At 38.2% G+C, this 57671-nt stretch carries 51 protein-coding genes, 2 pseudogenes and 1 riboswitch (1 of these 54 running past the window's edge); of the genes and pseudogenes, 12 read left to right on the top strand and 41 right to left on the bottom strand.

Annotation, left to right across the window (positions count from 1 at the left end):
• The 8 genes from J7E63_RS13975 to J7E63_RS13940 form a co-directional block, all read right to left on the bottom strand.
• Positions 1 to 1606: the 5' portion of a PucR family transcriptional regulator gene (locus tag J7E63_RS13975; protein WP_215013542.1), read on the bottom strand. Its footprint begins 23 nt before the window's first position; the window shows 1606 of its 1629 coding nt (coding positions 1-1606); it begins with the start codon at positions 1604 to 1606; its stop codon lies beyond the left edge, outside the window.
• A 355-nt stretch (positions 1607 to 1961) separates the two neighbouring features.
• Positions 1962 to 2180 carry a hypothetical protein gene (locus tag J7E63_RS13970; RefSeq protein WP_215013239.1) on the bottom strand — a complete coding sequence of 73 codons (219 nt, stop codon included), beginning with the start codon at positions 2178 to 2180 and terminating at the stop codon, positions 1962 to 1964.
• A 50-nt stretch (positions 2181 to 2230) separates the two neighbouring features.
• Complete coding sequence (locus J7E63_RS13965) at positions 2231 to 3703, bottom strand: NCS1 family transporter (RefSeq protein ID WP_215013237.1); 1473 nt, start codon at positions 3701 to 3703, stop codon at positions 2231 to 2233.
• Positions 3704 to 3857: 154 nt separating this feature from the next.
• Positions 3858 to 5276 (bottom strand): dihydropyrimidinase, encoded by a 1419-nt coding sequence (gene hydA / locus J7E63_RS13960; RefSeq protein WP_215013235.1) that lies wholly within the window; start codon positions 5274 to 5276, stop codon positions 3858 to 3860.
• A 21-nt stretch (positions 5277 to 5297) separates the two neighbouring features.
• Complete coding sequence (preA, locus tag J7E63_RS13955) at positions 5298 to 6584, bottom strand: NAD-dependent dihydropyrimidine dehydrogenase subunit PreA (RefSeq protein WP_215013233.1); 1287 nt, start codon at positions 6582 to 6584, stop codon at positions 5298 to 5300.
• Between the two features lie 32 nt (positions 6585 to 6616).
• Entirely contained in the window at positions 6617 to 7972 is a 1356-nt protein-coding gene (locus J7E63_RS13950; protein ID WP_215013534.1) for an NAD(P)-dependent oxidoreductase, read from the bottom strand.
• Between the two features lie 654 nt (positions 7973 to 8626).
• Entirely contained in the window at positions 8627 to 9433 is an 807-nt protein-coding gene (locus J7E63_RS13945; protein WP_215013231.1) for a uroporphyrinogen-III synthase, read from the bottom strand.
• A gap of 22 nt (positions 9434 to 9455) precedes the next feature.
• A complete protein-coding gene (locus J7E63_RS13940; RefSeq protein ID WP_215013531.1) occupies positions 9456 to 10127 on the bottom strand; it encodes an NAD-dependent epimerase/dehydratase family protein in 672 nt (223 codons plus the stop codon).
• Positions 10128 to 10431: 304 nt separating this feature from the next.
• Here J7E63_RS13940 and J7E63_RS13935 point away from each other — a divergent pair, with 304 nt between their 5' ends.
• On the top strand, positions 10432 to 10731 hold the full coding sequence (locus J7E63_RS13935; RefSeq protein ID WP_215013229.1) for a hypothetical protein: 300 nt from the start codon (positions 10432 to 10434) through the stop codon (positions 10729 to 10731).
• A 118-nt stretch (positions 10732 to 10849) separates the two neighbouring features.
• Here J7E63_RS13935 and J7E63_RS13930 read toward each other — a convergent pair whose 3' ends face one another.
• From J7E63_RS13930 to J7E63_RS13920, 3 genes are all read right to left on the bottom strand, one after another.
• Positions 10850 to 11623, bottom strand: coding sequence for a cobalamin-binding protein (locus tag J7E63_RS13930; protein ID WP_215013227.1), 774 nt, complete (start codon positions 11621 to 11623; stop codon positions 10850 to 10852).
• An 88-nt stretch (positions 11624 to 11711) separates the two neighbouring features.
• A complete protein-coding gene (locus J7E63_RS13925; RefSeq protein ID WP_215013226.1) occupies positions 11712 to 12314 on the bottom strand; it encodes a branched-chain amino acid aminotransferase in 603 nt (200 codons plus the stop codon).
• Between the two features lie 130 nt (positions 12315 to 12444).
• Positions 12445 to 13983 carry a DHA2 family efflux MFS transporter permease subunit gene (locus tag J7E63_RS13920; RefSeq protein WP_215013224.1) on the bottom strand — a complete coding sequence of 513 codons (1539 nt, stop codon included), beginning with the start codon at positions 13981 to 13983 and terminating at the stop codon, positions 12445 to 12447.
• Positions 13984 to 14166: 183 nt separating this feature from the next.
• On the opposite strand from J7E63_RS13920, the gene J7E63_RS13915 reads away from it, so the two are divergent.
• Positions 14167 to 15087 (top strand): TetR/AcrR family transcriptional regulator, encoded by a 921-nt coding sequence (locus J7E63_RS13915; protein WP_215004425.1) that lies wholly within the window; start codon positions 14167 to 14169, stop codon positions 15085 to 15087.
• On the opposite strand, the gene J7E63_RS13910 is transcribed toward J7E63_RS13915, so the two are convergent.
• From J7E63_RS13910 to J7E63_RS13865, 10 genes are all read right to left on the bottom strand, one after another.
• Positions 15029 to 15514, bottom strand: coding sequence for a hypothetical protein (locus tag J7E63_RS13910; protein ID WP_215013217.1), 486 nt, complete (start codon positions 15512 to 15514; stop codon positions 15029 to 15031). The genes J7E63_RS13915 and J7E63_RS13910 overlap by 59 nt on opposite strands.
• Before the next feature lie 140 nt (positions 15515 to 15654).
• Positions 15655 to 16350, bottom strand: a complete 696-nt coding sequence (locus tag J7E63_RS13905; protein ID WP_215013215.1) for an LrgB family protein — start codon at positions 16348 to 16350, stop codon at positions 15655 to 15657.
• Entirely contained in the window at positions 16331 to 16711 is a 381-nt protein-coding gene (locus J7E63_RS13900; RefSeq protein WP_215013213.1) for a CidA/LrgA family protein, read from the bottom strand. Before J7E63_RS13900 ends, J7E63_RS13905 begins: the two co-directional genes overlap by 20 nt.
• Before the next feature lie 247 nt (positions 16712 to 16958).
• The gene (locus tag J7E63_RS13895) at positions 16959 to 17438 is read right to left on the bottom strand and encodes a PaaI family thioesterase (RefSeq protein WP_215013211.1); all 480 of its coding nucleotides are present in this window, start codon (positions 17436 to 17438) and stop codon (positions 16959 to 16961) included.
• Positions 17439 to 17956: 518 nt separating this feature from the next.
• Positions 17957 to 18409: a flavodoxin domain-containing protein gene (locus J7E63_RS13890; protein WP_215013210.1), complete on the bottom strand. Its 453-nt coding sequence runs from the start codon at positions 18407 to 18409 to the stop codon at positions 17957 to 17959.
• Complete coding sequence (locus tag J7E63_RS13885; protein ID WP_215013208.1) at positions 18406 to 19452, bottom strand: ribonucleotide-diphosphate reductase subunit beta; 1047 nt, start codon at positions 19450 to 19452, stop codon at positions 18406 to 18408. The genes J7E63_RS13890 and J7E63_RS13885 overlap by 4 nt, the downstream gene beginning before the upstream one ends.
• A 33-nt stretch (positions 19453 to 19485) precedes the next feature.
• On the bottom strand, positions 19486 to 21762 hold the full coding sequence (locus J7E63_RS13880; protein WP_374193735.1) for a ribonucleoside-diphosphate reductase subunit alpha: 2277 nt from the start codon (positions 21760 to 21762) through the stop codon (positions 19486 to 19488).
• Positions 21763 to 21907: 145 nt separating this feature from the next.
• Positions 21908 to 22109, bottom strand: a riboswitch (cobalamin riboswitch).
• A gap of 148 nt (positions 22110 to 22257) precedes the next feature.
• On the bottom strand, positions 22258 to 24015 hold the full coding sequence (locus J7E63_RS13875) for a bifunctional metallophosphatase/5'-nucleotidase (protein WP_251033532.1): 1758 nt from the start codon (positions 24013 to 24015) through the stop codon (positions 22258 to 22260).
• A 103-nt stretch (positions 24016 to 24118) separates the two neighbouring features.
• Positions 24119 to 25117 (bottom strand): VanW family protein, encoded by a 999-nt coding sequence (locus tag J7E63_RS13870; protein WP_215013206.1) that lies wholly within the window; start codon positions 25115 to 25117, stop codon positions 24119 to 24121.
• Positions 25118 to 25302: 185 nt separating this feature from the next.
• Positions 25303 to 26127 carry a formate/nitrite transporter family protein gene (locus J7E63_RS13865; RefSeq protein ID WP_215013204.1) on the bottom strand — a complete coding sequence of 275 codons (825 nt, stop codon included), beginning with the start codon at positions 26125 to 26127 and terminating at the stop codon, positions 25303 to 25305.
• 368 nt (positions 26128 to 26495) lie between these two features.
• Here J7E63_RS13865 and J7E63_RS13860 point away from each other — a divergent pair, with 368 nt between their 5' ends.
• A complete protein-coding gene (locus J7E63_RS13860; protein WP_215013202.1) occupies positions 26496 to 27047 on the top strand; it encodes a methylated-DNA--[protein]-cysteine S-methyltransferase in 552 nt (183 codons plus the stop codon).
• Positions 27048 to 27079: 32 nt separating this feature from the next.
• Here J7E63_RS13860 and J7E63_RS13855 read toward each other — a convergent pair whose 3' ends face one another.
• Positions 27080 to 29314 (bottom strand): SpoIID/LytB domain-containing protein, encoded by a 2235-nt coding sequence (locus J7E63_RS13855; RefSeq protein WP_215013200.1) that lies wholly within the window; start codon positions 29312 to 29314, stop codon positions 27080 to 27082.
• Positions 29315 to 29680: 366 nt separating this feature from the next.
• Here J7E63_RS13855 and J7E63_RS13850 point away from each other — a divergent pair, with 366 nt between their 5' ends.
• Positions 29681 to 30106, top strand: a complete 426-nt coding sequence (locus J7E63_RS13850) for a hypothetical protein (protein ID WP_215013191.1) — start codon at positions 29681 to 29683, stop codon at positions 30104 to 30106.
• 183 nt (positions 30107 to 30289) lie between these two features.
• On the opposite strand, the gene J7E63_RS13845 is transcribed toward J7E63_RS13850, so the two are convergent.
• The 8 genes from J7E63_RS13845 to dapA all read right to left on the bottom strand — a co-directional run bounded on the left by J7E63_RS13845 (position 30290) and on the right by dapA (position 39929).
• Positions 30290 to 31462, bottom strand: coding sequence for an SAM-dependent methyltransferase (locus J7E63_RS13845; protein ID WP_215013189.1), 1173 nt, complete (start codon positions 31460 to 31462; stop codon positions 30290 to 30292).
• 630 nt (positions 31463 to 32092) lie between these two features.
• Positions 32093 to 33076, bottom strand: coding sequence for a proline dehydrogenase family protein (locus tag J7E63_RS13840; protein WP_215013187.1), 984 nt, complete (start codon positions 33074 to 33076; stop codon positions 32093 to 32095).
• A gap of 111 nt (positions 33077 to 33187) precedes the next feature.
• Entirely contained in the window at positions 33188 to 33874 is a 687-nt protein-coding gene (locus tag J7E63_RS13835) for a FadR/GntR family transcriptional regulator (RefSeq protein WP_215013525.1), read from the bottom strand.
• A 123-nt stretch (positions 33875 to 33997) separates the two neighbouring features.
• Entirely contained in the window at positions 33998 to 35125 is a 1128-nt protein-coding gene (locus tag J7E63_RS13830; RefSeq protein ID WP_215013185.1) for a glycerate kinase, read from the bottom strand.
• A gap of 153 nt (positions 35126 to 35278) precedes the next feature.
• Positions 35279 to 36631, bottom strand: a complete 1353-nt coding sequence (gene gudD, locus J7E63_RS13825) for a glucarate dehydratase (RefSeq protein WP_215013183.1) — start codon at positions 36629 to 36631, stop codon at positions 35279 to 35281.
• Positions 36632 to 36719: 88 nt separating this feature from the next.
• Positions 36720 to 37604, bottom strand: a complete 885-nt coding sequence (gene garR / locus J7E63_RS13820) for a 2-hydroxy-3-oxopropionate reductase (protein WP_215013176.1) — start codon at positions 37602 to 37604, stop codon at positions 36720 to 36722.
• A gap of 77 nt (positions 37605 to 37681) precedes the next feature.
• On the bottom strand, positions 37682 to 39007 hold the full coding sequence (locus J7E63_RS13815) for a gluconate:H+ symporter (protein WP_215013174.1): 1326 nt from the start codon (positions 39005 to 39007) through the stop codon (positions 37682 to 37684).
• A gap of 25 nt (positions 39008 to 39032) precedes the next feature.
• On the bottom strand, positions 39033 to 39929 hold the full coding sequence (dapA, locus tag J7E63_RS13810; RefSeq protein ID WP_215013172.1) for a 4-hydroxy-tetrahydrodipicolinate synthase: 897 nt from the start codon (positions 39927 to 39929) through the stop codon (positions 39033 to 39035).
• Positions 39930 to 40141: 212 nt separating this feature from the next.
• Here dapA and J7E63_RS13805 point away from each other — a divergent pair, with 212 nt between their 5' ends.
• Positions 40142 to 41191: a CdaR family transcriptional regulator gene (locus J7E63_RS13805; protein WP_215013170.1), complete on the top strand. Its 1050-nt coding sequence runs from the start codon at positions 40142 to 40144 to the stop codon at positions 41189 to 41191.
• A 271-nt stretch (positions 41192 to 41462) separates the two neighbouring features.
• The gene (locus J7E63_RS13800) at positions 41463 to 41918 is read left to right on the top strand and encodes a S1 domain-containing RNA-binding protein (protein WP_215013168.1); all 456 of its coding nucleotides are present in this window, start codon (positions 41463 to 41465) and stop codon (positions 41916 to 41918) included.
• A gap of 141 nt (positions 41919 to 42059) precedes the next feature.
• Here the strand turns inward: J7E63_RS13800 and cysI are convergent, their stop codons facing one another.
• The 6 genes and pseudogenes from cysI to J7E63_RS13770 form a co-directional block, all read right to left on the bottom strand.
• The gene (gene cysI / locus J7E63_RS13795; RefSeq protein ID WP_215013166.1) at positions 42060 to 43778 is read right to left on the bottom strand and encodes an assimilatory sulfite reductase (NADPH) hemoprotein subunit; all 1719 of its coding nucleotides are present in this window, start codon (positions 43776 to 43778) and stop codon (positions 42060 to 42062) included.
• Positions 43779 to 43805: 27 nt separating this feature from the next.
• A complete protein-coding gene (locus tag J7E63_RS13790; RefSeq protein ID WP_215013158.1) occupies positions 43806 to 45623 on the bottom strand; it encodes an assimilatory sulfite reductase (NADPH) flavoprotein subunit in 1818 nt (605 codons plus the stop codon).
• A 313-nt stretch (positions 45624 to 45936) separates the two neighbouring features.
• Positions 45937 to 47082, bottom strand: coding sequence for a cell division protein FtsZ (gene ftsZ / locus J7E63_RS13785; protein WP_215013151.1), 1146 nt, complete (start codon positions 47080 to 47082; stop codon positions 45937 to 45939).
• Positions 47083 to 47531: 449 nt separating this feature from the next.
• On the bottom strand, positions 47532 to 48035 hold the full coding sequence (locus J7E63_RS13780; protein ID WP_215013142.1) for a DinB family protein: 504 nt from the start codon (positions 48033 to 48035) through the stop codon (positions 47532 to 47534).
• Between the two features lie 102 nt (positions 48036 to 48137).
• Positions 48138 to 48665 carry a hypoxanthine phosphoribosyltransferase gene (gene hpt / locus J7E63_RS13775; RefSeq protein WP_215013140.1) on the bottom strand — a complete coding sequence of 176 codons (528 nt, stop codon included), beginning with the start codon at positions 48663 to 48665 and terminating at the stop codon, positions 48138 to 48140.
• Between the two features lie 79 nt (positions 48666 to 48744).
• Positions 48745 to 49719, bottom strand: a pseudogene (locus J7E63_RS13770) (iron-containing alcohol dehydrogenase); the annotation flags it as partial.
• 32 nt (positions 49720 to 49751) lie between these two features.
• On the opposite strand from J7E63_RS13770, the gene J7E63_RS13765 reads away from it, so the two are divergent.
• The 6 genes and pseudogenes from J7E63_RS13765 (at position 49752) to J7E63_RS13740 (ending at position 53239) form a co-directional block, all read left to right on the top strand.
• Positions 49752 to 49976 carry a GntR family transcriptional regulator gene (locus J7E63_RS13765; protein WP_215013523.1) on the top strand — a complete coding sequence of 75 codons (225 nt, stop codon included), beginning with the start codon at positions 49752 to 49754 and terminating at the stop codon, positions 49974 to 49976.
• 18 nt (positions 49977 to 49994) lie between these two features.
• Positions 49995 to 50892 (top strand): annotated as a pseudogene (locus J7E63_RS13760) (ABC transporter ATP-binding protein).
• A gap of 168 nt (positions 50893 to 51060) precedes the next feature.
• Positions 51061 to 51459 (top strand): hypothetical protein, encoded by a 399-nt coding sequence (locus J7E63_RS13755; protein WP_215013131.1) that lies wholly within the window; start codon positions 51061 to 51063, stop codon positions 51457 to 51459.
• A gap of 61 nt (positions 51460 to 51520) precedes the next feature.
• Positions 51521 to 51799, top strand: coding sequence for a hypothetical protein (locus tag J7E63_RS13750; RefSeq protein WP_215013129.1), 279 nt, complete (start codon positions 51521 to 51523; stop codon positions 51797 to 51799).
• Between the two features lie 9 nt (positions 51800 to 51808).
• Positions 51809 to 52669, top strand: coding sequence for a DUF6449 domain-containing protein (locus J7E63_RS13745; RefSeq protein WP_215013127.1), 861 nt, complete (start codon positions 51809 to 51811; stop codon positions 52667 to 52669).
• Between the two features lie 60 nt (positions 52670 to 52729).
• Positions 52730 to 53239 (top strand): RNA polymerase sigma factor, encoded by a 510-nt coding sequence (locus tag J7E63_RS13740; protein WP_215013125.1) that lies wholly within the window; start codon positions 52730 to 52732, stop codon positions 53237 to 53239.
• A 298-nt stretch (positions 53240 to 53537) separates the two neighbouring features.
• Here J7E63_RS13740 and J7E63_RS29620 read toward each other — a convergent pair whose 3' ends face one another.
• From J7E63_RS29620 to J7E63_RS13715, 5 genes are all read right to left on the bottom strand, one after another.
• A complete protein-coding gene (locus J7E63_RS29620) occupies positions 53538 to 53963 on the bottom strand; it encodes a hypothetical protein (RefSeq protein WP_251033530.1) in 426 nt (141 codons plus the stop codon).
• A 107-nt stretch (positions 53964 to 54070) separates the two neighbouring features.
• A complete protein-coding gene (locus tag J7E63_RS13730) occupies positions 54071 to 54310 on the bottom strand; it encodes a hypothetical protein (protein ID WP_214719010.1) in 240 nt (79 codons plus the stop codon).
• Positions 54311 to 54573: 263 nt separating this feature from the next.
• Positions 54574 to 55182, bottom strand: a complete 609-nt coding sequence (locus tag J7E63_RS13725) for a hypothetical protein (RefSeq protein ID WP_215013124.1) — start codon at positions 55180 to 55182, stop codon at positions 54574 to 54576.
• A 591-nt stretch (positions 55183 to 55773) separates the two neighbouring features.
• Positions 55774 to 56520 (bottom strand): SDR family oxidoreductase, encoded by a 747-nt coding sequence (locus J7E63_RS13720; RefSeq protein ID WP_215013122.1) that lies wholly within the window; start codon positions 56518 to 56520, stop codon positions 55774 to 55776.
• Positions 56521 to 56538: 18 nt separating this feature from the next.
• The gene (locus tag J7E63_RS13715) at positions 56539 to 57294 is read right to left on the bottom strand and encodes a carboxymuconolactone decarboxylase family protein (RefSeq protein ID WP_215013120.1); all 756 of its coding nucleotides are present in this window, start codon (positions 57292 to 57294) and stop codon (positions 56539 to 56541) included.
• Positions 57295 to 57671: the final 377 nt, after the last annotated feature.

The raw sequence follows: 57671 nt of genomic DNA, 5'->3' as shown, positions 1-57671 counted from the left end.
TATTACTTGTATTTTGTTGGGAAGCTGATAAGTAATCTTGGACAAGAAGCATGAATTCGATAGCTACTCGTTTTTCATGCTCCATAAAGTCTTCTCCCAGAATGTTTTCAAGCTTTTGCAGGCGATGGTACAGTGTTTGCCTGACAATAAAAAGCTTGCTAGCGGCTTCTTGTTTTGATCCATTACATTCTAAATAGACCTTTAATGTCTCTAGCAGCTTGCCATTATATTTTTGATCATATTGAATAACAGGCTGTAAATACTCTGCTGCAATCTCTTTTAGGTTAACGTGTTTACTCATTTGTGAAATAAGACGATATAAATGCAGATCCTCATAAAAATAATAAGTCGCTTTATTGGTCATCTTTTGCTGTATTCGCTGAGTTTCCTTCGCTGTGAGATAACTTCTATGTACTCCATTTAAATTTCCAATAAAATTTCCTACCGCAATCAAGATTTTTGCTGAGCACTGTTTTCTAATAAACTCTGATTCGGTAATGGATTCAATTGCCTTCTTAATCCGTTCCTTTGCATTCTTTTTCGTCCGATTATTTACAAGAATGAATGTAAGCTCATTTCTTTTTTCAACAGGAAACACATTGAAGCCATTCTGTTCAAATACCGAGCGAAATAATAACTTTAAATAGGTAACATCTTGGGTTATTTTTTCTTTTAGAGGAATAAGCTTTGTGATTAAGACCACTGCTTCATTCGTTTTTGTTTTAATCCCGTTCTGGGTAAAATATTCACTAATGCTTTCGAGTGAATGTTCCCCCTCAAGCCAGCCGTAAAGCCACTCAAACTCCTCGACGCGCTTTTTTTCTTCGACATACATTTCCCTTAATAAATGCTGGGCCAGTGCTGTTGCGGTACGATCCAAAATCAATAAATCGTATTCACTGATAGGGATATCCTCTGAATAAATAAATAACTCTGCATATTCTTGACCAAACAAGAATATAGGGGCAGACGCTATATGATCACATGGGTGTATTTCGGTCCCTTCAAGCTGGGTCATTAGTTTTTTTTGTTCTGCTTGACTAATTTCCGGGACAAATTCATAGTCCAGATTCTTTAAGCGGAAAATAATTTGTAAATCCAATGCAGAAAAAATGCATTGAAGAATATCACCATAACTCTCCATCGTTAGAAGTCGTTTATTTAAGCTTTGCGAGTAATGCTCTAAATCTGAAATCTTCTGGTATTGCTGGTTAATAATGATTGAGTGGATGTCTTGAGTAATGTTCACAAACGGAACTTCCTGTGTAAAAATAATAATCGGAAATTGATGTTCATTAGCAATATCTATGACTTCCGCTGGGATGGCTGTTATGTATGTCCCCATTTCAATACATAAACCAGCTGCATTGTTTTCAAGAAATTCCATTACCATCGATACAAATAAATCGGTATTATCTTTCCAGGCAACACCTGTTGCTAGAATAAGTTCATCTCCATTAAGAAGATTTCGAATACTGGTGACCTCGACGATATGAACCCATTTGACGAATCGATGAATACCGTCTTCCCCAGCGATAACCCGTGCATTTTCAAAATGCTTTCGATTTAAAATATCTGCCACCGTTAATTGAAAATGTTCTTTCATCATTTGGCTCTCCTCGCAAAAGTGAAAACAGAATAATAGGTGAAAAAGGATTGGTCCTGCAACCAATCCTTTCACTATATATCTAGAGTATTATCGGGAAGTATACTTTTATTTCACTAAGCATTGACTCAAATTCATTACGATCTAGAAAGTCTTCAGACTGCCAATTTTCCATGATCCAGGCCACTAATTCTTTAGGAGAGTTGAAGTACTCTCCGCTAGAATCAGATTTTCGTATCGTATAACGTCCATTGTCTTCATCTATTGTGACTACACAAGGGTACGCATTGTCCTTTGATCTTAAATAGAATTCCAAACTTCCCACCCCCTAATATTATCTTTTAACACTTAGCACTCACGAACTTGTGTGATTCTGCTTCAATAAAAGACTAGTAAAATATTTTCGTGCATTTGCTGTTCCAATCAAAAGTGTTTCAAATACATTTCCTTTAGGATGTAAAAATTCAACAGTAGCCCCATTAAAATGTTCTTTAACCCTATTAATTCGATAGCCTTTCTGAATAAAGAAATCAATTTTGTCTCTTTCATCTAGAAATTGCTGATAATCTGACATCCAATCTCCCCCTTTTAATTTCATAAACTATTTGTTATATCCTGTTTAGCTTAATATAAATCTACATTATTTGGAATTTCTTCCATCACTGTTTCATATGTGTTTTCTTCAATTACCCAATCCCGGCCAACGGAAATACCTAAATATTTCTCGTCGCTCGGATCCACGATTTCTGCCTGAGGATACTTTTGGAACCACCAGTATTTGGAAAGGACATAATACACCCCAGCACCAATGATAAAACCAACTAAAAACCCATAATTCGGAACAAAGTAAGATGCTACTGCCCCAATAATCCAGGCAATAAATCCAGCTAAATTTACTCCGCTCATATATTTAAATTGGCCATGGTTCTCGTATAATTCTGTTACATTTACACGTCTTTTCCGAAGCAGATAATAATCAGCAAACAATATACCGACTATAGCTGCTAGAATACCTCCGACAAAGAGAAGAACTTGAATAATAACATCAAACAACTGCCATGGCTGAACAATAGTTCCGACAATTCCAGCAGTGATGACCCCTGCCCAAAATGGAAACTTCGGACCGCCCACGTTTGAAAAAATGGTTGCTGCTGGCACAACATTTGCTGCCGTATTGGTCGACCACTGGGCTAGGACAATCATTAACAGTAATATAGCAAGGATAAAGCCGCTTGCTGCCTTTTGGAGTGCGACCACAGGATCAGCGTTTAATACGGCAATATAGGAAACCGCACCAATGACAATCATAAATGTTTGTGTAAGTGGCATTGCGACAAGGTTCCCCATTAAAGAAGCTCTATTTCGCTTAAACCAGTTCTTTTCATTTTTTGGTGCCTTGATGAAGCGTGAAATAGTGGGAATATCTGCACTTAATGTCGCCCAAAAACCCATATTACTAAAAATAACAACTAAAAAGGCTGAAAAAGCAGCGCCGCCGGTTACAGGGGACTCGACCCAACTCCAGACCTCTCTGCCTGCAGCTGTTGCCTGATCTGATAATGACACATACATCCATAGTGAAATGATCAGAATAATTGGTGCGGCTAAATCGGCAAATCGCTCAATCGATTTTATACCAAGTGCAGTATTAATCAGTTGAACCGCCGCAAAGATTAGAAAGCAAACAAACCAATTATCAAAGCCAAATAAAATATTTAAGATACCATTCATCGCCGTCGAGCCAAAGTAAGTATTTACGCCGAACCACATCGATGCCGTTATTCCTCGGGTAATAGAAGGGATATGGGTTCCGATTGTTCCAAACGGTGCTCTCATATAAACAGGGAAGGACAATCCATGTTCAATTCCGATATCTGAAATCAATGAAATGAACAATCCAATCGCAAGACTTCCAATGATCGTTGCCAGAATGACCCATGGTAAAGATAAACTCTTAACCCCTGCTCCACCAATCGCAAAGGTGGCAAGTACGACCACCATTCCCACCCACATAAACGAGTAACCTAATTTGGTGATTGTCCTGTCCTTATGGTGAATCGGTAATAAATCTGGTGATTTTAAGTGGTTTTTTTTCATGTGAACACTCCTTGTTTTCGGTTTGATTTTCTAGAATCCTAGACAAATTCAACAAACGGTCAACAAACAATTAATAAGGCAATTGCTCAGCAAATCTGAGCAATTGCAAATAGGAGTAGTTCGATTAGTGTTTGAGTGAAGCTAAGATAATTAGCTAGATAGATAGTGTTTCACTTTGGTTTAGTAGTGTATTTTTATTATATTTTGCCCTCTTCAAATATTGGCCTGAACCTGGTTTTCCAACAAATTGCTTGTCGCGAACAACAAATTCCCCACGAGACAACACCGAAACAGGCTCGCCGGTTACCTTCATACCTTCAAACGCATTGTAGTCAACAGCCATATGATGTGTTTCGGCCGAAATCACACGTTCGATATTCGGATCAAAGATAACAAGGTCTGCATCTGCACCGATGGTGATTGTCCCTTTTTTCGGGAATAATCCAAAAAGCTTTGCGCTGCGTGTTGAGGTAATATCAACAAATTGATTCAGACTAATCCGTCCCTTCTTCACCCCCTCAGAGAATAAAACCGACAAACGATCTTCAATAATTGGACCGCCGTTCGGTATTTTAGTAAAATCATCTCTTCCTAAATCCTTTTGCCCTTTAAAATCAAAGGAACATTGGTCAGAACCAATCGTTTGCAATTGACCACTCTTCAAAGCATTCCAAAGAACATCCTGATTCCACTTCTCTCTTAATGGCGGTGACCAAACATATTTAGCCCCTTCAAAATTAGGCTTTTCTAAATAGCTTTGATCAAGGACTAAATATTGAGGACAGGTTTCTCCCCAGACATCAAAGCCCTTGCTGCGGGCTATCGCTATTTGTTCCACTGCATCTGCACAGGAGACATGGACTACATATAGCTGTGAATTGGCAAGTCCCGTGAATTTTGCTGCACGGCCTGTAGCTTCGCCCTCTAATTCCTGCGGTCTCGTTAGTGCGTGATAAATCGGGGCCGTTTTCCCTCCATCAAGGGCTTTTTTCGTTAAGTAATCAATGACATCCCCATTTTCTGCATGGACCATGACCAAGGCTCCGTGTTCTTTTGCAGAAATAAGTGTCTTGAACAATGTTTCATCATCCGCTTGAAATACATTTTTGTAAGCCATAAATACCTTAAAGGAGGTAATTCCTTCTTCAGTAATAACTTGAGGGAGCTCACTGAGAACATTCTCGTTGATTTCTGAGATCATTAAGTGGAAACCATAATCAATAACAGCTTTTTCTCTTGATTTATCATGCCATGTTTGAATCGCATTTTTCAGCGGCTCCCCCTTATTGGTTAAGCAAAAATCAATAACTGTGGTCGTTCCGCCAAAGGCAGCAGCTATGGTCCCTGATTCGAAATCATCCTTTGTCACCGTTCCACCAAATGGCATATCGAGATGGGTGTGTGGATCAATCCCTCCTGGAAAAACAAAACAGCCTTTCGCATCGATTATTTCCGCGCCAATCGCTGATAGATTCGTCCCGATTTGTGATATTTTACCATCTTCGATTAATATTTCTGCTTGGTATGTGTCTGCAGCCGTGACAATTGTCCCGTTTTTGATAATTTTTTTCATCAATAGTTCCCTCCAAATCTTCTACTTAGTTAGATCTGCTTTACATTCTACAACTCCACTTAAGGCAGCCTGTCGTTCATTCCAAGTCATCGGCGGCAGTTCTCTTGCTGCTTCGACCATATCAATCGCCCCATCTACAGGACATACAATCGAACATAAATTACAACCGACACAATCCTCTTCCCTCACTTTGAGGAAGCTCTTTCCATTTGCGTCCGTCAACATATCAATACATTGATGCGAGGTATCTTCGCAGGCGATGTGGCACTTATTGCAATTGATACAAACCTCGGTATTGATTTTTGCGACGATATTGTAATTTAAATCCAAGTTGCCCCAATCGGAGTATTTAGGGACGGATTTCCCAATGATTTCAGAAACAGAATCAATCCCTTTACTATCTAGATAATTGCTTAATCCTTCAATCATGTCCTCAACAATTCGGAAACCATGGTGCATAGCGGCCGTACAAATTTGAACGCCTGTCGCTCCCATCAACATAAATTCAACGGCATCCCTCCAATTGGAAATGCCGCCAATCCCCGAAATTGGCAAGTTAATATGCGGATGTCTAGCACATTCAGCGACCATATTTAAGGCAATCGGCTTAACAGCAGGTCCGCAATAGCCGCCGTGTGCTCCCTTCCCGGCCACATGTGGAATGGTATTCCAAGAATCTAGGTCGACGCCCATGAGGCTATTAATCGTATTAATCATACTGATCGCATCAGCACCACCGTTGCAAGCAGCTTCAGCTGTTGCAGTAATATCAGTGATATTAGGCGTTAATTTTACAATAACAGGTGTCTTAGCAACTTCTTTCACCCAAAAAGTCTGACGCTCAACAAGTGCAGGGACCTGGCCCGAGGCCGAACCCATGCCGCGCTCTGCCATCCCGTGGGGACATCCAAAATTCAACTCAAGTCCATCAACACCGACATCCTCCACACGCTTAACGATGTCATGCCACTTTTCCTGCTTTGGTTCCACCATTAACGAAGCAATGATCGCATGGTTAGGAAATCGCTTTTTGGTTTCATAGATTTCTTTTAAGTTGACATCTAAAGGTCGGTCGGTGATTAGTTCAATATTATTGAAACCGGCCACCCTTTGTCCGTTAAAACTAATTGCAGCAAACCTTGATGATACATTCAAAATAGGATCGCCCAATGTTTTCCAGACTGCCCCACCCCAACCTGCTTCAAAGGCTCTCTGTACCTGATAGCCAGAGTTGGTAGGCGGTGCTGATGCCAGCCAGAACGGGTTAGGAGATTTAATCCCTGCAAGATTAATACGTAAATCAGCCATCTATTTTTCTCCCCTTTTTATCAAATAAGAAGTTATTTTGCCGTTCCGACAAAAGAATATTGTTTATGAATGGAATAGGCCACATCTTTTCCCTGTTGCGCAGCGGTTACGACCATGGCGTCCCCATCCCCTTTACCAAACACAACATCCCCGCATGCAAACACTTTGGGATTGGAGGTTTGGAAGGTTTCTTTATTTACCTTGACAACCCCGCCATCATGGCTAAGATCGAACCCTTCAATTAACTTCAGGTGTCTGGTTTGCCCGATTGCTTTTACCACAGCATCGACAGGAAGCACATATTCGGATCCCTCGATTGCTACAGGTCTGCGCCGTCCATCTTTTTCTAGGTCCCCAAGTTTCATTTTGATACACTCTATTCCGGTTACCTTCCCGGTTTCATCACCGATAATCCTTTTTGGTGCTGTTAACCAGCGGAATTCCACACCATCTTGTTTGGCAAAATCATATTCAAATTCATAGGCCGTCATTTCTTCTTCCGTTCTCCGGTATAAGATTTTGACGTTTTCAGCTCCTAACCGAACGGAACAAGTCGCACCATCAATCGCGGTATTCCCAGCACCAATTACGACAACCCGTTTTCCAACAAACTCTTCGGATAACTGGCCACTTTTTGTTGCCTTGACAAATTCAATCGCATCAAATACACCCGCTAAGTTTTCGCCTTCAACACCCAGGTTTGGTACATGTGCCATACCTACTGCCAATACTACATAATCAAAATTTTCAGTAATTTCTTCCGCTGAAATATCCTTGCCGACCATGGTGTTCGTTTTAATGGTTACATTCAATTTCTCAACCTGCTCTACTTCCCAGAAGGAAATTCTTTGAGGTAAACGGAAAGAGACAATTCCATACGTATTTAAGCCGCCTGCTTTCTCGGCCCCCTCAAATATCGTAACCTCGTAACCCAATCTCGCCAGTTCCCTTGCCGCCGATAGTCCAGCCGGACCACCGCCGATGACAGCAACTGTTCGTCCATTCGCTTGACCTGGTCGAAAAAGTACTTGTTCATTTGTCATTGCCCAATCCGTAGCATATCTTTGTAAATTGCCTATCATAATCGGCTTGGTTGAATGATTTAGGACGCAAGCTCCTTCACATAGTTCATCCGTTGGACAAACCCTAGAACAGCTTGCACCAACTGGATTTGAGGACATGATTGTTTTAGCAGAACCAAGTAAGTTTCCTGAGGCAATTTTTTTAATAAAGGTTGGAATATCAATACCTGTCGGGCAGGCCTTTATACATGGAGCATCATAGCAATAGAGGCATCGATTGGATTCTTCAACAGCTTCTTGGTTTGTCAGTCCCTGCTCCACCTCTAGAAAGTTCTTTTCAAGATTGGATAAGGATATACGCTGCATTTTTTCATTCGCCAAAGAGAAGCCCTCCTTCTTATATGAATGGTTTATGGCCAATACATATGAAATAAATAAATTATTTAAGTGCTGATCTTTAAAATGTAAGCGCTTTAATAAACTGATATTACCAAAAAGGGACCAACTCCTTTAGTCAATTATCTATTTCGCAGAAAATTCTGCATCTTATTATTATTTTACAGACTGATTTTAGACATTTCACCTAACAATCTGTAAATTGATGCAAGCATTTAATTAATCATTATGTAAAAAGAAAGTAGTTTACTATGAATGAAACCCTAGGGGAGTATTGTTGTTGGATGAAAATTGAAAATGATAAGGAATTTTGGATATAGTTATATCAGAGGGCAGATTTCTTGTACACTTTTCTGAATACTTTTTCAATTTAACACAATAATACCAAAAATATTGTAAAAAGAAATCGAATTGTCAATTAATCTTACAAGCTTTATTTGTTCATTTTCAAATGTCTAATCAGTAAAGTATTACTTACCTAACAATGCATCTTCCTTCTAAGGAAAACTGACTTTTTATAAAATAATCGTAAAAAACTTCTCGACATTTTCTACGAATGTGGAGGAAATGAACCCCTTTTTATAAAAAAAGTGTACCCCATTTAGAAGGTACACCCAGCTATGTTTAACTTTGAAAATATTTAGACAACTCGATAACCATTGCTCCCATTCTCTCATTTTCAGGAACAAGGATCTGTTCTACCCCTTGCTCTTTTAATGCTGCTGCGGTAACTTTTCCTACGGCTGCAGCTACTGTTTTTTCTTTGAATGAAGTAACGATGTCTGTAAAGATTTCATGTTCTCTTGCATAGTCAAAAAGCGAGTGAACCTGGGTTGCCGTTGTAAAGCATACCGCGTCACATTCACCGGACTGAAGTTCATTACATAACCTTGCCACCATCTCTTTTTCAGGTGCTATATGCTGGTATGGGAGTAACTTCTGGACAATAGCACCGCGATCTTCGAGAAATTTTGTTAATACTGGTGCTGTTTCCCCGTGAAGTTGCAACATTACTCTTTTTCCAGAGAGATCTACGGTTTCGAGTGATTGAGCTAATCCCTTTGTTGTTCCATCCTCATCGACCACGATTGGTTTAATCTCATATTTCTTTAATGCAGATAGGGTTTTATAGCCTCTAGATGCTATCTGTGCTTCACGAAGGTTCTTTAAAAAGGACTCTTTTAATCCAAGCTTTGTTGCTAATTCCACAAGTGTCTCAAAACCAATCCCCGTTGTGAAGATCACCCAATCGGCACCTTTCTGTACAAATTCGCGTAGATCAGGTTCCACTTCCTTTTCTGCTAGAAATACAGTCCCTTGTAGGGTACGGGCTAGAGGAACACCTCCTTGTTTTTCAATTATCGTACTTATTTCTTCTATTTTTCGCGAACCGCAAATGACGACTCGCTTTCCAGTTAAACCCTTTTCCATTGCACTAACCTCTCAAATCTTATTAATTTTTTTCTCTTGCAATTCTTTCAATCTCATGTGAAGGATAAATATTCACACCACTTTTTTCAGTCTGGGCCACGGCTGCCATTGCTGCTGCGACGTTCCTTGCTTCAATCGCTTTATAAGGCCGTAATGCGCCAACCATGAGTAAATTTAAAAAGGCACTTGCTTTTTCCGCAATTCTTTCCCCAAAACGAAACTCTGTCCGCTCTCCTAACAATAATGATGGCCTGAAAATATGAACCGATGGTATAATTAACTTACCTAGAGCTTCCTCAACTTGTCCCTTCACTTGATTGTAGAAAATTAATGATTTAGAATTTGACCCCATCGCTGTAATAATGAGATATTTTTCTACTCCAGTTTTTGATGAGATTTTTGCTGCCTCGACCGGATATTCATAGTCTACTTTTCGAAAAGCTTCCTTGCTTTTTGCCTTTTTAATAGTAGTCCCTAAACAACAAAAAACATCTGTTACATGAAACAATTCTTGGTATTTATGCAGCTGATCAAAATCAACAATATGTTCTTCACATGATGGATCATTGAATTCAACCGGTCTTCGTACTAACAAATGGATTTTTTCATAATTATTTTGTTGGATGAGGGTTTTTACTAATTCATTTCCTACTAGTCCGCTAGCACCTAGAACAAGTGCCGTTTTTTTTCCGATACTCACAATATATCCCCTTTCTATCCAACCTTTTATCTCAAAATTTCTTTATCAAAATAGATAAGATTTTTTTAAAATCGGTATCATTAAGATTATTGCACAATCCTCGTGAATAATGAAGAATATTAATCCTTAGATGTATAATTTTGACTTTCTATCTTACCCTAAAAAGGAAGATACAAAATTCAATAAGGTAAATAAAGAAGATCACGATAAAATTGTCAATATTACAGATTATTTTTGTTCAATTATTTTTTCCTTGGACATACTGAGGAAGTGAAAATTTTTTAAAGGAGGAACATGGATGCCTAACGATTTCCAATTTAGTAACTTTATTAATGATGTATCGCTGCAAACGAAAATAGAGAATGTGTGGAGTAATACTTGTGGTTCATGGGAAAATTGTAACCAAGAAACGATTCAATCTTTCCTAGCCCAGTGCCTCGATTATAATATTGACCCACAGTACTGCATGAGTTGGGTTGAACAGCATAAGGAAGAAATACCCAATTGGACTAATGTCTCGGAAACCTCGCTAGGCTGGGTAAACCAGCACACATCAACGGGTTCAGCCATTTCGATTACAGAGCAGGATTTTAGTTAATTCTTAGGGAGGGAGTAAAACCCTCCCTTTTCATTTACCGTACAGAGAAAATTTACGATCCCTTTGTAAAATGGAAGTCTGTTTCATTTACCCAAAAATAAAAAAAGTGCTTCTGTGGTCATTTAAATCTATGAATCAAATCTACTAACCTTTCTAATCCATCGAGTAGTCTTGGTGAGGGGCGGCAGTACAGTTCTTCCTCAAGAATGAGAATCTGGTCATCACTTTTAAATCCTAGTTCTTCAAATCCAGTTCTCTTTTTAACAAGGCTTTTTTGAATCTTATCTTTCCTCACTCCTACCCAAGCAAGACAAATAAAATCGGGCTTGCGACTTATTACATCTTCCCACTCCGTTTGGACACTGGCCAATTCAATATCGTGAAAGATGTTCATTGCACCAGCAGCTTCGGATATCTCCGTGAGCCAATTTATTTTTCCTGGTGTGAAAATCGGCTTTGGCCACCATTCCCAGTACAAACGTGGTCGGTAAATTTGATTAACACTCTGCTGTTTTACTTTTTCAAGCCGGGAACGAAATTGCCGAGCCGCCTCCACTCCCCGTTCTTGTTCGCCAAGAACTCCAGCGGTTGTGATTAAATCGTTTTCAATATCGGTTAATGATTGTGGATTTAAAACAAGATGGGGGATATCTCGTTTCTTTAGAGCCTCAATATTTTTTTCCATCCCTGGAACACTTAAAGAAGCAAGGACCATATCAGGCTGCAATTGTTCAACTAGATCCATGTTAATCGATAAATCAGGACCTAACTTTGGTAGATTTTTGATTGAGGCTGGCCAATCGGAAAAGTCATCAACTCCTACTAATAAGTGTGTTAAACCCAGATATTCCATGACTTCAGTATTACTAGGGCACAAGGAAATGACTCGCATGTTCTACCATCTCTCCTCTCGATATAGTTAAAGCAAAGGAATCATAAAACGCATGGATGGAAAATCATCCATGCGCTTTTGGGTATTTCTATTTCCTTTCCCCTTCTACGGCCTCAACCAACTGAAATAAAAAGCGATAAATGAGCTGGAACGCCTCACCTATGGATATTTCTTCGTTAAAACCTTCCACATAGTTTAGGGCAAAATTCAAATTCCATAATCCATCTTCCAAGCTGAACATTAAGTCGAATTTTGCTTCATCCCCATGTAATTGGTTATTTAAATTTTCCTTTAACGCTTTTTCAAATTTCTTTTGCAGTTTTAATCCCAACATTACATCGTATGTCCCAAATACATCATCCGCTTCTAATGAAACAGCCTCAACACCAATTAAATCAAACCAATTGGATTCTAAATAAATAAATTCATTTTTATGCATTTTTAAGTAATCGAGAGGCTGAGTCAAGAATGAAGACGATTCATTCTTTAGCATATTTTCTGTTTCTTTATCACAACGTTCAATGTAGGCGTCTGCAAAGCGCACACTAACATCCTTCTCCGAAAATTGGATATTATTACCCAGCTGATTTTTTTCGAGATACTCTTTTTCTTCTTTAAAAATGGTAATACTATTGCCGTTTGGGTTATTTTGCTGTTCAGATATGTACTGTTTGATTTGGTCTTTTAACATCAGGAATGTCCTCCTATGATTCACTTTTCTATTTTAATATTGAGTGTTTATGAGTAAAAAAGCAAATGTGATAATGTTATTTTGCCAAAAAAAGAGGTGACTATATAAAAGCCACCCCTCTAATTGCTATTTAATTTTCCGCTAATTTCGTTTTTACCTTATGAGAGGTCTGTTTTACCTCACCTGGATCTTCTGCTTGTTTTGCCCGTTTAATAAATAAGGCAAGAACCAAAGCGAGACCAGCGATAAATACACTTACAAAGAAAGCATCATTAATACCTTCTAGCATTGCTTTCATCTGAATATCATGCTGCATTTTTAATTGCATCGCTTCCGTTATTTTTACTGACGGATTAGGTACAACTTTTTTCGCTGCTTCAATTAGTTCAGTTGCATGTGTTTTTGCACGGGTTGTCATCACCGTTACCAACAATGCTGTACCAATCGCACCGGATACCTGCGACATCGTATTGTTCATCGCTGTCCCGTGTGGATAAAAGCGTGCTGGTAACTGGTTTAAGCCATTTGTCGTTATTGGCATATTTACCATCGAAAAACCAAACATACGGATCGTGTATAAAATAATTAAATGAGTATAGGTGGTTTCCAGTGTTAATTTACTAAATAAATAACTTGTTATCACTGTAATAGCTAAACCAATAATAGCTAAAGCACGACCACCGAACTTATCAAAAAGTTTACCTGTAATCGGCATCATAATGGCCATTAGAATTGCCCCTGGCAACAACAATAAACCCGCATCTATCGGGGAAATCCCGCGAACATTTTGGACATAAATTGGTAGAAGAAGCATCCCTGAAAACATCGCCATTGTAACTACCATGGATATAGCAGAAGATAATGCAAACATTGGATATTTATAAATCCGGAAGTTAAGAAGTGGCCGTTCTTGTCTTAATTGACGCAAAATAAATGTTACCAATGAAATGAGCCCAACTGCAAGCGTCCCATAAACTTGCGGACTATCCCATCCTTCTTTACCAGCTGAACTGAATCCATAAAGGATTCCGCCGAAACCTACGCTTGATAACACCACAGATAAGAAATCAAGACGAATATCAACCTTACCTTTTTTATCTTTAAGTAAGAAAAAGCCAAGCAATACGACGAGAATCGCGATTGGTGTAACAAAATGGAAGAGCATTCTCCAGTCATAGTGTTCAATAATCCAACCCGATAAAGTCGGTCCAATTGCCGGAGCAAACATTAATACTAACCCGAAAACCCCCATTGCTAATCCACGTTTTTCAACTGGAAAACTGGTTAACATTACATTCATTAACAAGGGCATCATAATCGCTGACCCAGAAGCCTGAATCATCCGACCAGATAATAATAGTGGAAAGGCATGAGCAAAGCCAGCTAATACAGTTCCTAACGTAAATAAAAGCATGGCTGCTAGGAATAATTGCCGTACAGAAAATTTTTGAATTAAAAATGCTGATAATGGAATCAGAATCCCATTTACTAACATAAAACCGGTTATCAACCATTGACCAGTTGATGGGTCAATTTTTAAGTCAGTCATGATTGAAGGTAGTGCTATATTTAATAATGTATTATTTAAGAATGCAATAAAAGCTCCGATTATCAGTATGGCAAGAACGCCATACGGTGGGCCAGCAGTCTTTTTTATGGTTTGATCCATTGAATTTCCCCCTATAATATATGTTCATTTTTTTATACACCTGTTTCACACTTACATAATAATATACGCAGAGTTCAATTTTTGCAATTAAAAAAACCTGCAAAATTATGGGTTTGTAATCATGCTTTAAATAATGTACTATACTTTTATACTAATAGTACAAATGGAAATAAAGGTGATTTTATGAATGACCGAAAGCAGCATGTAGTAAATATGGCTCATCAATTATTCATCGAAAAAGGATTCCAAGCGACATCTATTCAAGATATTTTAGACTATAGCGGGATTTCTAAAGGAACGTTTTATAATTATTTTTCATCTAAAAGCGAATTATTAATCGCGATTTATAAAACAATTTATAAGAGGCTCGAAAAGGATCGAAACGATTTATTAATCGGTCAAAACCCTTCTAGTATTGAGATTTTTATTAAGCAAGTGGAAATGCAAATGATTACTAATCGGAAAAATAAATTAATTACCCTATACGAGGAAGTATTGTCCTCTAATGATGCTGACCTTAAACAATTTGTCCAACGGAGTCGTTTAAATTCACTTCGCTGGTATTACAATCGGTTTATCGACATCTTCGGCGAACAGAAAAAACCATTCCTATTAGATTGTGCAATTATGTTTCAAGGGATATTACAATATAATGTTCAATACAATAGAATGGCCCATGAATCTGGAGAAAAAGTAAGCAGTGTTGTCCGCTACAGCGTCGCGCGATTGGTTAAAATAGTTGATGAGGTTTCTGAATCAGGGGATCAATTAATAGAACCAAATACTTTAGAAAAATGGGTCCCTGGCTGCCAAAAAAACAATCACGAGATAATCACCCAGTTGATGAAAATAGCGGTAACGTTAAAGGCATCGATAACGAAAAGCATTCAGGATGTAGAAGAACAAAACAAATACAATGAACTTCTGGATTTTATTCAAGAAGAAATCATCCATACAAAATCACCAAGAAAGTTTCTTATTCAAAGTGCCCTATTATCCTTAAAGCAAAACCCCGAATCACTTTGGAAAAAAGAACTAGGGCAGCTTAATGAATTGATCGAGGCTTTTTATAGTGTGACAGAGTCGGAAGACACAAACCCCTAATCCAAGGATTAGGGGTTTGTTTTGAGTAAGTAAGGCTTTTACTATTTGAAAAGCGTTGCTGAATTTCCCAAATAAAGTAATTGCTTGAAAATTGTTTTACCACCACGATTGCATCTTCGCCATTTTTTGTAAATATTAATCCTGTACCCATTTGTTCTTGAAACTTCCACCCTTTTAATTTCATATATTTTTTTACAACTTTATAACTGCTATTACCACTACTTTCGGACAAGTATTTGCTTCGTTTTTCTGTTTTTGAGAACAGCTCAAATTCAGAATCTGAAAAGTGAAGCTTCATTGCAGAAATAATTAATGGTATTGGATTTCCCTCCTGAAAAAGCGCAAAACCAAAACTGCTGACAACTAGACCAAATCCTATGACCAAAACAATCACTAGGGTAACAGCCATTTTTCTAATCCCCTCCACCCGTTCGCCTCCTTATTTATCTGCTACTATTTAATTTGACGACGGATGGGTATTTTTGGTTTCAGATAGAAATATTTCATTTTCATTAAAATTGTTTTAAGATGTCGGTAATGAATTTATTAATTAGTATTAAGAGTAGTTTAATAAAGGGAAAGCTGCAATAATAGGGGTATCATAATAGACATGATCAATGCGGAGGTAATCATCGCTATGCTCCCCATTACCCCTTCTATTTCTCCCCATTCAAATGCACGGTTGGCACCAATTGCCTGGGCAGAGGTTCCTAACGCTAATCCCTTAGCAATTCGGCTTCTAATCCGAGTAAAATTTAAAAGAAATGGCCCAACCATTAAAGAAAAAACCGCTGAAATACAAACAAACAAAATCGTTAGTGACGGTATCCCCCCTAATGACTGGGATACTGATAAGGCAATTGGAGCAGTGACCGATTTTGGAATAAGCGACAACATAATTTCCTTATTCATGTGCAAATACTTCGTCAACAAGACAATTGAAATTACCCCAGTTATTGTGCCTGGCATAACCGCCCAGAAAATTATTAAGAAATTTTTTCTAATAATTCTTACATGTCTATATAAGGGAACTGCGAGGGACACAGTGGCGGTTCCTAATAAAAGTGAAAATATTCCTGTTCCAGAAGAATATTGGGCCACTTGTATATGAGAAAGCGTCAATAAACCAATGATGAACACAGTTACTGTATATAACGGATTTAACCATGCCTTGTTATAAGTTTTAAACACCTTATCTCCTGCTACATAACTCATAACAGTAATGCTGGTACATAACAATATATTAGAAATCATTGTTCCCATTTTGTTTACTCCTTTTTCTTTTAGTTTCTAAATACTCAGCAATAAAAGCTGTAACAAGAAGAACAACCAGGCTGCTTGCTGCTAGGATGATTGCTAATTTTATTCCATCTACTCTAAAAATCCCTGCAAAATGCCAAACACCTACGATAAATGGAATAAATAGAAGAGTTATATGTTTGATATGCAGCTGAGCGGCTGCTTCAACCCATTTGAGCTTACAAACACCTGACATTAATGCAATGAATAAGAGCGCCATACCAATAATACTTCCTGGGACAGGTAGATCAAGCCAAGTAACGAGCCTTGTTCCAGTCAAATATATTACTAGTATTGTGAGAAACTGAGCAAATGTACGAACCATTCGGCTCCCCCCCCTGTTTTAAGACTAATAACCCTTTTTTATCAAATAGGGTCACCATTTATTACTCTAAAGTCAGTATTGCATACCTTTTTGTGTTTTTCTGTAAATGTGGAATGGTATCTAACATAGATTTTTTAAATTTGATTTAATACATGGTAGAATAACTTACTTTTATTCCGAGTTACCTTCATAAAGCAAAAAAAGCCGATTCCCAATAGTAGGACGGCTAAAACTGAATATTAAATACCTATTTAAGAAAGGATTTAGGCATGACAACAGCGACGACCTCTCCACGAGCACAGAGAATATCATTCGCATAAACCTCTGTCTCAACCTTAAACTTTTTAGGGTGTATTTCACGTACAGTTCCGATTGCTTTTAATGGTATACCATGTGGAGTGGGCTTGAGAAAGTTCACATTTAAGGAAGCCGTTACGAATCTTGGGGGCTCCTCTCCATCACCAGCTTCATGTCCATTTTTTCGATGAAGCGCCAATGCAGCAGACCCTGTTCCATGACAATCTATTAACGAGGCAACAATGCCGCCATAAACAAAACCTGGAAGTGCAAGATGCTCTGCTTCTGGTGTGAATATAGTTACTGTTTGTTCACCCTGCCAGCCAGTTCGAAAATGATGTCCCCCATCGTTCAATCGACCACAGCCATAACACCAGGCAAAATCATCTGGATACTCATCTTGTATTGCTTTAACAACCTTTTCGTTCATTTGTCTTTCCCCCTATACTCAGAAAACGCTTTCAATCTCTAACAGTTAAATAATACCATCCCAAAAAATAACCGGTCAATCAATAGATTAAATATTTAGAGCTGAGAAGTATGTCGTATCTTTAATTGAGGAATTGGAACGGTCTTATTAATAATATAGGAAAAGAAAAACCCTTGTGCTACAAGGGTCAGATTGTCGAGAAAGGGTATNNGGGGAGCCTCCTCGTCGCTATGCTCCTGCGGGGTCTCCCCTGCCCCGTACTCCCGCAGGAGTCTCCGTGCCTTCCGCGCAAATCAACAGACATGTTGCAAAGCCTATATATTAATAATATTATAACGAATTAACGCGGTGAATTGTTAAAGTTATTGTAGAAAATAAGAGGCTGTCGAAAGTTTCTCGACAGCCTGACCCTTGTGCTACAAGGGTTTTCTTCTGAATTTTTCGGAAATAATCACATTTAGACTCTATTTGGAGCAAAAAAACCGAATTGGACTACTAATTCCAAACTTCCTCTGCAATTACCCTATACCTTGCATCCGGCTTAATTGATCCAAAAAGATAGTCACGAATCTACTACACCGATCAATATCCTTCATTTGGAGGCTAACCTCGATTTTTAGGGTGGCAATTAAATCTGTGTGTACGTAAAGCATATCCTTAAATTCATCAACAGCTCCACAAAACTGCGGGTAACCACTATCCCCTGTGCCGATTACACCTGTCAGTACCTTTTTTACGTCCTGAGTTTCGAATGCACGATAAAGCTCCATCATTTCTTGAGGAATTTCGCCATTTCCCCAAGTATAGGTTCCGATCACAATAGCCGCATACTGGGATAAATCCCTAACTCGAAATTGCTCGATCCGAAAGAGAGAAACCATTACATTCTTCTTTAAAAATAAATGAAAAATTCGTTGAGCTAATTCTTCAGTATTTCCTGTTTTGGAAGAATATACGATGGCAATTTTCATAATTCATCGAAACCGTTTGATTGTGTTACCTTTGCATAGCTTCTTGACTTCTGTTCAAAAAAATCGGATTTTGTTCCATTCATCATTTCATCACTGAAAACATGGATCCAAGGCATAGGGTTTACCCTTTCTTTATATAAGTTCTGTAAACCAATCTGACGCAGTCGTTTATTTGCAAGATATTCGGTGTATCTTTCGTACTCGCTCAATTCAATACCATCTATATCCCTCAAAATCATATGTGCCCACTCTTTTTCAAGTTGGACAGCTTGTCCAACCACTTTATACACATAATCAATGTTAGCCTCTGTATGTAAATCCGGATTTTCTGTTAAAAGTATTCGCAGAAACTGTGCCATGAAATACGCATGCTGCATTTCATCCCGTTGAATATAACTAATCATCGTACTTGTCTTAAGCATTTTTTGCTGGCGGGCAAGATGATAGAAAAAAGCAAAGCCAGCATAAAAATAAATACCCTCTAGATTAATAGAATTCACACCTAGTTGAAATAAATTTTGTGGTGTAGGATTCTCACGGAAACTTTCATATGCATCTAATATCAATTGGTTTCTTTTTTGAACGATTGGATCATTTTTGGCTTGATTGAACCAATCCTTTTGTTCATTTAAAGGTACAAGAGAACTTAATATATAGGAATAGGATTCATTATGCACCGCTTCCTGCTGGGCGATGACAGCAAATATTGCTTTAAAGCTAGAATCTGTCACATAATCCATTACTTGACACATTGTTGGTGTTTGCAGGCTGTCTAAAGAAGCAAGTTGTGTATTTATTCGTAAAAAGACATCTTTCTCCGTTGAACTGAGAAAGTCCCACTGTTTTATATCATCTTGCATATTAATCTCTTGAGCTTTCCAAAAGTTTGACAATAAAGTCTGATATAAATCGTATATCTGTGGATAAGCAATATCATTCCAGTTGAGTAAGCCTGATGATTTTCCATTAATAATACCGGTTGATTTATTGGGAAACTCGGGATTTAACAGTTTTATTCTTGATAGCGGTAAATGAATATCCATAAAATAATCTTCTCCAATCTATTCTAAAAGATGTTAGCTATGGCAAGCATCACATTCGTCAATTTCTGTTTGAGATGTGCTTCTAACATAGTACGTTGTCTTTAGTCCCTGCTTCCAAGCTTCCATATGCAGGTTAAGTAAGTCCTTTGCTTTTATATCGTGCCTAACATATAAATTAAAGCTAATGCCCTGATCAATGTGACGCCCACGTGCCGCATTCTGTTTAATACTCCACACTTGATCTAATTCATGTCGCGAGCGACGATAATAGTCATATGTGATATGGTTTAAATCCGGTGCAGTAACTTTAAATTTAAAATTCTTTTTTTCCTCTGCATATTCAACAGAATAGATAGGATCGATTCCATCAGTGGAACCTCCAATTTTCGCTGTGGATGAATTGGGAGCAATAGCCATTAACCAACCATTCCGAATGCCATGATTGACGACATCTCTTTTTAGGTCATTCCATCTTTTCGATTGATAATTTTTCCGTTCAAAATAACTTCCTGTATGCCATTCTGAATCCTTAAATAGACTATAAGACCCTTTCTCCTTTGCTAGTTCCATTGATGAACGGATCGTATAAAATGCAATGTCCTCATACAGATGATCTGCATAATTTACCGCTGCTTCAGATTCCCAGTAAATCCCTTTAAGAGCTAGTAGGTGGTGCCATCCAAATGTACCAAGACCCACGGCTCTGTACTTTTTATTTGTAAGTTGAGCCTGTCCAACAGAGATTGTATTTAAATCAATCACGTTATCGAGCATTCGTACTTGGATCCTAATTAAACGCTCTAAAACATCTGCAGGGACTGCTTTTGCCAGATTAATAGACGATAAATTACAAACAACGAAATCACCAGGCTTCCGAATTATCACGATATTGCCCTCTTCATTCTGGTATTCGTTTACTATGGTCGTTGCGGACATATTTTGAGCAATTTCTGTACATAAATTACTGCAGTAAATAGAAGTTCGGCCCGTACCCAATACATGCTTATTCGGATTTTGCCTGTTTACTTCATCACGATAGAACATGTATGGTGTTCCTGTTTCTAATTGAGCAACCATGATTCGTGTCATAATATCCATGGCACGGTAGGTTTTACGAGGAAGAAGCGGGTTACCTGCGGCCTCTTCATATTTCTCTGTAAAGAATTTAACATCCGTTTCATCATAAAAATCCTCAAGTCCTAGCAGGTTCCCTTTTTCATCCTTCCAGCCCATAAATTGTTTTACTTGATGGGGACAAAATGTATGCCACTGCCCAATACTTCTTCCATCCTCATCTTTCTCTTCTAATTTTTGCATAAACAGGTCTGGTATGGTGACACCCGTGAAAATGTCATGGGCCTTACGGCGTTCATCCCCATTATTGGTTTTTAAATCGAGAAAACCGTTCATGATATCTTTATGAAACAAATCTAGGTAAACCGCAATGGCACCTTGACGTTGACCTAACTGATCAACACTGACAGCTGTATTATTTAACAATTTAATCCATGGTACAATTCCGGAAGAGTTTCCTTTGAATTTCTTTATATCGGAACCAAGGGCACGAACTTTACCATAATAAATCCCTATACCTCCGCCATCCTTGCTTAGCCGAGCAATATCCCAATTATTTAAATAGATGCTATCAAGGGAATCATCTACTGTATCAATAAAGCAGGAGGAAAGCTGCCCAAAGCTTTTGCCTGCATTCGCTAAAGTGGGGGTAGCAACCGTCATATATAAATTACTAAGTGCCCAATACGCTTCCTTTACAAGTTGTAAGCGGATGGACTCCTTTTCATCCTTCATAATCGTCATGGCAATAATCATGAACCGCTCCTGCGGGAGTTCATATACATTTCTATTATGATCTTGAGCCAGATAGCGATCCGCTAGTAAAAATAACCCTATGTAATTAAATAATAAATCTTTATCTGGATTTATCTCTTTTGCTAGTTGCTCGATTTCATCTTTGCTATATAAGCTAAGTAAATTATGAGAATATATCCCGGTATCAGTCAATTCTTTTATTAACCTATAAAAATCTCCATATTTTAAAGAACGATTATAGCCTCGATTTTTTGCTGACTTTCTATATAATTCATTCAGATATAAACGGGCAGCGATAAATGTCCAATTTGGTTGGTCTATTGCAATTTGATTCACAGCATATAATAAAGCTTGGTGATTAGCTTCCCCCTCTGTTTCATCCAGTTTACTAATTTGCTCTTTAAGCTCCGTAGTATCTATCTGATATTTTTCTGAAACTTGATTAATAGATTCTAATACGTAATTAAATTCTGTTTGAATCTCCTTAGTTATCAATACATTTCCCCCTATAATAAAAAAATCCGCTCAACGGTAATTGAGCGGATGAAACGATACACTACAAAAGGAATAAAAAAATCCAATGCCTCCTGTCGCCACCGTTCATCTTCTCAATCCCCGAAGAAGTTGAAACATCTTAAGAAAGACAGGTCTCCTGACTCATGCTTCTTCCTACTTTGAACCCTTCCCATATAAGTACCTAATAGATTAGACATTTCTTATACAGTGGTTTGCTCATTTCGTCAGCATTTACAGTTGCGGGGGCAGTTCTGGATTTACACCAGATTCCCTATTAAGCCACAATGGCATCGTCTCTTAAGGCTAACACAATATATAGTTTGATTATTATTTATTGAAACAATATATAGTGAATCAATTAATTTAAATAATAGTATAGTCACCAAAATAATTCAAGTCTATTATTAAATAAAAATGAAACCTATCTGGCCTGAACCTTTTTTTAAAACACCAAGGATGTCACTGAACCTTTTGTATTCTATTTTGAATGCCATAAGTGAACGGTTTTGGCTGGGCTTTACTGAAGTTAACTAATGCATCAAGGTCAACGGGACCGACTTCTTTGTTTTCAGCTTGGATAAATACAGTAAATCCATCTCCGCCTCCAGAAAGAAAAATATTCGCTGTCACAGAATAGGATTTATTAGGATCCATTTCCGTGCCATCTGGAAGCTTGATGCTCACTACCCTTTGCCCTTCTGGTTTATTTGGATCCCAAGTATAGCTTAAGCCAGAAATCTGCAACATGTTCGTTTTTGTTGCCCCCCACTGCTGGTTGAGCAATTCTCGGATCTGCTGTCCCGTCATCGACATTTTGACAAGGTCATTATTAAAGGGCTGTACCGTGTATATTTCTCCCCAGGAGATGTCGCCAGGATCAATATCAGCTCGAATGCCGCCAGGATTCATAAAGGCTAATTCGGTATTCAACGCTTTCCTTTGTGCATCCGCAATGAAATCGCCAAGTACTGACTCGCCATTTTCATTATGCTTGGCCGTCAGACTTTCAGATGAAGAGCCAACAACTTGATTAACTATCGGTTTTATTTTTGCTTCATAGCCTTCTATCATTTTCTTTATTTCGGGATCGGGCTCGATTCCTTCTTGAAAGGTAGTTACAATCTCAGCTCTTTTTGAGACAATATCCTTTGTTTTAGGATCTATCTCAATATCAACATCAGAGAAAGCAGTTCCATAGGAATAGGATTGAACAACTAGTTTATTGTCAATCGTTGCGTTCATATAGGCATGATTATGGCCTCCGAAGATGATATCCACTTCATCGTCGACCCGGTTTGCGATATCGACAAGCTGCCCTGCTGGATTTTCTCCGTTTGGACCTGAAGTGCCTGGGTTATGGGCTAAAACGACAATCGATTTTACTCCTTGTTTTTTCAATTCCGCTACATTCTGATTAATTGCTTCTACTTCATCCGTGAATTTTAATCCTGCCACACCGCTAGGGACAACAAGCGTTGGAGTCTCAGTAGTTACCACACCGATAAAACCAATGGGTATCCCATTTACTTTGATCACTTGATAAGGAGGCAGAATCGTTTTTCCTGTTTTCTCATTGACCACATTGGCAACAATCCATGGGAAGTTTGAACCTGCAAAATTGCCTGTTTTCGGATGTGTTCCCCCTTTTATGAGGCGCATCAGTTCCGTTAAGCCTTCATCAAATTCATGATTACCAACAGTACCGATGTCAAAACCCAGCTTGTTCAAGATCTCGATTGTTGGTTCATCCTGTAAAAGGGCCGAAATTGGAGGGCTGGCCCCAACCATGTCTCCATCTTCAACCAATAGCGTATTTTTATTTTCTGCTTCACGCTTTTTTAAATAGGCTGCTAAATAATCGACCCGACCGGCCGGTTTCCCGTTTACTTTCCGAGTCACATTTAATTGGCCATGCAAGTCATTAATCCCTAATAGTTGGACCTGAATGAAACGATTATTTGCGGCCGGTGGCTTTCCCTTTTTGGGATTGACCGTTTCTGGACGGTTGGATTTATGTCCATGATATTCTTCAGATAACCCTTGATCCTTTCCTATAGTTGGTTTCTGTCTGCTAACCTCTACAACTTGAGGCTTAGTAACAGTTTGAAATTGATTATCCATATCCCTTAGGGCACGAGCTGAAGCACTTTGATTTCCCGTTATCGCCACAAGTGCTAGGATCGATAAGGAAAGAAACGTTTTTTGAAACAATTTCATACTATTCCTCCTACAATTTTCTAAAAGAACCAAAGGTATTTTTCTCCTTGCAGGTTAGGAATATGCAGAAAAGGCACCAAAGAAGTTTGGTGCCTGACACTCATTATTGTTTGACTATCAGACTTTGGTAGGTTGAGGATGTCCTTACTTCTATGGTTAAGGTTCCCTTTTTATAGATGGATTTAATGATAAATGGGGCCCCGGTGGTATTCTGAAATTGAAAATCCGGTCCACCATAAGATACGGTTGCATCTCTGCCAGCAGGTACATACCCAACCGACAAGGAATGGTGATGTTTTTCAATATAACTAACACCTACCTGGTCCACTGCATTGAATAGGGTTGATGACGTCTGGCAAATTCCTCCGCCGATACCGTCGACTAATTGCTTATTTACAATTTCCTTCGCCTTTTGATATCCGTGGGCGGCATCACTTGGACCTACAGTAGTATTAAATGAGAAAATATCTCCCGCTCCGACAATGATATTATTAATGGCCTGTGCCGACAGCTGAATATTCTTTGATCGGCCTACAACTCCGCTATTAAATCTGGTTGTAAAGCTAGCCACGACAACTTCCCCTAACTGGTCAACATCCTCAGGTTTATAACCGCTCTCGGTCACATATAAAGGTAGTTCAATATCTCCACCCGTTGCCGATGCTGTTATGACCTTTTCAACTAACTCTGATTCCTCTAAGATAATTCTTGGTTTGCCTTTAATGATTTGACCATTGGAGCCAATCTTATCAAGAACCATTCGTTGGTCATATCCTTTGGTACTTTCCGTCCCTCTTGCTAAATCCTTTGCCCATTTTTCAAGTTCCTTTTTATAGGTTTCATTATCGGTTCCAAAACCCATTTCCACCGGTAAAAAGGTTTCCAAAATAGCATTTGTATTCGGATCAATGACATTTACCGTAATTGGTTTTGGTTTTTCTTCTTTCTGTGGTTCTGGTGGTGTTTTATTGGGCTTTTGTTGTCCTTGTTCAGATACTTTTTCTTCAACTTTCTTTACTGTTTTCGTTTTTTCTGTACATCCGGCAATAATTATTAAGCTACAGATTAATAAAATTGATACTAGCCACGAGCTCTTTGTCATTTCCCCTACCTCTTATCCTTTATTTTCATGCAGTAAATGCTGACCTCCAACGAAGTCCATTCATTCTTGGATTTTATTCCCGTTTGCATGTCAATATGACTTATAAGTATTGATTAATATGCAAAAAGCCCCTTAGGTGTAAGGAGCTTAATCAGTGAAGATATATGATTTTTTTGACCTGTAAATTATCTTACGCTGCTTTTCATCATTGGTTGAACCACTTTTGGTTCCGAATATGTTCGTTCATTTTTCTTATAGGCGTGCCAATATGCGAGTGCGATAAAGACAGATCCGCCAACCGCATTGCCAAGAAAGACAGGGATAAAATTTTCAATATATCCTAGCCAAGTAAAATGGCCGGCAAATATTGCTGCAGGAATCACAAACATATTCGCTACAACGTGTTGGAATCCGATTGCGACAAATGCCATCGTTGGAAACCAAATACCTGCAATTTTTCCGACCATATCGTCTGCCCCATAACAAAGCCACACTGCCGCTGCCACCAGCCAATTGCAGCCAATCCCCGAAACGAATGCTTGGAGAAAGGTTGCTTCTAATTTATGGTCAGCAATACTAATCGTTCTTTCCAAGAAGGGGCCGGATTCGGTAAGTCCAACCAGATGTCCAAAAAAGTATGCTACAAAAATAGCTCCGATAAAGTTACTCACCGTAACAAGAAACCAGTTATAGACAACCTGTCTAGTGCTAATCTTGTTCGCCATTCGAGCTAGCGGCACAGCCATCATATTTCCTGTTAATAGCTCACCACCTGCAAGCAAGGTGAGGATAAGGCCGATTGGGAAGACAGACGCACCAATCAAACTGCTTAACCCCTCTAAATTTCCTGTTAAAGTTGCTGTGACACGGATGAAAAGTAAATAACCTAAAGCAATGAACGCACCTGCTTCAAAACCTAATATCAGTGTTTGTAAAGGAGGGTATTTTGATTTTTTCACTCCATTTTCAACGGTAATTTCCATGATTGTTTCGGGTTTACTATATCCCATATGATATACTCCTTTTTAAATGAACCATTTAGTATGTGAAACATTTAACATACTTCTATTTTATAACAAATTCTTCTAAAATCCTGTGAATATTTCTTTAACTATTTTAGAGCGCTTACATTTACCTTTGTAATCTTGCTTTTATATTCAAAATAGCTTACTTCCCTTACTTAATAGAGGTATACTGATTCCAAGGTGATATGGTAAAGAGTATAGAAACACTACAGGAGTTACGAACGGAGACGAATGGTCTAACAGATCAGTATGTTAGTCGGTATCCCAAACCCGACCCATCTTGCTACACTTTTTAAAAAATAACCAGCCATACTCCATCAGAGTATCGCCATATGATCCGAAAGGAATAAAGAATGGAGTTTTATACAATGGAGAAAATTTATTGGAGTTTGTTTGTATATGGTCCATGGAAAATGTATCTCGCAGCAACGGTAGATGGACTTTGTTATGTTGGGTCCAATCATAAGGACTTCGAAGAACTGGTGACTTGGGTCCAAAAAAAACTCCCGCATCACCTTTTGGAGCGTGATGATAGAAAATTACAACCTTTTGTAGACGAATTCACCGAATATTTTCAAGGAAAGCTCACGTCTTTTACCTTTCCAATCGATTTTCACGGGACTCTCTTTCAACAATCTGTTTGGAACGTATTAAATGAAATTCCCTATGGATGCACACATACTTACTCAGAAATCGCGGAACTCCTGCAGAAACCTAAATCGGTACGTGCCGTTGCCGCTGCAATTGGGGCAAACCCGATATTAATTACTGTTCCTTGTCATCGTGTGATTGGTAAGAACGGGAAGTTAACTGGTTTTCGCGGCGGTTTAGATATGAAGGAAAAACTGTTAGATTTGGAAAAAGAACCCTCCACTATGAAAGGTGTAATCACACATGCTAAATAAACCAAAAAGGCAGAGAGAGGTCTCTGCCTTTTTTATTTTATATATTTACTTGAAACATAACCTGTGGCTTTACCAAATTTGATTTTTTTCCATGAACCTGTTGTTGAGACAATGGTTACTGATTGATTTTTCTTTAAAGTACCAATTACCTTGCTTTTGGTTGATGTTGTTGCACGTACATTAAGACGTGATACAGTTACTTTTCCTGTTTTTGGTTTGGCCATTTTTTTTACAACGAAAGTAGTTGTCACGCTCGAACGATTTTTACTTGTGTCTGTCGCTGCCATCACTACAGAGTATTTCCCATTTCCAAGGGAGGCAGTGCTATATCCTAGGTTGATTGTACCTGCTTTTGTTATAACGTCCTTTTTCAAGTAGCTAAGGGTTTTACCCGTACTACTTTTTATATAGACGGTTACATATGCAGTTTCGTTTGTTTTAAAAGAAATACCGGCTTTATTTTTTGTGTTATCTACACTTGCCTTAACGCTGCTAAATTTGGGAGCGGTCTTGTCTTTTACAGCCACTACTTTTTTCACTTCGAACGCTGGCAATGTCGAAGATCTGTTATTACTCATATCGGTAGTGATGATTCCTGCATAGTATTTACCGTTTGGTAAAGAATTAATGGTATATTCTTTTTTAATGGTGCCTGCATTTGTTGAAGCATCTTTTGAAAGATACGTTATAATCTTACCTTTACTGTCTTTAAGATAAACAGTTATTTTTGCTTTCTCGTTGAAATGAAAAGAGATCAAAGCTTTATTTTTCGTGTAATCTACACTGATTTTTACTTCACTTATGTTTGGAGCAATTTTGTCTGAAATCGGAGTTGCTGCCACAGTTGGTTCAGTGGTTTCAGTTGGTGCTTGCACAGCTTTGTCTGCAGGTACCTGTTCAGCAAGATCTTCAGATATTTGTCCAACTGGGTTTGTAGGTGTTTGTACTGTCTGTTCTTCAGATGCTTGTCCTGTTGGTTCGGAAGGTGCTTGTACAACCGTTGTTGGTCGCTCACTATAGTCTTTTACAATTGCTGCTCCTTTATAATAGAAGGCAAGAATCTCATTATATTTTTGACCATCAAGCGCACGGTTCTGTGCACCCCATTGACTTAAACCAACGCCATGACCGTCACCCAGTCCTTCTACGGTTATTGTTTCGTCCGTCTCTACTATGTTCGATACAAGATAGCTCTTCATGATTCGATTGCCAACCATAGCACGAATCTGTGAGGCTGCAACATTTTTGAATTCGAACTTCTGCGGGATATAAGAGCCATTTGCGTTCACTTTATCTTTTGTAAAAAATTCAACCGTAATATTTCCTTTAGACACACGGCCTCCTGATGTTGGTATGTTTAAAGATAATACAGGTACTGCTGTTATTTTAATTTCTTTTCCGGCATAGCCATGATTTTCCATCCATGCTTTAATTGTGTTTGTTATCGTTGTATCATTTTCCTTCATTTGACTCCATGGCAAATTGACCGAGTTGAATTGTTGTTTTTTTACAGAAAAATTCCAAGCAGTTTTTGCATCAAATTCATCTTCTTTAATAATCAAGTATGAGACAGGTGTTGAGCCCCAAACATTTGCATTCGATTCTGTTTTCCCGCCATTACTGGCAGAAAAAACTGCACTGATTAAGCGTCCATTTACCTTTAATACTTCCCCTTTTGTTTCATCTACTGCTGCTGTGCTATTAGGATGCCAATTGTATCCACCATACACTTGGTAGTTAATCGTATCATCGATCGTTACTGCTCGATAGGCTAAAGCATAAGTTCTAGCTGCAACCGCTTGTGTTTTTAAAGCTTCCCGGTTCCATTCCGCATACATCTCAGAAGGTACGACACCTTTTAAATAATCTTCTAAGAAGATTTCGTTAATTGGCCGCACATACTTTGAATTTTCGGGGACAAATTGAAATGAACCTAAATAATTTAGTTTATTAATAGATAGATAGTTTGTTTCGTTTAAGGGTAATAGACTTAATGTGTCTGCGGTAAAAAGTGGTGTTGTTCCATCTAAAATAGTAATTTTGTTATTATCGTATTTTACGAGATAAGACTTTCCGGTAGTTAAGCGGACAGTTGATTGCTCAACGATGTAATCGCCTGTAGGTCTTATCGTTATCTCCGTTTTATTTCCAAGATAATTGACCAGTTTTACTTTAATCTTTGGTTCTATTTTTTCGGCAGATACACTTAATATGAGCACGTTAATTAATAATATAAAGGCAAGAAAACCTGCGCCTAATTTTTTCAAAATCATTCTCCGTTCTTATGAGTATGCAGTCCTTATATTAAAATATTACTTTATTAAACTATTAGTTAACAACATGTTATTATTGGTAAGTCGTTCTACTAAATATAAATATTTTAGAAATAAAAAACTCACCAAATTAGGTGAGAAAATAAGTTTTCCGACAAATATCTACATATGTCGAGTTTAATCAGCAAACACATTCAAAATATGTTATAATAAAAATAACCTACTGATTTTTCAGTGAGTAACACTAAGGGGAGTAGCTCCTAATCGACTCAAATAGCCATAAGTTTCTTAAAACTGACTCATTGGAAAATCAACTTAATGACTCGGCAACAGAATTTTAAATATAGAAAGGGTGTTAATATGGAAAATTTTATTGAAACGGTTTATTTCTTAGAAAATCCTGAAAAGAATATTATTAAATTTGCAACTGGCACCCAGCTGCGCTATGAGGACGTAATAAAAGAGGTTTTTGGCGTAGCCTGTATCAATGATTTGCATATGATGATCCAATATAACAAGAGTTTTCAAACAAGCATTTGTAACAGTCATGGAATTAGTGAAAAGAAGATAACGCTTGATAAAATTCTTCGTGTCGCTTCAAAACTCGACATGCATCGTCTTAAAAAAGAATTGTTGGATCAAAAGAATAACTGCCTAGATGAAACACCTACAGATAGTGCTTTGGCCATTACTTGCCCTTTTGATTCCACAATCAAGCTTCAAGAAGGTATTTTCCAATGGGATGACAGTAATTTTTCATATAATGCAGTTAAGACTGGTGCCTAACACCTTTATAGTTATTAAAATAACTTTCAAAGGCTAGGGCCTTTTTTTTCCTCAGAAGGAGTTAAACACCTGCTTTTCTCTCGTCATTATTCCATTAAATGATAAATAAGCATCGGCCAATACCGATGCTTTGATTGTTTAGTATTAACAATTACATTCTTCAAAATAATCACTACGATACGATTATTGATACATGTAAGCGCGTGTCCAGGGAATGGAATCATTTGTCCCCTTAGTAAAAATAAATTGGCTGAGATCAATATTCCCTGTTTGAAACGAAGCTGAACAAGCATTTAAGTATAATCTCCACATCCGAATGAAACGTTCGTCTTTTGTTTTCCTGACTTCTTCTAGTGCATTTTCAAAGTTTTCTGCCCACATTTCTAGCGTTTTTGCATAATGTCGACGGAGACTTTCAAGATCGGTTAAATAGAAATTGTTTTCTGCAATTTGTTGGACTAACTCACTAACAGAAGGAATGTAACCACCCGGAAAAATGTATTTATTAATCCAAGCATCATTGCCACCCTCCTGTGGAGACGTAATCGTGTGAAGTACTGACAGTCCACCGTCTATAAGCAGTTCATTTACCTTCTGAAAATATTCTGACAAGTGGTCCTGGCCGACATGTTCAAGCATTCCAACACTTACAACACGATCAAACTTCTGCTTTTTCAATTCTCGGTAATCGATTAATTGAACTTCTACGAAATCCCCTAATTCCTCTTCAATAATGCGTTCCTGTATGCGTGCATACTGTTCCTCTGATAATGTGATACCTTTAGCTTTAACGCCACAGCGTTTAGCTGCAGTTATTATTAACTCTCCCCAGCCACATCCAATGTCTAAAAGTCTTTGACCCTCCTGTAGATTTAGCTTTTTCAGAATATGCGCCACTTTATTTTGCTGTGCTGTTTTAAGAGAATCGCCCTGAGTCTGAAAGTATCCGCATGAATAAGTCATTGTTTCATCTAGCCATAACTTATAAAAGTCATTCCCAATATCATAATGAAAGGCGATATTTTCTTTGCTTCGCTTGGTTGTATTTGAAAATTTCTTTAAAACTTCGGTAGCAAATTTACTCTTACCAAGAAACCCTTCCTGGCTTCGGTACATAGAAGTGACCACGTCCTTGACGTTCCCTTCCACCTCGAGAATACCGTTCATATAGGCTTCTCCAAAGGCAATGGAAGGGCTTTGGATCAACTCTCCTTTTGGAATGCTGTCGCGAATATTGAGGGAAAAATGTGAATGGCCTTCTCCATACTGGATGGTTTCTCCATCCCAGAAGGTAACCTTTACAGGATCGGAAAAAGTCTTTTTCAATAATGTTTTATAAAACAATTTATCTAACATCCATGAACACCTCTATTCAATATTATTAGTTACATGGTCCATTATTAAATAGATAAGCAGTACCCGATAATTCCCATTTGTTAAGTAGGATATGGAAATAAAAAAATATTGTAACTCTGTCCAATTAATTACCTTTTAATGGTTTCTATCCTTACCAAAGGTATAATATTATTTTACTCCGATTTATTTTGAACTACAAATATTTAGATTGAATAATCAAAATTCCTAAACAGAAGCCAACAGAAGTAACGGGCATACCTTTTGTCTTTTCGAAAGTATTGCGTGCATATTCAGATGTGTCTTTTAATATGCGAATGAATCTCGTAGATTTACTTGGATCTAACATCCCAAAAAGTGTGGTTAACGTGGTGCGCAGTGTCTCCTGTTTTTCTGAAGGCAGTTGTAAGATTGAAATACCAACCCGACTGTAACGACATAGTACACCCCACTGTTTTTTTTATTTTTCTGAACCAATAAAAGGTACCAATTCCTTCATAATTTACATACTCAGTATGCAAATAAAAATAAAGAGGCCTAGAAAATTAAAAACATTCCACCCCCAAAGTAAAAACCCCCCATCTGAAATGGGAGGTTGAAAGAATGCCTATTGTTCATGAAGAATTTAGGTCATTAACGACGTTTTTTCTTATCGGCTTTCGTCATTCTTCCTAGTAGAAATGCTCCTGCTGCTACACCAATCACTGTGTTCGTTTTTTTATTAAAAACTTGTTTAGCGACAAGATTTAAGTTTTGCGGTCTTTCAGCTAGCCGTCTCATAAAATAACCATACCAGTCATTACCAAAAGGTACATAGGTACAAAAATTGTATCCTTCACTGGCAAGTTGCAGCTGCATATCTTTCCTAAACCCATAAAGCATTTGAAATTCGAATTTCTCATTCGAAATATCGTGCTTCTTAACAAATTCTTTCACATGATTAATAATTCGATGATCATGTGTGGCAATCGAAGTGAATTTACCATTTAATAGATGCCATTCGGTAATCTTGATAAAGTTTGCATCAATATCCTTCTTATCTTGATAGGCAATTTCTGCTGACTCTTTGTAGGCACCTTTAACTAGACGAATACGGAAATTTTTATATCTTTCAAGGTATTCTTGTGCTTTGTGGAAATAAGATTGAATCACGGTTCCAACATTATTATATTCCAGCGACAGGTCGTCCAATAAATTAAATGTTGGCTCCAGATGTTTGAAGTCCTCCATATCAATATTGACAAAAATATCGTATCGATGTGCTTGATCGACGATTTCTCTTACATTATTTAGACAAAATTCATATTCAATATCTAATCCGACTTGAGTTGGTTTTAAGGAGATATGTGCATCCACTTTATTCTCCTGAATCGCGTCGATTACTTTTAGGATTTGATCTTTCGCAGCTGTCGCCTCTTCTTCTTTAAAAACGAATTCTCCTAAGTTATCAACAGTACAAGAGATTCCCTGAGCATTAAGTTCCTTAATACTTTTAATCATTTCAGGTATATTTGTTCCAGCCACAACACTTTGTGCACCTAATTTTAGGCCGTATTTTTTAGCTGTATTATTTAAAAATTGATTTTGAGATAAGCCGATAAAAATATCTTTCAACATAGCGATTTCTCCTTGCTGTTGTTTTTACCACCATTATAGCATACGCTTTCAATAAAATTTATTTTGAGAATTTTCCAAAATAAAGTGCCTGACACCGCTTAAAATTTCGTTTTATTTCAATAGTTTCTGTCGTACAGAATCAAGGTGTAGGAACATGTGATGAAATGCTTCAAAAGGGTCCCTTTTTTCCAAAGCTTCGTATATAGCAATGTGTTGTTGGAGTGTTCGATCACGCTCACGATAGGTAATTTCGCTATCGATTTTTCTAATCGTGATAATTAATGAATCGATCATTCCTTCGACAATTGGATTATCTGCACTTAAGGCAATGATTTGATGAAATTCCTTATCCGCTTCGACATAGTTATTGTCTTTGCTGTTGGCGATAATATCAATCGTCTCTTTTAATTTTGAAAGCTGTTTCTCACTTATTTTCTCTGCTGCAAGTGTCACTAATCCTAGTTCTAATGCCATCCGTGCCTCTATGATTGCTGGCAAATTATCATGGGCCAAAGCTAACATGACTGAAAATGGATGACTGCCGATTTTATTGTTAAAAAAAGTTCCTTCACGGGTTTTACGTGTTATTACACCAAGTGTATCGAGTGAACTTAAAGCCTCACGTAACACTGGCCGGCTGACATCTAGAACTTCCATTAGTTCCATTTCAGTCGGCAATTTATCACCTGGTTTCAATTGTCCACTAATTAATAAGTTAATAATACTTTCAACAACCTGCTTCGATAAGGTATTTCGATTTACGGATTCTACAATTATTTTTTTCGGAGAACCAACCATCATTTCGCTCCTTGAATTTTTTGTATTTATTTGTAAGACTAATAATATTATACCTATATTAGGCAACAATTTATATGAAAAATAGCTGTCGAAAACTCGACAGCTACTTTTTTTGGATAAATATTATAATTTTAATACCCGGCAAATATTTTCTGCTGCGAAAGCAAGATTAGCTTCACCTGATTCTAGTGCTTCATTTAAAGATGTAACACCAGTTAAAATTCCAATAATTGCGGTGAATCCATGATCATATAATGGCTCGACATCAGTTCCAATTTTACCTGCAAATGCAATAACTGGAATAGAATATTTCTGTGCGATGGTAGCAACGCCAAACGGTGTCTTCCCAAATAAGGTTTGGCCATCAATACTGCCCTCGCCAGTAAAAACATAGTCTGCACCCTTGACTCTTTCCTCAAGTCCAGTATACTCGATTACAAGTTCGACGCCCTTTTTTAAATGAGCATTTAGAAATGCCATTAACCCTGCACCTAGACCACCAGCGGCTCCTGCACCTTCCGTATGTGCGATATCCTTTCCGAGTTCTTGCTTGATTAAGTCAGCATAAAGAGTTAAATTTCGATCAAGAAGTTGGACTATTTCAGGTGTTGCACCTTTTTGTGGGCCAAAGATTGCGGATGCACCGTTTTCTCCAATTAGTGGATTCGTGACATCACAGGCTACATCAATTTTGACTTGGTTAATTCGGTCATCTAATCCACTCAAATCAATGGAATGTAATTGACCCAACGCACCGCCGCCAAAGACAAGTTCTTCTCCGTTCTTATCCTTAAATGAAACTCCAAGAGCTTGAAGCATTCCAACTCCGCCGTCATTGGTTGCACTTCCGCCAATTCCTATAAGGATACGGGTTACACCTTTGTCTAGGGCAGATTTAATTAACTGACCGGTACCGTATGTTGTTGTGATTAATGGATTGCGTTCCTCTGGTTGGATTAATTCTAATCCACTCGCTGTAGCCATTTCAATAACCGCTGTATGCCCTTCTCCTAAAAGACCAAATTCCGCAAATCTTTTCTCTCCTAAAGGTCCTAGAACTTCAGTTTTGATGATTTCTCCATTAGTCATACTAACAAGAGACTCAACGGTTCCTTCCCCACCGTCCGCCATTGGCACGATTACGCATTCCGCATCAGGGAAAACCTTTTGGATTCCTTTCTCCATAGCAAGGGCAGCATTTTTCGCTGTCATACTTTCCTTAAATGAATCAGGCGCTAACACAAACTTCATAGTAATCTGTCCTTTACATTTAAAGTAGAAAATTAATAAATAATTACTCAACCGTTCTATGACAAAGTATGAGTTTAATGGTTTTTTAGTTATGTCGCAACCTTGTATTAAGATTAAAAAGTTTAGGGTGACCTTTCAGCCACCCTAATTTTTTTATCGGATTAAACAAGGACGTTTATTATCGAATTTCCAGTCTGGAATTAAGAATTGCATTCCGACTGCATCATCGCGAGAGCCTAGTCCCATGTTGTTATACATTTCATGTGCTTTCATGATTTGATCCATATCCACTTCAACGCCTAGACCTGGTTTGTTAGGAACTGTAATGTCACCGTCAACAATTTGGAATGGCTCCTTAGTTAACCGTTCTGTCCCTTCCTGCCAAATCCAGTGAGTATCTATTGCAGTAATCTCGCCAGGAGCTGCAGCGGCAACATGTGTAAACATAGCCAATGAGATATCGAAATGATTGTTTGAGTGGGAGCCCCATGTTAGTCCCCATTCATTACACATTTGCGCTACACGTACTGAACCCTGCATTGTCCAGAAATGTGGATCGGCAAGTGGAATATCTACTGATTGTAAGGAAATGGTATGGCCCATTTGACGCCAATCGGTTGAAATCATATTCGTTGCTGTTGGAAGACCCGTTTGTCTTCTAAACTCAGCCATTATTTCACGTCCAGAATAACCATTTTCAGCACCGCAAGGATCTTCAGCATAAGCAAGAATTCCATGCATATCTTTACATAGCTCAACTGCTTCTTTTAATGACCATGCTCCATTTGGATCAAGAGTGATTCTTGCATCAGGAAAACGTTCTTTTAATGCTTTGATGGCTTTCATTTCTTCCTTGCCCTCTAATACGCCGCCTTTTAGCTTAAAGTCTTTGAAGCCATAAAGCGCTTGAGATTCTTCTGCAAGACGAACAATTGCTTCCGGTGTTAACGCTTCTTCATGACGAATTCGATACCAATCTACATCAGAATCTTGATTACTATAATAAGGTAAATCAGTCTTATTCCGGTCACCAATGTAGAACAGATAACCTAGTGTTTTTACTTTATCACGCTGCTGACCTTCACCTAACAGAGCTGCAACTGGTACATTTAAATGCTTTCCTAAAAGATCTAGTAAAGCAGCTTCGATAGCAGTTACTGCATGAATCGTTATTCTTAAATCAAAGGTTTGTAATCCACGTCCGCTAGCATCACGACCTGCAAACGTTTTTCTTACATTATTTAAGATATTATTATAGTTTCCAATCGATGATCCTAATACAAGTGGTTTGGAATCTTCTAAAGTTTTGCGTATCCCCTCACCGCCAGGTACTTCTCCAACACCAACATTTCCATTGCTGTCCTTTAGAATGACAATATTACGTGTAAAATAAGCACCATGAGCACCACTTAAGTTTAAAAGCATACTATCTCGACCTGCAACAGAGTATACGGACATTTCTGTGACAACTGGAGTAACATTAACTTGGGTCTGAACTTTATTCATAAGGAAGTCTCCAATCTAATTTTTTAGTAGATTTTATTGGTAAGGGAAGTGGTATATATTGAAACACTTCCCTTACCCTAAATAAGAACTAGCGACTTACTTCTATGTTTGCTAACTTTTCATAGAACTTCACAAGACTGCTGTGATCCTCGAACTCATGTCCATCGACTTTAAGTGCATACATCATTTCTAGGACAGATGATGTTAATGGAAGTGGTACCCCAAACTCATGTGAAGTTTCAAGCGCATTTGTAAGGTCTTTAATATGAAGGTTAATTCTAAAACCAGGATCAAAATTACGATCTAGCATCATTGGACCCTTTGCTTCAAGAACAGTACTTCCAGCTAATCCGCCGCGGATTGCTTCAAATACTGCTGCTGGTTCCACACCTGCTTTTTGAGATAAAACAAACGCTTCGGAAACGGCTGCGATGTTTAGAGCAACAATAACTTGGTTGGCAAGCTTTGTGATATTTCCAGCACCAATCTCACCCACTAGCACAACGGAACCAGCCATTGCATCTAAAACTTCTTTACATTTTTCAAACACTTCTACTTTTCCGCCAACCATGACAGACATCGTACCATCAATAGCTTTTGGTTCTCCTCCGCTAACTGGTGCATCTAGCATATCAACGCCCTTTTCAGCTAATCTCTGATACACTTCACGGGAAACACCTGGTGAAATAGAACTCATGTCAATATATACTAATCCTTCGTGTGCACCTTCTATTAATCCGTTTTCTCCCAAGGCTACTGCTTTTACATTCGGAGAGTTTGGCAGCATTGTAATGACAATATCAGATTTTTCAGCGATTTCTTTAGGAGTAGAACCGAGTTCAGCCCCTAATAATTCTAATTCATGAACAGCCTCTTTATTAAAATCACTTACAATTAATTGATATCCTGCTTTGATTAAATTTTTACTCATCGGTTTACCCATAATTCCGAGTCCAATAAATCCAATTTTCATTTTTTATTCCTCCTGAAGTATGATCTAAGAGGAAGTAAAAATGTCTTTTTTACTTCCAGCTTAGTCTTTAATATTTTTTAGCCAACAAACATATTTAGGATTAATACCCCTGCTAAACCAAGGATTGCGAGTGCTGTTGTATAAGTGGTTCTTGTTTTAATCGCTTCACCAACTGATAAGTTGAGATATTCTTTATACATCCAGAACCCAGGGTCAGTAACGTGTGAGAATGCGACACTACCACATGTAACGGCAAGAGTCATTAATTCCATACTAACACCAGAAGATTGTGCGATTGGCAGAACCACACCAGCTGCAGTCATTACAGCTACAGTTGCTGAACCAAGGGCAATACGTAACAATGCTGCAATTAACCAAGCAAGGATGATAGGCGAAATATCCCATCCGCCAGTTAAATCTTTGATATAATCAGCAATGCCGCTATCAACTAGTACTTGTTTAAACGCACCGCCTGCACCGATTACAAGAATGATCATTGCCATCGGTTTTACACTATTTGCACATGATTGCATGACATCTTTTAATGAACGGCCTACTCTAGTGCCAAGAAGATAGAATGAAAGTAAAAGTGAAATCATTAAGGCGATTGTAGCAGAACCAAAGAATTCCATGATATGCCTAAAGCTATTTCCTTCTGGTAGTGCTACTTCACATACTGCAGATATTCCCATTAAGACAACAGGGATAAGGGCAGAAGTAATACTTGCCATGAAGCTTGGCATTTCTTCATCTTTAAAAATTTTCGAACTTCCAAGTCCTTCTGGAATGCTTGGATTCATCTTTTTAATGAATGGCAATCTTGGCCAAGTTAATGCGATAAAAACACCAACAGGAATGGCAATGATGAGTCCGTATAATAATGTTAAGCCCATGCTTGATCCGAAAACCCCTACTACTGCAGCTGGTCCTGGATGCGGCGGTAGAAAACTATGTGTTGTGGATAATCCAACTGCTGTTGGAATTGCTACCCAAAGTAAATTTAATTTTGTTTGACGAGCAACGGTGAAAACTAGAGGAATCAATAATACAAATGCGACTTCAAAGAACATTGTAATTCCAAGAATATAAGCAGCAATCAACATGGCGATTTGTACTCGTTTAACACCCATCTTATCAATTAAAGTGTTGGCAATTCGTTGAGCAGCTCCGGCATCTGCCATTACTGTTCCTAACATGGCTCCAAAACCTAGAATTAACAGCAGGTCATCGAGTTGTCCACCAATTCCTCCATAAATGGATTCCATCAACTTTTCTATTGGCATACCTTGGAGAAAACCTACAAATAAAGCAGCAATGATTAAGGCAATAAATCCATTCATTTTAAGTGGAATCATCAAAATAAGTATGAGGGCAACTGCTAATGCAACATATACTAATGGCATAGTGGTTACTTCCTTCCGCTAGGAATTAATGTGTTTGATATAATTCTAGATCTTTCAGTACATTTGCTAATAATCGCTTACTTTCAGGACTCATCTCTCCTGCTGGTGCTAATGCATAACCTACATCAATGCCGACCATTTTCAATCCTTCTTTTAAGACAACTGGGAAGGTCGCTTTATCGACACAGAGTCGTAATGGTGAGAGCTTTAATTGCAATTCTAGTGATTTTTGATGATCACCTGACACAAAAGTATTGTAAATCTCTGAAACTAATTTTGGAGCGATGTTCCCTGTACTTGCAATGGCACCAGTTCCCCCGTGACAGAGCCCTGAGTAAATGAGGGTGTCACGACCTGCTAGAACAGAAAATGTCTTACGATCAGTAACTCGAAGATACTCAGCCATTTTGGTCATGTCCCCGCTGCTATCTTTAATTCCGATAATGTTGTCCACCTTGCTTAATTCCTCGCAAGTCTTGACATCGATTTTCACTTGGGTTCGTGCTTCATTTCCATACAGGATAATTGGTAGATCTGTCGATTTTGCAATCGCTTTAAAATGGTCCATTAATTCACCTTGGTTTGGCGTCAAAAAATAAGGAGTAAGGACAGATAATGCTGACACGCCCCCGATTTCCTGAACCATCTGTGCTGTTTGGATACAGTCTCGAGTGGTAATTTCACTTGCACCACAATAAATAGGGACTCTACCTGCTGTGTGTTCAACTGTCACTTCAACAACACGGCGTTTTTGCTCATTCGTTAATCCATAAATTTCACCGCTGCTTCCTAAAATAAACAGCCCATGGACACCACCTGAAATGGTGTAGTCAATTAATTTTCTGAGTGCATCCTCCATTAATTTCCCACTTTTGTCCAACGGTGTTACTAACGCAGGAATGACTCCTTTTGGTTTAAACATTTTTGTTCCTCCTAGTTCTTCCGATTTGGCATTGGAACTCCATCTAAACGTTTCTTCTTGTTTATTTCTAGTAACCGTTTACATTTATATTGTATAATTGTCTTACAAATAAATCATCATTCAAATTAATAATAAATCTACTATTTATTTGTGCAAATAGACAAGTCTTATTTTATTGTTTTACAAGGCTTTATAATTACGGGGGTAACACTATGAAAATTAATAAGGTATTAGCTCAAGAGATTGCTAACAAAGTAATGAAGGTCCTCCCCTATAATGTAAATATTATGGATGAAATTGGATTAATTATTGGCAGCGGCGATCAGGACCGAATCGGCACCTATCATCAAGGGGCAATAGCAGCCATCGAGAAAGGCACCATTGTTTCCATTTACAATTCAGATGCTGGAGCAAAGCCAGGAGTGAACATCCCCATCCATTTTAGAAATAAAATTATCGGTGTGATTGGTATTAGCGGCGATCCAAATATTGTTGAGCCTTTTGCTGAATTAGTTCGAGTAACAGCTGAACTATTAATCAACCAAGAGTTTTTATATAAAGAACGTAGAATTAAGGAACAAATGAAGGAAGAATTTTTGTACCACTGGATTTTTCGTAACGAAGAATATGATGAAGCATTTATAAATAGCGGTGAAGCGGTTGGGATAAATCTGGAGCTTATAAGAAAAGCGGTAATCGTTAAAGGCAATAACCTTAAAGAACCGTTTTTACTTGATCAAGAATACACCTTTCGTCTGAGCCAAAATACGATACTGTATATTGTTCCTGAAGACAGTGATATTTTAAAAAGATTTGAAGCTATTGTCTCGAAAAGTGAAACAAAAATCGGAATCAGTACAAGTCACATTCACATAGGCAAGTCGGTCAACGAAGCAAAACGAGCCCTTGATATTGCTGAAAAACTCAGGCTAACCGAATGGCACTGTTATTACAACAATTTAAAATTTATCGACTACTTAACAAGTAAAAATATCGAGTTTGAAGAAATTAGTGGATTTTATCGAGACCTTGAAACAAGTCCTAAGGGTATGGAGCTGATTGAGACCTTAATTAGTTTTATTGAAAATAGTGGTGATATGAATGCCATTTCAAAGGAACTGCATATTCATCGGAACAGCTTAGCCTATCGATTACAAAAAATCGAAATCCTAACGAACAAAAACCCAAAAAAATTTACGGATTTATTTGAACTTTTCACTGGATACGTCCTTTATAAAATGAAGTATTGCCAAAAGGGTTAAAACCCATAACTAGTTGCGAAAAGAAATAGAAAAACAGACTTCACACCGATTTGGTCCTGACAAAGTCACTTCACTCCTTTATTGTAGAATGATATTATTTAACTAAAAATGGAAATAGTTATAATCTTTTCCATATAACACATCAATAAACTTTAGAAATTAAGGGTTATATAAAAAAAGATGTTAGGCACTTGATGAAAGAATTGATATTATACCCATCTATTTGTTATAATGAGGTGGTTGTAACATTATTGAGGAGGAACATTTTTTTATGTCAATCGAGGTAGGTACTAAGGTACAAGGTAAAGTAACAGGCATCACTAGTTTTGGGGCATTCGTAGAATTGCCTGGTGGCACAACAGGGTTAGTCCATATCAGTGAGGTAGCGGACAGCTATGTTAAAGACGTAAATGACCATCTTAAAGTTGGCGACCTAATTGAAGTAAAAGTAATTAGTGAGAAGGACGGAAAGACTGCCTTGTCCATCAAAAAAGCTATAGATAAGCCCGAAGGACAAACCTCGTCTTATTCCCAACGTCCACCACGTCAGGGAAGAGTAGATAGCCGTCCGAAAGATTTCCGTTCAAAAGGCGGCAGCACTTTTAAACCTAAAGAAAATTTTGAAGACAAAATGGCTAAATTTTTAAAGGCTAGTGAAGAGAACTTATCCACCTTAAAACGCAGCACTGAAACAAAACGGGGCGGCAGAGGCGGAAGACGCGGATAATTGTATCGTTTTTAATACATCATTATATAGCGAAAGGCAAACATGTATTTAGACATGTTTGCCTTTTTTATTTGCACATAAAAAGTCTATTTGAGTTAGACGACAAAAAAGACAGGGATTTTCATTCCCTGTCTCTTTTGATTAATTGTGAAAATTGGTACCGTCAGTTGTAGCTTCGATCACACCGGCTCGAATCACAAAATCACCAAAGTGTTCTCCATCTTCCCGTTCTTTTGCATAGCGAGGGAGCAACACTTGCAGTTCGTTTAAAATATCTTCTTCTCCAATGTTTTCACGATACATTTTGCTTAGACGGCTGCCGTCATGAGCGGCACCAAGATACATATTGTATTTGCCTGGTGCTTTCCCGATAAAGCCAATTTCCCCAAGGGCATGACGAGCACAGCCATTCGGACAACCGGTCATACGGATGGTAATCTCCTTGTCGCTCAGACCATTTTCTTCGACAATGGTTTCGATTTTACTGATTAAAGATGGTAAATACCGCTCTGCTTCCGCCATAGCCAAACCGCAGGTTGGAAGTGCAACGCATACCATTGAACTTCGGCGCAGCGCTGAAACATGCTTGCCATCTGTTAAACCATATTGTTCAATCAAATCATCGATTTTTTTCTTTTTCTGTGTTGATACATTGGCTATAATTACGTTTTGATTTCCTGTTAGGTGGAAATCACCGGTATGAATTTTAGCGATTTCACGCAAGCCGGTCTTCAACTTGTAATCATCAAAGTCTGCGATACGACCGCCTTCAATAAACAGTGTTAAATGCCATGTACCTTTTATGCCCTTTACCCAGCCATAACGGTCACCATTATGATCAAAATGGTAAGGCTTTGCTTCATCTAATGTCCAACCAAGACGATGTTCCAATTCAGCCTTAACGGTTTCTAGGCCAAGTCTGTCAACAGTGTACTTGAAACGAGCATTTTTGCGGACAGACCGGTTACCGTAGTCCCGTTGAATTGTAATCGTTTTTTCAGCTATTTCATACAATTGATCGGGTTTACAAAAGCCAATGACTTTAGCAAGCTGTGGATAGGTTGCTTTGTCACCGTGCGACATCCCCATTCCGCCGCCAATCGCTACGTTAAAACCGATAAGTTTATCATCTTCCACAATCGCAATAAAGCCAAGATCCTGTGAAAAGATGTCAATATCATTTCCAGGAGGCACGGCAATTCCGATTTTGAACTTCCGTGGTAAGTAAAGTGGACCGTACATTGGTTCGACTTCGTCGATTTCCGGTGTCCCAGCTACTTTTTCTTCATCCAGCCAAATTTCATGATACGCTCTTGTACGTGGTAATAAATCATTGCTTAATTTTTTTGACCATTCATATACTTCGGCATGGAGTTCCGATTGGTATGGATTTGATGAACACATGACGTTTCGGTTCACGTCGCCGCAAGCCGCAATCGTATCCATCAGTGCGTTATGGATTCCCTGAATGGTGCTCTTCATATTCCATTTTAAAATCCCATGCATTTGGAATGTTTCACGAGTAGTCAGTTTTAATGTGCCATTTCCATATTTATCTGCAAGCTCATCCATAACAAGCCATTGATCCGGTGAGGCAACCCCGCCCGGCAAGCGAACACGCAGCATGAATTGGTATGCAGGTTCTAATTTCTGTTTTTGACGTTCATTGCGGAGGTCCCGGTCATCCTGCAAGTAACTACCGTGATGTTTCATCAGACGGTTATCATCATCCGGTATACCTGCGCTAATCCGATCGAGCATTACTTCTTTAAGAGTTCCGCGCAAATAATTACTTCTTTCTTTTATACCTTCTACATCACTTGGCGGGCCATCCGGCGCTTTTAAACTTTGATTTACCATGTTGTTAAAACTCCTTTCCATCCCAAATCAGTATACATCACGCTGATAACGTTTTTGCTGCTGCATCTCGGCTAAATATTCTTCGGCTAATTCACGGCTCAAACCGCCTTCTTTTTCAATAATCTCAAGTAAAGTGTTATGAACATCATGTGCCATGTGTTTTTCGTCACCGCAGATATAGAGGTGAGCACCTTCTTGAAGCCACTCAAATACCTCTTGACTATGTTCTAACATGCGGTGCTGCACATATACTTTTTGATCCGTGTCTCGTGAAAATGCAACATCCATTTTCGTCAGCACGCCATTTTCCAGCCACTTTTGCCATTCTGTTTGATAAAGAAAATCCGTCACGAAATGCTGGTCTCCAAAGAACATCCATGATTTACCTGTTGCTCCGATTTCTTCACGTTCTTGCATAAAAGAACGAAACGGTGCTGCACCTGTCCCCGGACCAACCATGATGATCGGGGCATCTGCGTTCTTTGGCAGCTTAAAGTTTTCGTTATGTTGAATATACACTGGCACTGTTTCGCCTGGCTGCAAACGTTCCGCAGCTAAAATGGAACAAACGCCTTTTCGTTCACGTCCATGTGCCTCATAGCGGACCGCACCGATCGTCAAATGGACTTCATCAGGATTTGCAGATAAACTGCTTGCGATCGAATAAAGACGGGACGGCATCTTTCGAAGGATCGAGACAAACTCTTGCGCTGAGCCAATCCATGGTGTAAAATCACGTACCAAATCAAGCAAATCACGTCCATCAAGGTACGTTTTTAATTGATCTTCATTTCCCGCTGACAGAAGTTCCTGTATTTTCTCATTGGCAGAAAGTGATGCTGCCTTCTCAAGAAGCGGTTTGGTTAATGTTGTTATTTCAAAGTGTGAAAGGAGCGCGTCGTTAAGTGAAAGCACCTCACCCTTTTTATTGACTGTCACCTTCTGTTCCGGATCCCAGTTCATTTCGTCTAGCAGTAATTTAACAAGGGCGGGATCATTTTCCGGATAAATACCAAGACTATCCCCTGGTTCAAAGGTAAGTCCAGAACCTTCGAGTGATAACTCGAGGTGACGTGTTTCTTTATTCGAGCCGCGGCCGTTCAAATTTATATTTTCAAGTACTTCTGCTTTAAACGGATTGGTTCTTGAATACGTTGATTCAACTAGTTGTGATGCTAATTCTTGTTCAGGAATTGGACTGACGCCCACGGCTTCATTTAGGCTGATAAGGACACCTGCCAGCCATTCAGCTGCTGGCTCATCATAATCAAGGTCACAGTCAAAGCGTGGATATAGCCTTGTTCCGCCTAATTCTCCCAACCGTGCATCGAAGTCTTTACCCGTTTGACAGAAAAACTCATATGAGCTGTCTCCTAGTGCCAAAACGGAGAAGCGAAGATTATCAAGCTTTGGAGCCCGCTTTCCGTTTAGAAACTCATGAAATGACAGCGCGTTATCAGGCGGAGTGCCTTCACCATGGGTACTTGTAACAATCAGCAGGTTTTGGATCTTTTTTAAATTATTAGGTTTAAAATCGCTCATCGACTGAATAGTTACTTGAAAGCCCTCTCCCTCAAGCTTTTTGCCTGCCTTCTTAGCAAGGCCCTGAGCATTACCCGTTTGTGATCCAAAAAGGATGGTCACATCTTTGGAAATCGTTGGGGTGTTCCCTGCAGAAAGTTCTGCCACCTGAATACTTCCTGAACCTGGAACCGAAGCAAATTGGGCTGCTGCCAAAAACCCGCTAAGCCAGACTTTTTGTGATTCTGTCAAGGTAGGCAGAATGCGGTTGAGGAGCTCTGCCTGCTCCTGATTAAAAGGACTGTTCAATACTTGAAGTTGCACCAAAATCCACCTCACAAAGAATTATTAACTTACAGTGATCATTTATTTATCATGACTAGTTTCAACAATCTTACAATACATACTTTTCAGTCAAAAAATGATTAATATAATAATAGTTTTACTATTCCTATAAGTCAAGTCGGTTTTAACGATTTAAACGATTAAAATCAGATTATTTCTTATTTTTATTAAAATATTTTATTGAATATTGCCATATTTATAACAATGGCGCAAGGTAGGAGTCCACCGGGACATCTTCCAATATAGGCTGTTGTCCTGTGCACACTACTCATTGCGCCGGATGCAGGAAATACTATCGATTCCTTTTGTTTCGGTTACGCAAAAACGTCGGAATGTCGAGCGAATCCTCTGATTCCTGCCCATATTGATCGTTAACATGAATTGGTTCTTCATGTCTTACTTGCTCACGTCGGGTTGGGGCATTTATTTGAGATTTTGGTTGACCTTCCATTTGTGAATGGCTGGATGGTTTGGTTCGTGCCTGTTTATCAACAAAACCAGTAGCAATGACCGTGATCATAATTTCATTTTTAAAATTTTCATTAATAATTGAACCAAAAATCATATTTAGTTCCTTATCTGCTGCTGAAGCCACAAGGTCGGCTGCCTCTTGCACCTCATAAAGACTTAAATCTTTACCACCTGTAATGTTCATGAGTATCCCTTGAGCTCCGTCAATCGATGTTTCTAATAATGGACTAGAAATAGCTTTTTTTGCTGCTTCAACCGCGCGTCCATCCCCTTTTGCAACCCCTATGCCCATTAAGGCTGTCCCTTGATTACTCATGATTGTCTTAACATCTGCAAAATCCAGATTAATTAAACCTGGGACAGCAATTAAATCCGAAATACCTTGAACCCCCTGGCGAAGGACATTATCCGCCTCCCGGAACGCTTCAATCATCGGTGTTCTTTTGTCAACAATTTGCAATAATCGATCGTTAGGAACAATAATTAAGGTGTCAACCGCTTCCCTCATTAATTCAATACCGTTTGCTGCATTTTGCGCACGTTTACGTCCCTCAAATCCAAACGGACGAGTAACGACACCGATAGTCAATGCACCAAGTTCGCGTGAAATTTCAGCAATCGCTGGAGCAGCACCGGTTCCCGTACCACCACCCATTCCAGCTGTAACGAACACCATGTCTGCTCCTTTTAATACATCTTCCAACTGCCTTCTGCTTTCTTCAACTGCTTTCCTGCCTACTTCTGGATTAGCACCTGCCCCTAATCCTCTTGTCAATTGTGCACCAATTTGCATTTTTATCTCAGCTTTTGATAGGTTAAGAGCTTGTGCATCAGTATTTACTGCAATAAATTCGACCCCTTGCACTCCACCTTCAATCATACGATTGACAGCATTATTCCCGCCGCCGCCAACACCAATTACTTTAATTCTTGCAACTTGATCTATATTCATGTCAAAATCCCACATATTCTTCCTCCTCATCATTCGTTTAATTAATTGCCTCACTATTCAAAAAAATACTCGTAGACTTATGATCTAATTGAAGATTTTATTGATCTAGTAGTAGAGATTGTTGAATGATTAACTTTACAACTAATCTATTTGAGTATGTATAATTTTTGCTTAATGATATTTTACCAAAATAATGGAGGATTTAATATAGAAAGGTGACGCTCTATTTAGATTATTTTGTAGAAAAATGTAGAGAAATTTAACATAAATGCAAAATTAATAAAACGTGCAGATAAAGTAGTTCTTTTGATATACAACCAACGATATATAAAAAGAAACCCGGTAATAGGATAGCGATATCAAATATATATCAGTTTGCTAGCACTATGATACATCGCACTAGCACGTTAGGCATAAAAATAGCACACCTTTATTAGGTGTGCTCGAGAGTCTAGTATGTACATTTATAGTGCTGGAGCTTCCATCCCCATTTTACTCCATTCGTTTCTTGATGGGCCATACACTCCAGGGACATTTAATCCAGCTTGGCGCATTAAGACTGTCATTTGTCCGCGGTGATGAATGATGTGTTTGATTAAAAGAGAAAGTGTTACTGCTTTTTGCATATCCATTCCGAAGACATTTTTCATTTCTTTTAAGGATGCATCTGTCCACTGCTTCTTGACAGCGTCTATAGTGTCTTCACTAACCTTGCGAAAGGTGTCCGCTATTTCTTTTGCCGAGGACGGAACCGTACTTGAGTTTTCAACATTTTCAACCGTAACTCCGAACTCGTTAAGCATTTCAGGTGTACTCGTTACGACATGCCATGCGATTCTCCCTAACGTACGATCATCTGGGGACACCGCTTGTTGAAGTGAACCATCTGTCAGAGCATCCAAAACCTTTTGCGTAGAAGCCGCTTCTTGATTCCAATCCTCAATAAATTCCGATATTGAAGTATACATTATTCATTCCTCCATCATTCAACAGTTTTACAGTAAAAAGTATATCATTGATTAATTAGATAGCAAATTTTCCCACACCAAAAAAGTTTTAGCACCGAATCCCTAACACTCCTCAACAGTGAAGATATGAGGTAAATTTCTATACTTTTGGGCATAGTCAATCCCATAGCCGACAATGAACTCATCTGGGATGACAAAGCCGACATAATCCACAGGTAAATCGACTTTTCTTCTTTCGGGCTTGTCTAACAATGTACAAATTTTAATTTGCTTTGGCTTGTGTGATTTTAAATGGTCTCGTAAGAATTGTAATGTCAGGCCGCTGTCGATAATATCTTCAACCACTAGGACATTCTGATTGGTAATATTCGCATCAAGATCCTTCAATAACCTTACTTTCCCTGTTGACTCGGTTTCATCTCCATAGCTGGAAACCGAGATGAAATCAATTTTTATTTCCCCCTTCATCTCACGAATCAAATCTGCAGCAAAAACAAACGACCCCTTCAGGACAAAGATGAGGATAATTGCTTCATTATTAAAATCACTTTCAATTTGCTCAGCTAATTCCTTCACTCTGTCCTTAATTACTGTTTCGGAAATCATCACATCTTTAATTCTGTACCCCACAAAATACACCCTCTTCGGAAAAATTAAAATGCCAATACGAAAAACCAATTAGTTTGATTTTTCGTATTGGCAATGATTATTATACCCCTTTATAGGCTTGGCGGTAAATTTCAGCCAATTCTGTTACTAATGGAAGCTTAGGGTTTGCAGTGGTACATTGGTCTTCGAATGCCCGGTCTGCTAAATAGTCAACCTTGCTTTCGAACTCGATTTTATTTATATTATTTGCTTCAAGGCTCATTGGAACTTCAAGTTCTTTCGCCAATTTAATAATGGCTTGAACGAGGCTCTCTACACCTTCCTCAGTAGTACTAGCAGGTAAACCTAGTATTCTAGCAATTTCAGCATATCGTTTGTCAGCTTTAAAATGATCATACTTTGGAAAGGCTGTGAATTTCTTCGGTTTAGTCGCATTATAGCGAATTACATGCGGCATAAGCACAGCATTTGCCCGTCCGTGTGCGATATGGAATTCCGCTCCCAGCTTATGTGCAAGACTATGATTAATGCCTAAAAATGCATTTGCAAAGGCCATGCCGGCAATGGTTGAAGCATTATGGACCTTTTCGCGCGCTTCTTCATCCTGACCGTTTTTGTAGGCTCTAGGCAGGTATTCAAATACAAGCTGGATTGCTTTTATTGCAAGGCCATCCGTGAAATCATTGGCCATACAGGATACAAATGCTTCAATCGCATGTGTCAACACGTCCAATCCCGTATCAGCAGTAATATATTTAGGTACCGTCATCACAAACTGCGGATCGATAATTGCTACGTCAGGAGTTAATTCATAATCAGCAAGCGAATATTTAATATTGGCCTCTTTATCTGTAATAACCGAGAATGACGTAACCTCCGAGCCTGTTCCAGAGGTGGTAGGAATGGCCACAAATTGTGCCCTTTGGCCGAGATTCGGATATTTAACAATTCGTTTTCGAATATCTAAGAACTTTTGTTTCAAGCCAAAGAATTCTGTATCTGGATGTTCATAGAACAGCCACATTCCTTTGGCCGCATCCATTGCAGAGCCACCGCCAAGCGCAATGATAACATCTATCGGTTCGTTCACTCGCACAGCAGCTCACAATCAATCCAAATACCATTCAAAAAGCATACAGAGAACTCGAGACTCGAAACTTTATTTACTCCATAAAAGGCAAAGGAAGCTTCGTAAATCCAAACAATCAGAAGCAAAACAACGAGAAGATGGAGGCAATTAAGAAAGACATTGAAAAGCTGCTACTTGAGGCTCTGTACCTTGGTGTTTCTATTGAAGAGCTATTAGAATTAATCCAAAAATTAGACGCTTAAAAAGGAGAGGCAAAAGCAATGATTCAAATGAAGAATGTTAGTAAGAGATTTGATCATTTTAAAGCGGTAGAAAATATTAACCTATCCATTCAAAAAGGATCCATTTATGGTTAATAGGATTTAATGGTGCAGGAAAAACAACACTCATTAAGCTTCTGGCAGGGATTTACCGGCAAGAGGAGGGTGAAATTACCATTGAAGGCCAGCCAGTATATGAAAATGTCAGACTGAAGCAGAAAATCTTTTACATACCGGATCAGCCTTATTTTTTGTTTCATTATACAACCATGCAGGTGGCTCGTTTTTATAAAAGTGTTTATCCCAGCTGGAGCAAGGAACGCTTTGAAAAGCTTGCACAACTATTTGAAATTAATTTGAATAAAAAAATTCAATCTTTTTCAAAAGGCTGGCAGCGAGTAGCAGCTTTCCTACTTGCCCTTTCGGCAAAGCCTGAGATTTTGATTCTTGACGAACCGTTGGATGGCCTCGACCCTGTTGTCAGAAAAAAAGTAAAGAATCTACTGATCCAGGATGTCGCTGACAGGGAAATGACAATCCTGATCTCATCTCACAATCTCCGTGAAATTGAAGATCTTTGTGACCATATCGGGATCATCCATAAGGGAACGGTTATCATGGAAAAAGAGTTGGATGAACTGAAATCAGACATCCATAAAGTGCAGGTCGCTTATAAAGAGGGAGTTCCGGAGAATATTCTAAAAAAACTTAGCCCTCTTCATACAGAGAAACGAGGGAGTGTTTTCCTTTGCATTATAAGAGGCGAAGAGGATGCCATTGCGAAACAAATCCGGAACACGAACCCGGTTATTTTTGATTTACTTCCTCTTACTCTGGAAGAAATCTTTATTTATGAAATGGGGATATCGGTTATGCCATCAAAAATATCATTGTTTAACAAAGAAATCATCTTTCAGGTTGGACGAAGCACAGGATGGATCTCCATCGTATATTTTCTTGGACTGTTATTTGCACTGCCCCTCACCATACTGATGTTGTATACAGATGAAGAAACACAATACCCGAAGATTAATAGCCTTTTTCATTTTGGATTTACCATAGTTTATTGATCATTATCCCTATTTTGCTGGCAGTGTTTATATTTCGATTTCTTCAGGTAAAGCAGTCGGCAGACCTAATACATAGTTTGCCTTTAAAAAGAGAGAAGATATTCCATCATTATGCGATAACCGGAATCGTGTTTCTAATCGTACCAGTCGTAATCATCTCCATTCTTCTCTTGGTTATTCATGCTACCCTAGATCTTAACGTCATTTTTGGAGCAAACGATGTTTTCTACTGGGCAGGAATCACCATCCTTGTGAATCTACTTCTGTATACTGTCGGAATTTTTATAGCCATGATGACAGGAATATCAGCCGTACAGCCGGCCTTGATGGCAGACCTTTTCATTGGCACTATGTGGTACTTTACATTATTTTATCGATCATCCTTTATATGCTAGCGCTATTATTCTATAAAAAAAGAAAACTAGAAGCCGCTTCTGAGGGATCGCTTTTTCAAAATTGCGTTCGATTTTCAAATATGGAACGACCTTTTGTACAATGTTAACCGGTGGAGTATATTTTAGCGAGGTTCCGTACAGCAACTTTGGCTGGACAATTTTTGGATATGCGGTTGGTGCGGGTATTGGATACTTCGTCGCTGAAATGGTACTGAGAAAAACATGGCGTGTTTTCAGAGAGAGTAAAGGCCTTGCTATTTATGCAGCAATTATTGTCATCATGGTTACGGTTGTTCAATCTCTTGGAATATATGAAAATACGATTCCCAAACAAGATTAACTCAAGAGTGTGCTGCTTTCTGACAATGCGAATTTTTATTCAAACCAAGATGGAATGTTCTTTAATACTCCCACCAAACCATTGACTGAAAAAGACAACATTGAGGCGGTTCGGAAGCTGCATATGCAGATCCTTGCTAATAAAAAAATAAATCCAAAAGAAAAAGTTTATCCTTATGAAAACGCCTTTTTTGAATATGAAATGAAAGACGGGGATAAAGTCATCCGCCAATATAGAATAAATAAACTTCTATATGAAGATTTTTATAAACCAATCTATGAATCTAAAAAATACAAGCAAAGTTCCAATGCAATTTTTAGAGTGAAGGAAAGCAAAGTTGAGACCTTCCAAATTAGACCTAATGCTCCTGTTAATAAAGTAGCAACCATTTCCAATCCGGAAGATGTGAAAGAAGCGCTTTCGATCTTGAAGGCAGATGTACTGGCAGAAACCTATGAGGACAACATTTATTTCCAAGCTAGAGGTTCAAACATTGAAATCCAAATGGGAAAAAACCACATGGTGAACATGGAATTCAAACCATCTTATAAGAAATTCAATATATGGTTGAAAAAAAAGAAATGGTTGGAACAAGCAAAAGTGACTTCCGGAGATATTGACCATGTGCTTGTAGCCGAAAATAATTTGCACAATTCGGGTGGTCAAGAAAAAATGGTGGAAGAAATTGAAAAGCTACCAGGTAGTTTACAAGTAACGGATAAAGAACAAATTCAGAACTCTTTGGATAACGCAAGTGGTAGACCCGGAAACTATTTTGCTGTGTTTTATTACAAACAGGGCAACTACAATGAGGTTCTTTACTTTGATGATCAACACGTGCCAGACTTTATAAAGGCACAAATCAAATAATAGAGATCAAAACCGCGTCAAACTGTAGGAAAATATTTTATTTAAAAAAGGGGGGTCGACTTGGCTCATATTGAGTTTGACCAATTATTCTCGATGTACTTCAAGCGTTTATTTTATATTGCTTATTCGGTCACAAGGGATCGGTTCTTTGCCGAAGACGTAGTTCAAGAATCTTTCATAAAAGCCTATAAAAACATCAAAACTGTGGAAGACTCAGAAAAAATCGGCGCCTGGTTATGTGCAATTGTAACTAGAACCGCAATAGACTTCCTTCGAAAAGAAAAAAGAATGAACTGGATACCAACAGAGCAATCATTAACAGACCATGTTTATGGACAGACTTCCATCCGATTGAATACAGAAGAAGAGGTTGAATTTCGACTATTTAAAAAAGACCTCATCCGAATCATGCATCATTTATCAGACGACTATAAAGCCGTTCTCATTTTAAAAATTGAATACGGGCTTAAGGAGAATGATATAGCTAGCTTGCTAGAGCTTAAACCAACGACTGTAAAGACCCGGTTGTATCGAGCTAGGAATTTTTTGAATTTTTTTGTAAAGATATAGGTATTTCATGGAATAAAAGATTGAACATTTACCCCTAAAAGATGTGATAGACAAAACGAGGAGTCTTTTATTCTTTTGATCTTTCAATCTTTTAATATTCAGTTCTCGGCCTCGTTCGGTATGGCGGCGTAAGCCGTAAATGGAACAGGAATCTACGGGATGTAGACGATAGCCGTACAGACCGTGGTTATCGGTCCATTTAGTGCCGAAGCGACACGTATGGAGTGACAGAAAGGCGCTCTTTTATCAATACCTAATATTATTCGAGATAAGCTCCCTTTAGTAATAAGACTATAGTTTAATTTGCTGAATATAATCCCTCAGAGTCGTTAATTTCCTCTTTAATCAATTTCTCAATTTTTCTTGCTAAATCATCAAATTGATTCAACTCAGTTAATAAATAAAAATTGGACCGAAATCGGTTTGGTGGTTCCATATTATTATCTAGATTAACTTCAACTCCAACAATTCCTCGTTTTTCTTGAAGGAAGAACCTCATTGACAAATAATGTGTTGCTTTTTCGTGCCCTGATTTCCATAAAAACTCACTTTTCCCAAGTCGTTCTACAAAACTCAATAAACCTAATCGCAGTTCGTTAAGAGAAATATTATCGGTATAAGTATCTAGGTTAATATTAAATTCACTTCCATAGAAACCTAGATGTGCTTCAAAAAAATCCACGTCCGTCCATATTTTTTCAAATCTAAAACCAGGGTAAGTCATAAACATCACACCTTGTTATTTAATTCAAGCAGATTATGGAATAACACATAGATTTCCGGTTAGTTTTTGAGATATAAGCTAAAAGACAGTAAGGACTGTATGATTCCTTACTGTCTGCTCAATCGTTCAATCTCTGTTTCTACTTTGTAGACTCTTTTGTTTAATACTTCAGTTTTATCATCGATATGATCAACAATTTTATCTGTGTATAATCCTAAACTATCGACAAGATTCTTTTGTAATTTTTCTTGCCCAACTTCCAGTCTGTTCTGTCCTTGTTTCAATTCATTTATGTCTACGCGCATTTCTTTTAGTTCATTCAAAATTTGTTTTAAGATTTCTTCCACAAATTTCTCCCCCGTCCAATTATTCTTGAACTTATTATATCATCCATTAATTATCTATAAAGTAAAATTGTAAAAAATATTCAATTCAACAATATGGCACTAAATTGCAAAATGAGCGCCAATCCTCAAGAATGGTGCCCTTTTCTGGAACAACTTTATTGACTTTAACATTTAATTTTTGATTTTGTTTTCCATAGTGGCCCCTGAAATCCAGATTCGTTTCCGTACCCCTTAAACGGCTCCATGCTTTTTGTATGAAAATATTATAAATTGTTTATAGCATCTTTAATTTCTTCAATGAGCTCTACTTTTGTTTGGTCGCTTGGATAATCCCTATAAATTTTATCATGTCCTACTAAATGAGTTAACCAGCCTTCTACTAAGCTCAAATAAGTATCATCTATATGATTAAGACTACTTTGCAAGCCTACATACCCATTACCGGCTAAAAACGTTTCAAATCTTACAGCATATGGTCCACCCTTTGCTTGATTAAACGGGATCAAATGGAGATACCCATCAAAATCAATAACTAAGGAATTATTGTAATTATCATTTCCTGCAATTAATACCCTTTTTAAATCCTCTTCAGTAATGTAAGGAGTTTTAGGCTTTCCGGTTCTGTGGGGACGTACACTAACAGTAGGATCAGTTAAATCATAACTTATTGGATTTACCTCCACCTTTTTCCCTTCAACTTCAATAAAATCATGAGTATGCATCCAACGCTTTGCTTCGTAGTAATCATTAAAAGTTAGATCATCCTCCTGGATTTCTTTTTCGTGTTTCCCAGTAAACTTTTTAAAAACCCAATCTTTTTTTAATCTGTGTGTTGTACAAAGCAAATCAGCCACATCAATTGTATATTTCATTTCCTTCCTCTCCTTTCACTTAATCACTTCAACAAAAGGAGAAATTTTCCTTCAAATTTTATATTAAGTATTTGTATAACTATATACATAATGTCAACTATGTTGAAATAATGTGTTGTTGATCGTATGATTTAGTTGTACTATTCAACATAGTTTAAAAGAAAATTACTAAAATAAAATTCTACATAGTTTATAGGAAGTGGCAACAAAATTCATTACGATCATCCTTTCTAATTATAGATAACACGATTATAAAATAGAGCAGCATGATTTAGAGATGGTAAATATGATTCAAAACTGAACTGTTCTATAAGTACCTGTCTTCGTACTCTCTTCTAAGCTTTAACATAGATATCCAATTTTCTTAAAGGAATTATGCCATTAAATGGCCCAATACATAAAGAACGAGCACAATTCTTGCTACAGAATTGCGTCCGTTTGCGGAAGATCCTTACATAAAAATTCATTACAGAAACACATTTACTAATTGTGCTAAAGCACCCGTTACTTTAAGTACAATGTTTCACAAACTTATCTATTATTCAATTTGTTTAATGAATCTTGCTGGGTTCCCACCTTTATTTTTTATAATTAACCAACTTGAACAGTTGGACGAATAATCATCTCGTTAACGTCTACATCGGAAGGTTGCTCAATAGCAAATGCGATGGCACGAGCAACGCTATCCGCATCAATTGCAATTTTGTAAAATTCATCTAATCCTGCTTTCATCGTTGGGTCAGTTGTAGTTTCTAAAAGTTCACTGGTAACTGCCCCAGGAGAAATATTTGTCACACGGATATTTGTCTTGTTCATTGCTTCTTCTTGACGCAAGCCTTCAGAAATGGCTCTTACTGCAAATTTGGTACCACAATATACCGTTCCGCCTGGGTAGATGTTATGTCCAGCTACAGAAGAAAGATTGATAACATGACCTGATTTGCGCTCTCTCATAGATGGAACAATAGCAGCAATAGCATATAGAACACCTTTGATGTTGACATCAATCATCTTATCCCACTCATCAACTTTATTCTCAGCAAGAAAAGCCTGTGGCATGATTCCGGCGTTGTTGACTAGTACATCAATTTTTCCAAACTCTTTAAGAGCATATTGGGCTAGTTCTTCCATTTGCTGACGAGAAGTTACATCGGTCACTTTATAAATAGCTTGTCCGTCGTTATTTTGAATTTCAGCTTGCAATTTCTTTAAACGGTCATCACGACGAGCAGCTAGGACCAATTTTGCACCTTTAGATGCAAGTTCTCTTGCAGTGGCTTCTCCAATACCGCTAGAAGCACCCGTAATAACGACAACTTTATCTTGAATATTAGACATAATAAATAACACCCTTTCTTAGTTTTCAGGAATAATTTCGTTAATACAATTTAATGCGTTTAGTGTTCTCGGAAAGCCCATATAGGGAAGGCAGTGGGTGATGGCGGTGATTAAGGTTTCCTTGTCATTGCCAACATTTTTGTTCCCCTGCACATGTGCTTTTACTTGACCTTCTGCACCACCCAACGCACTAACGATACAGAGTGTCAACAACTCCCGTGTTTTCAAATCAAGCCCGCCACGGGTGTAGAAATCTCCAAAGCAAAAAGAAGAAAGATAATCCTGAATATGCTTTTGATTTGCTGGGGCACCTTCCCGCATCTTTGCAATGATATCTCCAAATATCTCTACTTGAGTTGCAAGACCTTTATCAAAACGATTGTCTTCTTCAACTTGTTTTTGGCTTTCAAGTGGTAATGTAATATTGTTGGATTTGAAAACCTCATTGACTTCATTTATGGCGTTTAGCGTTTTCGGAAATCCAATGTATGGAGCACATTGGTAAACCGCCTCCTTGATTTCAACCGGAGTCAGCCCAACATTCAGCGCAGCTTGAACATGAGCCTTTAATTGAGGTAATGTTTGATTGGTCGCAAGCACAACCAGAGTGATAAGCTCACGATGTTTGTCATCCAGATTACCTTGATAAAAAACTTCCCCAAAAATAAATCGGCTCAGGATGTCTTGAAAATCAGAGTCGGTAGCGTATGCGGCAGGTACTCCATTCCCAAATAGTTGTTTGTATTTTTCCTTGCTCTTTTCAACACGGTTCATATATAGACCTCCTTTTAGGATTTACTTTTCTATTTTGCCTAAAGTATCAAGTTAAAGTTACGAGTATTCGAGAGAAAATTAAATCGTACTGAGGGAGCTTAGTAAAGGTTCCGAAAAGTATCGTTCTTGGAACTGATAAAATAGTAGCTCATTCAGTATTACTACCCCATCATTATTGGGTAGTTTAATTTAATATTCCTTTTTATCCTTGCCTACTCTACTATTATCGTCCAAAAGAGCGACTGAAAGATTGTCCAGATTGCACAATTTGACGTGCATTTTTTAGACGGAGAGACTCATATTCCAAAAGAGCCTCAGCAGCTTACTTTTAAAGTTTACGCTCACTTGTGATATGATTCTCGGTACTTCCTTGTAAT

This window comes from Bacillus sp. ISL-75 (genome assembly GCF_018613095.1).
Note: the sequence above shows the minus strand (reverse complement) of the source record. Positions and strands in the feature narration are given on the sequence as shown.

Bases quoted from the DNA above. Each gene is read 5' to 3' on its own strand.
- J7E63_RS13925 (WP_215013226.1), bottom strand. From the start codon at position 12,314: ATGTTAAAAGACCAAATCAAACAGTACATATCTGAACAGCAAAATAAC.
- garR (WP_215013176.1), bottom strand. From the start codon at position 37,604: ATGAAAATTGGATTTATTGGACTCGGAATTATGGGTAAACCGATGAGT.
- J7E63_RS13835 (WP_215013525.1), bottom strand. From the start codon at position 33,874: ATGGTTGGTTCTCCGAAAAAAATAATTGTAGAATCCGTAAATCGAAAT.
- J7E63_RS13830 (WP_215013185.1), bottom strand. From the start codon at position 35,125: ATGAAGTTTGTGTTAGCGCCTGATTCATTTAAGGAAAGTATGACAGCG.
- J7E63_RS13915 (WP_215004425.1), top strand. From the start codon at position 14,167: ATGAATGACCGAAAGCAGCATGTAGTAAATATGGCTCATCAATTATTC.
- gudD (WP_215013183.1), bottom strand. From the start codon at position 36,631: ATGAATAAAGTTCAGACCCAAGTTAATGTTACTCCAGTTGTCACAGAA.
- J7E63_RS13895 (WP_215013211.1), bottom strand. From the start codon at position 17,438: ATGAACGAAAAGGTTGTTAAAGCAATACAAGATGAGTATCCAGATGAT.
- J7E63_RS13715 (WP_215013120.1), bottom strand. From the start codon at position 57,294: ATGAACCGTGTTGAAAAGAGCAAGGAAAAATACAAACAACTATTTGGG.
- J7E63_RS13970 (WP_215013239.1), bottom strand. From the start codon at position 2,180: ATGTCAGATTATCAGCAATTTCTAGATGAAAGAGACAAAATTGATTTC.
- J7E63_RS13805 (WP_215013170.1), top strand. From the start codon at position 40,142: ATGAAAATTAATAAGGTATTAGCTCAAGAGATTGCTAACAAAGTAATG.
- J7E63_RS13780 (WP_215013142.1), bottom strand. From the start codon at position 48,035: ATGTATACTTCAATATCGGAATTTATTGAGGATTGGAATCAAGAAGCG.
- dapA (WP_215013172.1), bottom strand. From the start codon at position 39,929: ATGTTTAAACCAAAAGGAGTCATTCCTGCGTTAGTAACACCGTTGGAC.
- preA (WP_215013233.1), bottom strand. From the start codon at position 6,584: ATGGCTGATTTACGTATTAATCTTGCAGGGATTAAATCTCCTAACCCG.
- J7E63_RS13965 (WP_215013237.1), bottom strand. From the start codon at position 3,703: ATGAAAAAAAACCACTTAAAATCACCAGATTTATTACCGATTCACCAT.
- J7E63_RS13885 (WP_215013208.1), bottom strand. From the start codon at position 19,452: ATGGATATTCATTTACCGCTATCAAGAATAAAACTGTTAAATCCCGAG.
- J7E63_RS13800 (WP_215013168.1), top strand. From the start codon at position 41,463: ATGTCAATCGAGGTAGGTACTAAGGTACAAGGTAAAGTAACAGGCATC.
- J7E63_RS13840 (WP_215013187.1), bottom strand. From the start codon at position 33,076: ATGTTGAAAGATATTTTTATCGGCTTATCTCAAAATCAATTTTTAAAT.
- hydA (WP_215013235.1), bottom strand. From the start codon at position 5,276: ATGAAAAAAATTATCAAAAACGGGACAATTGTCACGGCTGCAGACACA.
- J7E63_RS13890 (WP_215013210.1), bottom strand. From the start codon at position 18,409: ATGAAAATTGCCATCGTATATTCTTCCAAAACAGGAAATACTGAAGAA.
- J7E63_RS29620 (WP_251033530.1), bottom strand. From the start codon at position 53,963: ATGACTTACCCTGGTTTTAGATTTGAAAAAATATGGACGGACGTGGAT.
- J7E63_RS13865 (WP_215013204.1), bottom strand. From the start codon at position 26,127: ATGGGATATAGTAAACCCGAAACAATCATGGAAATTACCGTTGAAAAT.
- J7E63_RS13870 (WP_215013206.1), bottom strand. From the start codon at position 25,117: ATGACAAAGAGCTCGTGGCTAGTATCAATTTTATTAATCTGTAGCTTA.
- J7E63_RS13945 (WP_215013231.1), bottom strand. From the start codon at position 9,433: ATGGAAAAGGGTTTAACTGGAAAGCGAGTCGTCATTTGCGGTTCGCGA.
- J7E63_RS13850 (WP_215013191.1), top strand. From the start codon at position 29,681: ATGGAAAATTTTATTGAAACGGTTTATTTCTTAGAAAATCCTGAAAAG.
- J7E63_RS13950 (WP_215013534.1), bottom strand. From the start codon at position 7,972: ATGCAGCGTATATCCTTATCCAATCTTGAAAAGAACTTTCTAGAGGTG.
- J7E63_RS13860 (WP_215013202.1), top strand. From the start codon at position 26,496: ATGGAGTTTTATACAATGGAGAAAATTTATTGGAGTTTGTTTGTATAT.
- J7E63_RS13935 (WP_215013229.1), top strand. From the start codon at position 10,432: ATGCCTAACGATTTCCAATTTAGTAACTTTATTAATGATGTATCGCTG.
- cysI (WP_215013166.1), bottom strand. From the start codon at position 43,778: ATGGTAAATCAAAGTTTAAAAGCGCCGGATGGCCCGCCAAGTGATGTA.
- J7E63_RS13725 (WP_215013124.1), bottom strand. From the start codon at position 55,182: ATGAAATATACAATTGATGTGGCTGATTTGCTTTGTACAACACACAGA.
- J7E63_RS13905 (WP_215013215.1), bottom strand. From the start codon at position 16,350: ATGGGAACAATGATTTCTAATATATTGTTATGTACCAGCATTACTGTT.
- ftsZ (WP_215013151.1), bottom strand. From the start codon at position 47,082: ATGTGGGATTTTGACATGAATATAGATCAAGTTGCAAGAATTAAAGTA.
- J7E63_RS13930 (WP_215013227.1), bottom strand. From the start codon at position 11,623: ATGCGAGTCATTTCCTTGTGCCCTAGTAATACTGAAGTCATGGAATAT.
- J7E63_RS13815 (WP_215013174.1), bottom strand. From the start codon at position 39,007: ATGCCATTAGTATATGTTGCATTAGCAGTTGCCCTCATACTTATTTTG.
- J7E63_RS13900 (WP_215013213.1), bottom strand. From the start codon at position 16,711: ATGGTTCGTACATTTGCTCAGTTTCTCACAATACTAGTAATATATTTG.
- J7E63_RS13875 (WP_251033532.1), bottom strand. From the start codon at position 24,015: ATGAAATTGTTTCAAAAAACGTTTCTTTCCTTATCGATCCTAGCACTT.
- J7E63_RS13720 (WP_215013122.1), bottom strand. From the start codon at position 56,520: ATGTCTAATATTCAAGATAAAGTTGTCGTTATTACGGGTGCTTCTAGC.
- J7E63_RS13845 (WP_215013189.1), bottom strand. From the start codon at position 31,462: ATGTTAGATAAATTGTTTTATAAAACATTATTGAAAAAGACTTTTTCC.
- J7E63_RS13920 (WP_215013224.1), bottom strand. From the start codon at position 13,983: ATGGATCAAACCATAAAAAAGACTGCTGGCCCACCGTATGGCGTTCTT.